Below are 57671 nucleotides of genomic sequence, written 5' to 3'. Positions count from 1 at the left end.
GTGATGTAGTAAAGCGGGGGCAGAGCAAGCTCAGAATATTTATCAGCCGACAATTTTATTTGTTGTTGTTGACGAGGTTCACCGCTTTAATAAAGCTCAACAGGATGCTTTTTTACCTTATGTCGAACAAGGGCACTATTACAAGGGGGCACTATTACTTTAATTAGTGCTACAACGAACAATCCCTATTTCTAATTAAACAACGCCTTATTGTTGCGAACACGAGTATATGTATTAAAAGAATTAGCTGAAGCGGATTTATTAAATATCTTAGAGAAATCTCTCAAAGAGAGCCCGAACGAGAATTAGGCAAAAAACCTTAGAAATTCTTCCTTCGTTGTGTGAACGTATCGCAAAATTTTCCGATGGCTATGCTTGTCAGTGTTTAAATATTTTAGAAATCCTGGCTAACTTTGCTATGAAGAAAAGGGAAAATGGGTGGTGGAAGAGGGTGCGGTTGATAAAGTCCTTACCGATTTTATGTCGCAAGGCGCATTTTACGAATGGCAAGTGAAGATATTGGAAACGCAGACTCTCGCGCATTATAAATAGTTCTTAATGCTTGGGAAACTTATGAGCGAGTGGGGAACAGTAAAGCGAGAACTTACCTTGGTGCAAGCTGTAGTTTATTGGGGCTTGTGCACCTAAGAGCAATGCAAGTTTATAAAGCCTTCAATGCCGCGTGCCATGATGCCAAGCAGTAGAGTATAGTTTGGAAGTTTCACTTTATTTACGCAATGCACCTAACAAATTAATGAAATCCTTAGTTATGGGAAAGAGTATCGATACGTGCACAATGAGCCCGACGGGTTTACTGCAGGAAGTAAATTAATTCCCTGAAGCGTTAAAAGATCGTCAATATTATTTTTGATTAAATAGAAGGTTAGAAAAATTAAAAAAACTTGAAAATTTAAAAATCCTGAATGAATAGGCGCAGCTTAAGAGAGATGATTGCTGTATTAATGTAGATCTATTGGTTCTTTATCCTGTTTTCTGATTTCTCGCTCTGTTAATGAAATTTTACCTAAAAATTTTCCCTGAGGAATTTTGGTTGTCAATCTAATTGGTTCCTTTCTTATTGGAATTTTGTCAGGCATGTTAGTCGGGTCAGTCGGGTCGCTTTGCTTTATCAGCTGCTTGGCGAGCAGGGATCTTTTATAGGCTTCTTTCGATGGTTTAGCACTTTCTCCAGCTTTAGCTTTGATATACTGTCTCTTTATTTAAATTGCATGCTTTCGGTGCTGCTCTTGCTAATATCGGCGCCTCTTTGATATTGTCATTCACGGAAACTGATAATAGGCCTTTGGTTAGGTCAAGTGATTATTTTTTGAGGAAACATTGTGTTAGATCCTAAATTATTACGCCAAAACTTAAATGAAGTGGCGCAAAAATTGCGTCGCCGCGGTTTTGAATTCGATAAAAATTTTTTTTAGAGCTTGAAGAGAAGCGAAAAGCTTACCAAACGGCCACTCAATCGCTGAAGACTCAACGTAATCAATTATCCAAAATGATTGGGATGGCGAAATCGAAAGGTGAGGATGTTTCACTTTTAATGGCTGATGTTTCAAAGCTTGGAGAGCAATTAAACCGACACGAGTCTTTGCTCAAGACTGTTCAAAGAGAATTATTAGACTTTCAATTATCACTTCCAAATTTACCTAACGACTCCATTCCCGATGGTAAGAGCGAAAATGATAACCGAGAAATTCGTAAATGGGGTGAGATACCTTATTTTGATTTTTCTCCTAAAGACCATATTTCTTTAGGAGAAGGTCAAGTGGATTTCGAAGCAGCGGCTAAATTATCAGGTGCGCGGTTTGTTGTTTTACGGGGTGGATTAGCTTGGATGCAGCGCGTTCTAGCACAATTTATGCTGGATTTGCATATCAAAGACCACGGCTATCAGGAAATGTATGTTCCTTATTTAGTTCATGAGGAATGCTTGTACGGTACTGGGCAATTACCTAAGTTTCGAGAAGATCAATTTAAGGTATCAGGAGAGTGGGACTTTTTTTGATTCCGACAGCAGAAGTGCCTTTGGTTAATTTAGCCCGAGATGAGGTTTTTGAAAGTAAGCAATTGCCTAAGAAGTGGGTAGCTCAAACACCGTGTTTTCGAAGTGAGGCAGGTTCTTATGGAAAGGATGTTCGCGGAATGATTCGCCAGCATCAATTTCAAAAAGTGGAACTTGTTCAATTAGTAAAGCCAGAAAGTTCTTATAAAGCTTTAGAAGAATTAACGGGCCAAGCGGAAAGGGTATTGCAGTTGTTAAACCTGCCTTATCGAGTGGTAGAACTATGTACTGGTGATTTAGGATTTTCTGCGGCTAAGACTTATGATTTGGAAGTTTGGTTGCCCGTTCAGAAACGCTATCGAGAAATTTCTTCTTGTAGCAATTGTGAAGCCTTTCAAGCTCGTCGAATACAGGCGCGCTGGCGCAATCCTGAGACAAGAAAACTCGAATTGCTCCATACTCTTAATGGTTCAGGCCTTGCGTGGGGCGTACTTTAATTGCCATCATGGAAAATTACCAGCAAGCGGATGGTCGCATTCGTGTTCCAGAGGTATTGAAACCTTATATGGGAGGAATGGATTATTTAGAATTTGCTTAACCCTCTCCAAGGAGAGGATTAAGTAGTTAGAGAAATTAATTCATTAAATGAGAGTTGTAGTTTTCTTGAGGGGCATACGCGAACACGAAACTACCACTTTTAATTTTTAATACGTAGTTAAGAAATTTAGGATCGATAGCAAAACATACCCACCTACCTCCTTACTAAGTGACCTTTTTTATTGAGCGAAGGTACTCTACTAGCATACCACCAAGCTGAGTGAAAACAACGTCCTACTTAAACATTGTTATATGGATTATACCGCCTATATTTGTACCTTTAGTTAATCTGTATCATTACGCTTCTAATCGATTAATAATCTTTCTTTTGATTTGCCCCCTATAGGCTCAATCAAACAGACTACATGATATAAATTGGTTATCCCTTTTATTTTTAACTAATTAAAAATATTAAATTTTATTATTAAATTTTATTGGGCTTTTTACTTGTGGGATCTTTTAAAGATCTAAATAGACTCTAGTAATGCTTATACAAGGATTGCCGTATATAATGAGGCAATCAGCTTGCCAGAAGGGGGGAAGGGTGTGTATAAAAGAATGTCCGAGCTTGAGGAAAAGGACGTCCGGAGGTCATCCATTAACTGGAGAGATGGCAGAGTGGTTTAATGCGGCGGTCTTGAAAACCGTTGAGGGGCAACTCCTCCCAGGGTTCGAATCCCTGTCTCTCCGCCAGCTATTGAACGATTATGATCATTTCTGATCCTAAAACTTATCTGCCCACCCTTCCAACAGAGCCAGGGTATACCAAATGAAAGACTCCCACGGGAAAACTCTTTATGTGGGTAAAGCACGGAATTTGCAAAAGCGAATAAGTAGTTACTTTCACCGCCGTCTCAATAGCAAAACTCAAGCAATGATGGCACAAGTTTATGCCATCCAAACCACTATTACTCGTAACGAAAATGAAGCACTTTTATTAGAAGCGAGTTTTATCAAACAGTTCCGACCACGTTATAATGTACTGTTACGGGATGACAAGTCTTATCCTTACCTTTATCTTGCTACCCAGCAGAAATTTCCTCGACTAGATTTTTACCGCGGATCTAAAAAAAGTTGCAGGTCGTTATTTTGGGCCTTATCCTACACCAGGGTCTGTTCGAGAAAGCTTAGCATTAATTCAAAAATTATTTAAGTTGCGCCAATGCAGTGATTCCTTTTTTAAAAACCGAACCCGTCCTTGTTTACAATACCAAATTAAACGGTGTATGGCGCCTTGTGTGGGTTATGTTGATGAACCCAGCTATCGGAGCCAAGTAGAAGATGCTATTTTATTTCTTGAAGGAAAAAATAATAAAATTATTAATAAATTAAATAATATAATGGAGGTAGCTTCTGAAGAATTAAATTTTGAAGAGGCGGTCTATTATCGAGACCAGATTCGGCAATTGCGCCATCTTCAAAAGCAACAGTTCATTATGAGTGGGAAGGAGGATGTGGACGTAATTGGCGTCTCACAAACTAGCGGAGCTATTGGGCTTGCGATTTTATTCATCCGGACAGGTCGCATTATTGGGCATAAACCTTTTTTCCCCGATATGCCTAAGGGGGTGACGGTGCAGACCGCCCTGGCAGAATTTATTCCCCAATATTATTTAAGTCCTCTACGCAATGGTGACATTCCTGAACGGATTGTAACTAGTGAGCCCTTGCCTGAGCGGCTATGGATTCAGCGAGCTCTATCTTCAAGTTTACAGCGAAAGCTAGTGATTACTGATCAAAGGCGCGCACCCTATAAGCAGTGGCAGCAGATGGCCATTCGCAATGCGCGGCAAACCCTTTCTCAACATTTAGCGGAAAGAAATACCTTCGCAATTAAATTAGAAGCCTTACAGGAAGTCTTGCAATTGCCTAACCCTATTTCCCGTATCGAGTGTTTTGATATAAGTCATTCTCTTGGAGAGGCCACTATTGGCTCTTGCGTTGTTTTTGGAGAAGGGGGGCGATAAAACGTGATTACCGACGATTTAATATTTCCGGTCTCCAAGCGGGAGATGATTACGGAGCCATGGGGCAAGTCCTTACGCGACGTTACATACGATTGAAAGAAGGAGAAGGCTTTTTACCTGACCTCTTAATGATCGATGGAGGTAAGGGGCAATTGCGATTAGCGGCAGAAGTATTAGAAGAATTACAAGTAAATGAGGTGATCTTGCTTGCTATAGCCAAGGGCCCTTCTCGAAAATCCGGCTTAGAAAAGATATATATTTGGGGGCGAGAAGAAGAAATCTGTCTTCCTTCTGATAATGAGGCTTTTCACTTGATTCAACAAATCCGTGATGAAGCTCATCGATTTGCTATCACAGCACATCGGGCCAAACGGGCCAAACGTAGGGTTGAATCTCCCTTGCAGCAGGTGGAAGGGATTGGGTCCAAACGTCGCCGTGAATTGTTACGATATTTTGGAGGGTTACAGGAAATTCAAAAGGCGAGCGTGGAAGAAATTGCCAAGGTTCCGGGTATTAGTGAGAAATTAGCTAAATCCATCTACTACTCTTTGCACGGTTCTTCTAATGAACTTGACCTCTTAAGTAATCGCCGTAGAATTTTACTATGAATATTGCGATTTTCCTTACCCTGACCCGACTTTCCTCTATTCCTATTTTTGGTCTTTTTTATTATTTACCTTTTAGATGGGCTCACCCGGTTGCTGCGATAATTTTCGTATTTGCTGCACTAACAGACTGGTTAGATGGTTATGTAGCTCGAAGTTTATCACAAGCGACTGATTTAGGGGCATTCTTAGATCCTGTAGCCGACAAATTACTAGTAGGAGCAGCATTAGTTCTGGTGGTTGGAGAATGTTATGTAGGATATTTAGCGATTCCTGGAGCGATTATCATTTGTCGAGAAATAATTATCTCCGCTCTTCGGGAATGGATGGCAGAATTAGGCAAATGTACCAGTATGGCTGTCACCTTTCTCTCGAAGATTAAAACGACTCTCCAGATGATTGCTTTGATTTTATTGATTTGGTATGTGCCTGGGGCGCCCTCGTGGATCTTACTGAGCGGGGTATTTTTTTTGTGGGTTGCGGCTCTTCTGACCGTATGGACAATGGTTCTTTATTTAAAGATAGCCTGGCAAGACTTGACAACCAGTCATGAAAGGTAATAATAACAGTCTAACTTATAAATAAAGCACTCTGGCAGAAAGCTACTTTAGGCCAATCTACGAGTTAGTTAAATACCAGGTATACCAGAAATTAGTTTAAATGGGCGGGAATAGCTCAGTTGGTAGAGCACAACCTTGCCAAGGTTGGGGTCGCGAGTTCGAATCTCGTTTCCCGCTTAAACTTTACAAAATAAAAAGTTTTTATTAATCTTTTTTAATCTTTTTTTGCAAAATGCATCTTGGCTAACATAATGGGAAATGCCTAATATAATTTCCTCACTCTGTTAGGATTCGTTCTTGAACATCGCCCGCACATACACTTGCTTTGTAATTTTAACAGAAGCGTGGGGGTCCCCCGCCACGCTGCGCGACTTGGCTGCGCGCGACTTGCTGCTTCCAACCCTTTCCTTGTCAGCCGTAAAAGCAACCGTCATAGCCCGTATATCATGAGTCATAGCCCGTATATCATGAAAGGTAAATCGTTCTTCAATTAGTTTCAATTTTATTTCTTAATCTATAAGTCGTCTCCATATCCTCTTAAGCCTTTCTCCAGTATAGACTTTCTCGAACGTATTACAAAATAAATTATCGGTGGGCGGTTTTTAACGATGCCATCTAAATATAAAAGTAGACTATCAACTAAATTTCTAAGCTTCTTAGACTAACTGACGAGATAGAACAATTTATTTTTGTTTCCAAAAAGCTAAATAACTTCTTTGGTGAGATTAGACCACCGCTTGACGGCCAAAATTTCTACTTGCCTTGCCTTTTGTGCTGATTGTTGAACGGCTGTAAATTCCCACGGCTTAATTAAGCGATCCCGAGGTTTTTCTTTTATATAGATATATAGAGATATCAATGCAGGGATTACTATCAGTTATTCCTCATCGGATCGCTGATTTATAAACCTGGTTAAAACATGATTTATCTTTATTTGTTGCTCCACTCATCCATATAGCGATAAACATTTTTTGGCCGAATGTCTTCTAGTCGCATGTGTCCAAATACCAATGTAAGATTTCGTAAAGAGCGTAATTTGTTTTCTCGAGTACTTTCATCAATGTCATTCAATTTTTACTTTTTAAATCGTTTTTAAATCGAATAAAAAGATCTTTTATTAGTTTGGGTGATTCGTTATTAGCTGTCAATTCATGATAAGATACGAAAGCTTTAGCACGATTTTGACTGAGATTAATCTCCATTTATTATTTTTGACATAAAAATACGAACCATGATTTTAAAGTACATGTTTTGAGGAAGCGTTTTATTGTACTTTCAAGATCGTCATCTCAGTTTTCAGACAATCGGTGACGAGGTATTTTTTTGAGGCTGATTATTTTTATCACGATAGGTTTCGAGCGTGAGGGTACACCGTCCGGCATTAGCTTGACAGTGGGACACGTTGGTAAGCTCACCTTGTTGATAGCAGTTCTCAAGTCTGCTTGCCTCACAGAAGTGTTTTAACTTCCAAATCATTTTGGGTGTATTGACGAGGTAGTTAAACGCCACACTTGTTACCCTGGGCATCGCGAATTGTGAGGAGGAGTTTAATCATTTGATTTTGGCTGTTGAGCGAAATTTCATCGGAGGATTTTTTGACAAAAAAGGCCACCTCACCGGGTTTAACTGAGGTATTGAAGGTATTGCTGTTCTCCCCATACCTCAATGTGAAGCTTTCTTGCTCGGATACGAGTTTAAAAAAACATAAAGATGCTCCTTTGTTCTCCAGTGTTGATTAAAAAGGGCCTTGGCTTTAGGATCGTGATCAAGACCCAAAAACGTATTATTTTTTGATCGGATGCGATTTTCTAAGTTTTGCGCGGCAAAATAGATTTCTTTCCACCAATCGTTACCATTTGAAATGAGGTAATCGAATCGTTCTTGACCGGTACAAAACAAGTAAATCCAATGCTGTGCTGCACTCTGTTAGCATACTTGCCGATATCGTACGAAGAGGTGTATTTGAGATCATAATTTGAGATCATAAATAGTGTTCCATTTGATGACATAGGCACGTCCATGCAGTAAATATACTCATCGAGTGGTTTTTCACGGATTGCTGCCAAAGGCCACCAGAGCAAACATGGGTAAGCTCTGTGACCCCTTGCTGAGTGAGGACTTTGTGTCTTGCAAACTGCCTTCGCAAGTTGGCTCGAACGGCGTTTTCAAATTCAATGCCTTTTCATCGCTTGGGTCAGTTGTTTTTTCACGATGCAGCAGAGCTAAGAACTGATTTCGTTCAACGGCTTCGTCATTATCCGATAATCTATACCACTCAAACCCCGTTAGAGTCTCGGTGTAATGAATCTCCTAGCCATTGGCCTTTATCGTGTTGTCAAAAAAAGTGTTTGGTTTTTAGGTCAAATTCGACTCCGATGGTTTTAATATGCTCCGCTAATTGATGCCGTATGATAAAATCACTGTCCCATAGCTTTTCTTTTTAGTTTAAGGTCTCGTAGAATTTATTAACGGCGTTCACATTTTTGAGTTCGTTGCTTTCAGAAATGAGTGATTCTATGAGTGATTGATAGCGTTTGGTTAATTTCAGATTTTTCTTAAGCTTTTCCTGAGTTAATTTGAGGATTTTCTCGTTAATAAAGGTGTTTCCTTTCAATTCGAGATCCGGCACTTTCATCCAGTGTGCTAAGATCAACGAATTTTTAGCATAATATTTTGGGAGAAGGGAAAAATTAATAGTTCGTTTGTCACCGATTATTTCCATATAAGCCATAAAATCGGGTTCTTTAACGATATCTTTACGCGTACTGCCGGCACAATCAGGAGGTTTATCGTTTGTTCACCATTTTTTCTTCGGACTCGTGAGCGAAAAAAATGAGCGATTTATTTTTTGATTCAAGTAGTTGAAATAAATTATGAAAGATTTTTTTTAAGCACGCCCTAACCTTTCATGGTGAGTTGATCGTCACCTTGACGCAATTTGAAGTTTTGTTGGGCCATCTAGTCAGCGATTTTTTTCAATCAGTTTGCTGAGGATATCTACTACAATAGTTTTAAAAGGATCAATTTCAGGCAACTAGACTAAGTCAAGTACCTGCTGATAGTTTTCAACCCACAAAGAAGGGCATCGAAAAAAAGGGGGGGGTACGCGATGCATACCATTATCAACATCGATGCAGACAGGGTTTGGAGTAAGGCTAGTGTTGTTTTTCCGATGCCTGGTTGTCCGCAAATTAACCCTTTAAAGGTTTTCTTTTGAGTGAGTTCGTGAGGTTGAGTTAAGAAAGCCGCGATAAAATTTCCTTTGTTAAAAGCCACTATATTAGTACATGTCTAAAGAACTTAATGATTTTAACTGATCATTGATTTGATCGCATTTGCTTCCTTAAGGACTTAAAAGTCAACATCCCAAAAATTAACAAAACCTGAAAAGGATTTAAAATGGGCTTAAGAGCTGTCAATAAATCACATTTTTTTTGAACTTGGACTTAAAGGAAAGTTAGCAAATCTCTCATGTGGGCAAAATTTAGGCTCTATTCGAAGAAGAGCTTTAATTACTCATGTTTTTCGTTCAAATTTTATATATAATTTACTTTGCTTACAGTTATAGCTACTTTGCTTACAGTTATAGCAAAAAAGACAGAAAATTTTTCTCTCTTTTTTAGGTTATAATCTTATTTTGTAGTCTCGACAGGTTGTCCCACAGTATGGAACTAAATTTTCTTTTTTTATATTTTCGCTCCATTTCGCTCCATTTTCGATTCGCAATGTCGATAATCTTGTGTCCAATCAGGGGCTTAAAATAACAAATGAGCGTTTTTAGTCCGTCAATAGTGGCATTAGATTTTTTAAGAGCTTCTTGAGTCTCTTCAAGCTCCTTAGTCATTTTTTACCAATGCAAAGCGGTTTAATAAACATAAATACACTTCTCCCAATAGATTTGTAAGTTTCATATTTGAGCATGGGGCTCTCCTTTTAGTTTTTTTAAGTGAATAGGTGAAAACACTATTAAAAAGCAGAGGAGGTAAAAAGAAGAGGAGGGCTCTTTTTTTAAAATAAAGAGAAATGACTCCAGGAATCAAAATTAAGATCTTTGGTATAGATGTAGACTACTTGTCTACGATAGGTTGGGATTAGTTAATGTCTAAACACTTAGGAATTGATGTAGGTCTTAGCGGAGCGATGGCATTGGTGGATGGAAAAGGGTCCTACTTGGACTTTATCGATCTACCTACACAAGAGAAAGCACTTCCAAAGGCGCTAAAAAAGAATTGGATGGCAAAAAGCTTTTGTCGATGCTCTACGATATCGTTATGGAACATGATTTCTTCAACAACCCCATTCCACAACTCAAAAGGAGTTTTTTTATGCGTGAGTTAATTATTCACTGTGTGGTGGCGATAAGCATCGGATTTAACATTGCCCTTTTAGGGCTTTTTTTGACTAAACACGGTTTTTTATTGAACCATCGATGGGTGCTCTTTGTCTTTTGTTTTTTGCTGACGTTGTGGCTGACAAATTTGCTAAGCCGCATTTCTAAATATTTTCTTGACCGTTAACTAAAACCTAATAGGAGAGAACAATGAATAGCAAAGAACTAGCGATCCTTATGAGCGGGAGCGGGATAGTGGCATCACTTTTTATAATGGTTGGCGCAATAACTCTTGAAGGATACAAACCAACAATCACAAAATTGAAATTAGCTGCACCCTTCAAGTCAATAAAAAAAGATGGTTTTGCACAAAGTCCAATCTACTTAATTAAAAACGCTTCGATGACGGAGGGCCAGTAATAACTATAACCAATTTCTAAATGGAGGCGAAATCGAAAAAACTTATTCAGCGAACGTAATTTAGAATCTGAAAAAGCTGATCTTCAATTGTCTGCCATGAAGTTTCAGAAAATGATCTATCTAGCTCATGGCGCTTGGTTAGCAACTCGAAATAAACTTAATTAACGAATCCATAGAAGCATGGCGTTATGGTCCACTTATTCGTAGCCTTAGTATGAAGCAACTAAAGGGAATGGCTTAAAAATACTAACCTTTCTCATTCTCAATGAGAAAGGACAACCTTACCTTTGACCTAAATTCAAATCTCTAATTGGAGTCATGAAACAGAAGGCCCATAGAATAAAGTTTACAATATGAGATTGATGAACCTCAAGGTAATACAGGATACGCAACGATCAGTAATGAATTATTGAAATGTTATTTTTTAAAGGAAGGCAAAATAACTAATGGATTACGAAAAAGAAGTTCATTGATGCACTTGTTCAACATAAAACTCAAAAAATAACCAATCCTACTATTACCTAAGAAGAAGAACTATTACCTAAGAAGAAGCCAATAGCTATAAAAAAATGGGTCAAGAAGAACTTTCTATGCGAGAGACGCCAGGAAATGTTGTTTATGATTTGGACATAAAAAGCTTTGCTTCATTTGGACTAATTTTTACAAGATTTATTATTTTAATATTTGTTGCTGTATATTGTATAGATCCTAAAATTCCTAAATTATTAAAAGCTCTTCGAAGGGGTATATTTCTTTTTTCCTGATTCAGCCAAAGATTCTGGATAAGCTCTTCTCTATCCAGGCGTTGCCAATTCGTGACAATCTGTCAGAGGAAGCAAATAAATGGAACAACTGATAATGGTCGTGTATTTGTAAACCGTTATTGCCCCTCTCATTTGAAGCACACATAAATGATGTTTTTTTGATGAGATATGGTAAAAGAAGAGTAGGAGAGCAGTTGTCCTGCCGACAGGGTATAAGGCCTCTTAAGGTGTGGGGGAGGGTTTTGTTTTTACTAAGTATTTCACAAAAGTCGATACTATAATAAAAAAAGTGAGGGATGTAACGTTGATGGTTGCTCCCTTTTGCGAAGGTAGCCCCCTGAGGCGTGACAAAAGTGCCTCATTGTACTACTCAAATTAAAATAGAAGTAGAACATAGGTGATAAACTCCTATATCGAAAAACACTATCAAATCCAAAATTTATTTAGTAAAGTTGATACTTCTACGAGCAAATCTAAGTACGAATTTTTTCGCAACCCAAAGATTATTTATTACTATTATTACTACATGAAAAAAGGGAGTTTGACCATTTAAGTACTATTATTGATAAGTTTATAACGCAAGAATTGCAGATCCATAAAGAGGTTGATAAGCATGCTACGGATGAAAAAACTTGCTTTTCCCGGAAGTTGTAGAAAAAATAAGTGAGCTTGAACTAAGACGCTTAACGACGAAGATGCGCGAATACAGAAACAAGCACGAGAACAGTTTTATAACAGTTTTATTGAAAAAGTTAAAGAGAAAATTACAAAGGTTAGGAATCAACGTTAGAAGTTGTAAGTTTGGTGAATATCCAATTCCATAATGTGATGTTTGTCGAGAAGTTTTTTTAAAACCTTTTCAATTGCTTTTTAAAAAGCTGCCTAATATCATCAGGAATTTAGAAAAAATTATTGAAAGTTATTGCGCCAACCATTATATAATTAGCCATATAATAACCTCTAAGTATAATTAATACATAGTTAGTGTGAAGACATAGTTAGTGCTGAAGAGGGTGCTAAAGTTAATCAGGATAATTTGAATGTAGCATCACATCACTTATGAGCCGCCCAGAAATTCCATTATCAGCTATCTTGATCTAATAATGGTGATTACTATTATAATCACTAAAAAGTCTTCCGGCTTGCTACAAAGTCTTTCGGAACGAAACAATGGCGGCTTTTCACACAAAAAAACCAAATAAAAAAGAGCGCAAGCAATAAATCAAATGGTAATAATGTTAATGCAATACGGTAATCCATTACTGAAAAATGAGGTGCTCCGTTTAACATCTTTCCTGGCCAAAAAATATCCAATATTTTGCCTACTAAAGGTTCATTTACGGCTCCAAAAATGGCGTCGCCCGTATTAATCAAGGCGATAACAGTTGCAGCCAAGGTAGCTTTATTAATTTCCTTCCCTACCGCAAATGCAAGCATGAAAGAGCCTATTCCAAAACCAAATAAGAATAAAAAAGTGCCTATCCAGTAAGTAGATGAATAGGAATTGTAAATTACTAAAATGAGCGCCACGAAGCTAAAGATAGTCCCCAAAATCATTGTGGGGATTCGTTTATTAAATCGGTCGGCTAAGTAGCCCAATGTCGGGCCTCCAATGGCTACCCCAATAAATGCAAGGGAAATGAGACCAGCCGCTTGCGTTTTACTAAGTTGGTAAGCTTCTTGTAAGAAAGGATTTCCCCAAAGTCCCCCAAAAACAGCGACAGGAGCGAATGAAAGACCACTGTAAAGAGCTAGCAGCCAATTCTTTTTATTTTTCAATAATTCTAAAATATCTTTTAAAGTAATAATGTTTTTGCAATGAGAGGATAAGATAAGTGGCTGTTGATTTTTATTAAGTGGCTGTTGATTTTTATCACGAACGAGTAGATAAAAAAGACTGGCAACAAAAATGCCTAAAAAACTACAAAACATTAGACTGTGCCGCCATCCAATGTTTTGAACCAAAAACGCCAAAGGAGCTTCCCCACATAGCGCTCCGACCATAGCTGCAGTTGCTAATAATCCTCCAACAAAGGCAAAGCGATGAGGTGGAAACCAAATAGCAGCCAGCTTCATATAACTAATCGTGGCAAATGCCGCACCTACTCCTATTAACATACGTGCCATTTCTGCAAGCCCTAAAGAATTGGCACGTGCAAAAATCACAGAAGCGATGGCGCAACAGAGAATCGCTAGAGTAGTTAAAAGACGAGGACTATATTTGTCTAATAACACACCAACGAATAATTGAGCCACTATATAGGTGTAGAAGTATGTGGCGGCTAAATTACCTAATCCTACCCCACTAACGTGGAAAACTCGCATTAAATCCTCCGTCATAACGCTTGGGGAAACTTGTAGTAGATATTTATAAAATAAAAAAAGAGCGCTGAGAACAATAACTAAAGTAGGGTATAAATAAGTCCATCGGCTTGCAGAAAAATTGCTTGCAACAGAATGATCGCTGTTTTCGTCAATAACCGGATATTGCATTATTGCTAACTTACCGAAACTTTGCCTTATTGTCAAAATTCATCCAAGCTATCTGAAGCATCCCTTCTTTTAACTTTACATGGTTAACTTAGGGAATGGAGGCGGGCTGAAAGATGACATCGCATTATTTAAATTTTGCAGCGACTTGTTTAAGCGACTTAATTTATTAGTGGTACTTATTTGTTTACATTTTATTTATCGGCTGAACTTTTTTCTTGCCTTTGGCTTTAGTATATAGCTTGGTGCTTTCATACATTGACCAAATTCTATAAGCGCCTTCCTTATGGAGATTAGCCCCCTGCCCTTAGCTATTATTACTTAATTACTGCTGCTCTTTTCGTTTATCTTTTTTTGCAGCTCCAGCTTATCAAGGAAAGTTACAACAAATAATGAATTAGATTAATTCGGTGATTGATAAGCGGCTTAATCTGGCTCAATTAATTAGACAAATAGATTTAAGAGAGGCACTTTAAAAACTGCCGGTATTTTTATCGCTGAGTTTTGGGGAATGTTTTTTTTCTATTAAACTATACTCCTTACTCCTTATCTCGGAGCGTTGGTAGCTCCCTTTTAGTAGCCGCTTCTGTTCAAATTATACAATTAATTCCTTTTATTCTTTTAGGGTTGTTGTTAACTGCTATTCAAGTGACCATTGGTAATTTTATGAACCCAAATGGGTGTTGGGTGTAGATTTAAATTTAAGCCATCTTATTATTTTATTGTCCCTCGCTTTTGGGACCGCAATCCTAGACACAATTGGCATATTTTTTAAGCGTACCTAATTGTTCTAGCCAAGTTTCCTCGATCAAGAGCAATTACCATTATCTTATCGAGCTAAGGATAAGTAGGATTTGGATTAAACTTATATTTTTTTAGCTAATGTTAAACCGTCGCCTATAGGAATAAGGCTAATTTCAACCCGTTTATCTTGGTAAATTTTCTGATTAAGTGCGCGTATGGCTTGAGTGCTTTCACTTTGATCTAACTTATTCGCTACCTTTCCCTGCCAAAGAACATTATCTAAAGCAATTACTCCCCCAGAACAAAGGAGTTTTAAAGATTCTTCATAATAAAGATTCATATTTGGTTTATCCGCATCAATATAAATAAATTCGTACTGATTGGTTTGTTTGGTGTGGATTAATTGTGCCAATGTTTCTGAAGCAGGTGCAAGACGCAATTCAATTCTGTTACTAAGTCCTGCTTTTTGCCAATACTGTCTCGCAAGGTTCGTCGTTTTTTCATTGACATCGCAAGTCATAATCTTGCCATTGGGAGGTAGTGCTTGAGCCATTGCCATAGTGGCATACCCAGCGAAAGTGCCCACTTCAATTATTTTTCGAGCACGAACGAGCTTAACTAATAGTGCTAGTAATTGGGCTTGCTCTGGAGCTGTTTGAATCTTATGCGTTGGGAAAAGGCGAGTGGTTTCTTTGCGCAATTCTCTTAAAATAAGTGATTCACGTAAAGATACCTCTAAAAAATAGTCATACAGACTGGGTGTAAAAAATGTGGTATTTGTGGACATGATACCTATTGTATTTACTGTATCCGCCTACCGCAAATCTTTTCTGACATACAATTAGAAGTTAGCGATGTTTTTGATATTCGTAGCGTTCCATTTTTATACGAAATGCATCAATACGCGTATTACGGTATTGTAAAAAAGTTAATCTATGCTCGGGGGTTGAGTGCGAAGATGAAGAACTTTTCAGCTGGGGGGTGTAATCGCGCTAAAAGCTTTGTCAAAATTGCCGGCTGTATTCCTTTTGCAATTGCTTCTTCCCGAAGCTGTTTCACCAATGTTATTGAACCAAGGAACTGACAGCCACCACATTTAACTCCTTAGGGAGCTAGTCGAATGATTCTCCATTTATGATCTTCTTTTAAATAACAAAAGCGATCATGAAGACGATGTTCTTGGCCGGTCCAAAATTCCATCTGAGTCGGAACTAACCGAAAACCGCCCCAAAACTCTGGACACCGTACTTCCTCAGAAAATTTTTCTCGATATTTTTTATATCGATTAAGTAAATACTCTCGGTTAGGAATTTCTTGGCTTTGTTCCGAGATCCATGCGCTAATTTGGCTTTCATAGGGACGTGTTTCAAAATAAGTCTCCGATTCTTCACACATCAGTTTTTCAACATGCCCTTCCCCACGTACTTGCTTATAAATTTCTGGCCAATAAAATACCCATGCCGCATAAGGTTTTCAGATAAATCAATAGCCTTTCGACTATGATAATTAGTAAAAATAAGAAAACCGCCTTTAGTAATCCCTTTGTATAACACCGTACGCGCAGTGGGTCTTGCCTTCGAGTTAGCAGTAGCCAAAGTCATCGCTGGTGGGTCATGGACTTTCTTTCGAACAGCCTCGTCATACCATAATTTAAATTGCTTTAAAGGGTCTTCTAGGAGATCCAGTCGGAACATTTAATACTCCTTGGCTGATTAAGGGCGATCTATTATGAAATAATCTTTTCCGACTTTCCACTTTCTTTTGCTAAGTGGATTGTTGGTACAGCAATGAGAATAATCATGATCCACAAATCGATACAGTAAATGTTCATCTCGTCCTTTAGGAATTCCTAATCGCCGAGTCTTTATAATTTTGGTAGGACGATAACCCTGATGGCTAATAATAAATCGTTGTGGGGAAAATTTTTTTGATTCCAATCTTTCACGCGTAAATTAAGGGATTTACATAATAAAGTTTGGCCGGAACAGAGTTGTTCAGGTTTTCGGTACTCGGGTTTGTTTTTAAAAGGGTTTAATTTCTGCATAATAGTTACCATCGCCTCAAAATTTTCAACACCCTCATAAGGCACAGCAGATTTAATCAAAACAGCATTCCCTTCGCCGCGGCAACTAATATTTAAAGAATCACCTCCTCGGGCATAATACATATAGATGGTTCCTGCAGGCATAAATAAAGCTTTACGCTTTTCGGTAAAACCTAGCGAGGCATGACTTGCTTTTTCATGAATATAATATGCTTCTGTTTCAATAATTTGGGCACATAGCCAAAAAGTTTGGTAGCGCACTCGAATGACTTTCCCCAGTAAATCTTGAGCTACTTCAAGCGCATTTCGATCAAAAAAGTCGCTAGTTAAATTTATCTTATTGCGTATCATAGCCGTTAAAAATTCTTCAAGCCGCTTTACTTCCTCCGATAAAGTAGGTCCCAGTTTCGTTCGACGCCAAAGTATCTCTTCACTAGTCCTGGCCTATTCGTGGTTTAAAAGATAACGAACTTCTTTTTCATATAATCCCCCACCAAAATAAAGGCCTAGATCTTTAAGACTAATCGCATTTTCTAAAAGTACATCAATCAACACTCCATAACTATTTGTATAAAGTAACAAAATTGTTTGGAGAAGCCAATAGTATTTTTTTGCTATTTTTAACAAAAATTCTTCAAAATTGGCAGATTTTTAATTTCACCTCCCGGCAGAACGGAATTTACAGTCCAAGGAGCGCTCATATTTAGGAAATAAGGCTTCTAACTGTAAGAGGACACACTCAGCTAAGAGATCGATAAGTGGTAAGTTTACCTCCAAAAATAGAAATAAGGGGAAGCGTTGCGTTCCATTCTGATCATTTAATTCTAAGTGATAATCCCGAGTAATCTTTTACGCTTTTTCAGCTTGATCATCGAATAAAGCGCGCCCCGATCCATTTGATAACTTCTTTTTTAAGAGATTTAACAAAATAATAATTAATGGAATTAATTATGTAGTTTATTTCTTTATCAGAAATTTGTACTCTATTGAGGTCCCCTCAAAAGGAACATCGATAAGGAATTTCAAAAATTACCCGTTTATCTAAATTCTCAAAAATGTAGGCATGATTCCGGTTATACAATTTAGGTACTACTAGATGACTTCCCTTTACCAGGCGGAGGAGCGAAGTAAAAGACGTTTTCGTTACAGTCTCCGTGACCTCCTTCTCGTATCACTGAACGACACAAATAGTTCGAGTAAAAATCGTAGCTCCTTTTTCTTTTGCTCCTAGTGCATTAGTAAAAACCAACCGAGCATCTTCTACGTGGTAATTCATATAAGAAAATTCCGTCTTGAAATTTTTCTTTAAGGGGGCACCTTTAGAAATTTTAGGTAAGTTTAATTTTTTTGAGCTTTGTAGTCGTTTGCGGCGCGATAAGTAATGATAAAAAACAATCCTAAACGAATCCATACAAGCAGGCCGGAGATGATTATCATGAGGCAGCACAAATTTGAAATGATAAAGCTATTATAGTTCTTTGGAGGAAATATCCAAGCTTTGGCGAGCAGATCGTCACTTCATTTCTAAAATGGATCTCCAGAAACGTGAAGAACTCTCAGGGCTAGCAAAAAGTCATAGAAAAGATTATTAATTCCGCAAACCCACCCATTTTTCATAAGTAAATAAGTGATGCCAAATAAAATAACAACAAAAGCCAACATCAAAAAATAAGAAAGAATAAGTCGCTCCCTGCAATACCAAAAAATCCGTATCGAAAATTATTAACAATGTAGCTGATAGGATTTAGATAGGAAACATGTTGCCATACCAGAGGTAATAAATTAATCGAATAAAAAACACCACCCAAATGAGTTAATGGAGTTAAAACAAAAGTAGGTATGATTGAAATATCATCAAAACTTTTTGCATAAATAGCATTGATTAAGCCAGCCAGTGAAAAAATACTGGATGCTAAAAGCGCCGTTAGTATAATTGTAATTAGGGAGTGGATATGTAAATGTGTAAAAAAAAGTGCAATAATGGACACAATAATTCCGACAATAATTCCCCGCAAAAGACCGCTACTCATGAAACCTAAAAGTATTGTTATGTTAGAAGCTGGAGAAACTAATATTTCTTCAATATGCCGTTGAAATTTGGCTCCAAAAAAGGCGGATACAGCACTAGCATACGAGCTAGTAATTATATTCATCATAATAAGACCAGGAGCAATAAATTGAACGTATTTATATCCTCCCATAAATCCTACTCGAGTTCCGATAATTCGCCCAAAAATAATAAAATAGAGAATGCTTGTTATTGCAGGAGGCAATAAAGTTTGGGACCAAATTCTTAGAATGCGTTTTAATTCCGTAACGACAATCGTTTGATAGGCTATTCGGTCTTGTTTAAAACCCATTATTTTTCTGCCGTCAATTTGAGAAATAATTCTTCCAACCGATTGGCTTTATTTCGCATACTATTTACTTCAATTTTGTGTCGTTTTAAGTCCTCAAACAAACTACTTAAGGTTTGTTCTTTAAGGACTTCAACTTCCAGAGTTCGAGAATCCTTTATCCAAAATTGATAACTTTCTATCATGGGTAATTTTTCTAGGGGTTGATCGAGGTAAAGAATAAATCGTTCAGCATCAAATTTAGTTAGAATATCTGCCATAGTGGTATTTTCGATAATTTCCCCATGATCAATTATGGCAATATTGCGGCATAAATATTCGGCTTCTTCAAGATAATGAGTTGTTAAAATAATTGTTATTCCTTGTTGATTTAATTCTTGCAAGATTTCCACATGGAGCGTCGAATTTCAGTATCTACCCCCGCTGTTGGCTCATCCAAAATTAACATACGCGGCCTGGGAATAAGGGCTCGTGCAATCATCAATCGACGCTTGAATCCTCCTGAGAGTTGCCGGGCCATACCATTACGCTTTTCCCATAGCCCCAATTGCTTTAAATATTTTTCCGCTTGGGGCATCGCATTTTTTCGGGAAATACCATAATAACCTGCTTGTTGAAGTACGATATCGAGTACCGATTGGAAAATATTAAAATTAAATTCTTGAGGAACAACTCCTATACAGGCCTTAGCCGCTGCAAAATCTTTATCAATATCGTACCCATAAACAACTACTTTCCCACTGGTTTTATTTGCTAGGGAGGTAATAATCCCGATTGTCGTCGATTTTCCAGCCCCATTAGGACCAAGTAGCGCAAAAAAATCACCTTCACTTACTGAAAAGTTAATACCTTTCAAAACTTGAAGGCGGTTTGCGTATGTCTTTTTTAAATTTTCTATGATAAGTGCTTTCACGTATAAGCGTGCTGTTCTCTTGACTTAGCAATTCGGACCACTAACAATCGTCCTTGTAAATCTTTGCCATGCGCACTTAATGCTTTAACAGCTTGTTTTGCACTAGTATAAGTCACAAACGCATAGCCCTTAGAGCAGCCCGTACGAAAGTTTCTTACTATTTTAATGGTTTCAATAGCCCCGAAACGGGAAAAATGATTATGTAAATCATTCTCGCCGACATGGTAAGGTAAATTACCTACATAAATTTGATCACTAGAAAAATCTTCGGAGGATTGATCTAACTCCATTCTATCTCTTCTTCGAAATACCGAAACAGCAATGATAAAAAGTAGCAATGCAAGACATGCTAATGCTGTAAAAATAATTGAATTTGTTGACATGGCATTCCCATTGTTATTTAAAAAATTAAAACGTTAAGTAATTGTAAAGAAGGTGAAAGGGCTTGTAAACTTGTAGATCAAAAAAAGTGACCCCCTTCATTCAAGAGCGTCATTGTTTTTTTATGCCAGAAAAAATTAAAATTTATAAGCCCCACTTACTATAACATGGAATACCCTAGTCCGATTCCGCCATAAGGCTGTGGGAATATAGGTAGTTGAAACACATGCAACGCGCCGCGACCTTTACAAAAACTTTGGAGCCATTGGGAAGCGGCACTATAACCTTTCCAAGCTGCATAAATTTCAGTATCACCTTCTTTGACGGTACATACAGCCATTATACTTTTATATTTAAAAGCGGGTATAACTCTCGCCCTCTAAAGCGAAAAAAATATTAAATTGATCACCACCACCGGTACTATAAACGATGCGATTCTCATCATATTAGAATTGAGATTATCAATCTCAGCGTATGGATTATTTCCGTCACCTAACGTTCCATCCACATAAAGCCACTAACTATTAAACCTGACCATTTAAGATTGCTAAGGGCGCCTTCCCCCAAACTGGCTATACTAAAAGCTGTACTATATATGAAAAACAAAAAAATACAATCTATTTCTATTTTTTAGGTAAGTTAGTAAGTGTTAAAATTACAATCTTGCCTTGTAAGAGCGCGTTGTGTTATATATCTCACTCGTAATTTGCACAATCTATGAAAGGAATATCTAACTATCTTACAGAACAGGGTGACTTGTAACAAGGCTGTTACTCCACCTTCCCTTGAATTGCAAGAGAGAAAACAGCCTATGTCATCTAAATTCCTAGTTTCAATAGTAAGTTTGTGTGTTGCTAGTGCTTTAACTTCTTCGTTGGCAGCAACAAATCAACAAATCAACAAGCGAATTGACTATCTTCAGGAACAAATCAATCAACTTCGAGCACAGAAAAAACGAACTCAAAACAAACCCACTCATACACACCATTATCAAGAGTACACCTGCCCAAATGGTAAATGTGTCTACCATACCTCTCGTTTAGGGATAGGCCCCTATCTAAATACCCAAGAGGTTTTTGATGGGTCAGAACTTATCATCAATACTCCCACCGTCCGAGAAGATGCTCGGATACTTCTTAACCAGTATAAATTGGAACAGGAATGTAGCGAGATGGGAATCCCAACTCCTCCCCTCCCACGTGTAATCTTTAGTGGAAAATTGGAAGGCCAGCTAGCTTATGGGAGCACTTACGCGGGATTAAGAACGGCAAATATCAACTTTAGTGGTGCAGAATTGGATACCTATATTCAAGGAAATCTGTGGGTATCTGGTTATATGGCCTTAGATTACGATCCCGATGAGTTGGTAGACGGATCACGTGTATTTATGAATCGCGCTTTTGTTACGATCGGAAATCTAAGTCAATTTCCTTTTTATACAAGTATTGGTCAAGTGTATGTAGCGTTTGGGCGGTATAACAGTTTAATGATCAGCTCCCCAGTGACTTTGGGACTCGGACGAACCCGTGCTCGCGCTTTGACAGTTGGCTACCAAACTGATAAGAACGCTTTGCATGCTGAAGTATATGGTTATCAAGAACTAACCAACAATCTGTCTCGTAGTAATCAAAACAATCAATGGGGGACGGATATTGGTTACGAATTTAATAATGGAGGTCGCGTAAGTGGCGAAGTGGGGGCAAGCTTGATTTCTAACCTCGCAGATTCACAAGGAATGCAAGCCACGGTGTTTTTGCATGATGAAACCTTGCATCATACCGCGCAAGCAATTAATTTTTATGGAAGCCTTGCCATTAACCCTGTAGTTTCATTGCGGAATATGTAGGGGCTTTAAGGAGTTTTGACTTTGCTGATGTCAGCTTTGGCAACCAAGGGCTCGCCCTACTGCTTTCCACGCCGAAGCAAACTACACCTTCCATACGGGTTCAAAGCCTAGCTCTCTTGGCATTGGGTACGGGCACACCACCCAAGCTTTAGCTCTAGGCCTACCTAAAAACCGCTATAGCATTTTCTATAACGTTAGTACTTGGAGAGATACGAATTTTGCTTTGGAATATCGACACGATATTAATTACTCGCGAAACGCAATCAGTACCAGAATCAATCCTATCGCCTCAGGTATTGCTGCTGATTTAGGCAAAAGCGATAACGTTGTAACGGCGCAATTTGACTTTTATTTCTAAAAAACAGTCCGTTGGCTTAAAAATCAACCCCCTCTTTTTTTCAGAAGAGGGTTTTTTAGAGGGGTTTTCTTTTTTTAGTTTGATAAAATTCAAATCCCAAATTTTATGACCTAATCGTCTTCTGCGTTTTTCAAATTTGATAATGCTACCATAATCTCTTGAGGTAAAAATCCCCCCCCGTTAGGTTTTCTAAGCACTAAATCGCTTACAACAGGCATCATTTGCATCGCATAAGTCCTCCCAATTCGTAGCCAACCATAATCGACCACCCTTCTTAAGCTTTTGAGCAGCTAAGGATCGGAAGAGAAAATATTTATTTGGGAAAGTGTTTTATCTGCAACTCCTTCTTACAACACTTCTACAGCATCTTGTTGGCAGATACGAACGATTCTAAATGCCCTCTCTGCTTTTAGAAGCTGACATCAGCCGTTGGCGATACCCGGGTCCCGGTGTACACCTCTATCCCAAGAAAATTAAGGTTGAGATTCATTTTGGCCATGGCTAATAAAGCTTGCCCATTACAAAACCAATTTCTACTATTATCTCACCACTTCTTGAATTTTTTTTGAATCAATCAGTTTTGAGAAAAATTGATCCCATACGTTGGCCATAGAGATTCCAAGACAAATTTTTGTCCTGGAGTAAGATATGCCCTTCGCAACAAACAAAAATGTGAATAGTTCGCTTGATAGCTTTATCATTCATTAAACTGGATTTTTAATTTCGAATTCGGTAGCATTTTACTCATAGCATTTTACTCAACAGGCAGCCTGCATTTTATGTGAGTCTCCTGTCTAAGACAAGAAGCCTAGCTGAGAACTCTAATTTTATGTAGTTTTGCGGGTGTAGTTTAATGAGTAGAACATAAGCTTCCCAAGCTTAGAACGTGGGTTCGATTCCCATCACTCGCTCATTATTTATTAAATGGGGGAAGATTATGCACAATTTTCTTTAAGATTCTAGCTGGCATTTTGACTGTCATCGTTACAGTATTTGTTATCTCAGTCATTATTTTAATAAAGGTAGTCAATCCAAACGATTACAAAAAATCGCATCGACCAATTCGTCTACAATGAAACAAGCCATCATTTGATCTTAAAAGGCAACATGGGATGGTCCTTTATCCCTCATTAGGAGGGGATCTTAAGCAAGTAGAATTAACTAACCCTCAAGAATTTCCTGGACTAAATTTAGCCCAAAAATGAATTTATTGCTCAAGCAAAAGCGCCTTACTCAACCGTCAAACACCACACCACCTCTTTTGAAGAATAATAAAGAAACTACTTTTCTACGCTGACAGGCACTTACACCATTGAAAAAGGTATTGTCCAAAATAAGGACCTTAAAATGGACAAAGGTCAAGTGAGAGCAACCGGGTTAGACTTTATCAATTTGCCTAATAATAATCCTAATAATAATATTGATTACAAGCTAACAGCAGACTACATGAAACGAGGGGACCAACAAACCCAATTTGAAGTGCCTATTCTTAATTAGAGGCACGCTTAGTTCCCCCAACATTCGGCCTGACTTATCAAGTTTAGCCACAAAAGTATTAGCTAATGAAATTAAAAAAAGTAGAAAAATATACAGATAAGATTGGCAAGAAATTGAATCTAGATAAATTTATTAAAAATTTATTAGGAATGGATTCCCAACAATTTTCACAGACTGTATTGCTTTGGTTTAAGCATTTTGGCCGCCACGATCTTCCTTGGCAAAAGGATACCACTCCTTATCGAGTCTGGGTTTCCGAGATTATGCTGCAACAAACACAAGTTGTGACAGTAATCCCCTACTTCAAACGTTTTATGGATCGATTCCCAACTCTTACAACTTTAGCTTTGGCAAATATTGATGAGGTTCTTGCTCATTGGTCGGGCCTAGGTTACTACGCCCGTGCCCGTAATCTTCATCACACCGCGCAAATTATTCACAAAAAATATCAGGGTCAATTTCCTACTACAGTAGAAAATTTGACCTTATTACCCGGTATCGGCCAATCGACGGCAGGGGCCATTTTATCATTGGGGATGCATCGATATGCGGTGATTTTGGATGGTAATGTAAAGCGTGTGTTAGCTCGTTACCATGCTTTGAATATCCCAATTAATCAATCGGATGGGATTAATTTATTATGGGATTTAGCAAAAAAATACACTCCTCGAAAGGACTGTTGGAATTACAATCAAGCCATGATGGATATTGGCGCTATGATATGCACCCGCACAAAACCTAAGTGCGCTCTTTGTCCTTTAAAAAAAAACTGTTCTGCTAATCAACAAGCTCGTCAAACCGAACTTCCTATCAAGAAACCCAAAATAAATCGACCACGCAAAAGCATCTATTTAGTCTTACTGCAAAATACCAAAGGGCATATTCTGTTGGAAAAACGGCCTTCCGTAGGAATATGGGGCGGATTATGGAGTTTTCCGGAATGTCCTATAGATGAAAATATCGAAAGTTGGTGTCGGAAAAAATTTAATATTGGCGATACTATCAAACTCGAACGATGGAACTCTTTTTTTCACAAATTTAGCCACTTTGAGCTAGAAATTAAACCAATTTTACTGCAGATTAGCGTGAGAGCTTCACAAATTATGGAAGGTGGATTCCAAATCTGGTATAAAAAAAACTCTCCTGCCGGGAGGTGTTGCTGCACCAGTAGCACGATTACTTGAACAATTAAAGCACGATAAATAATATGACCCGCCGTATCTTCTGTCAAAAACTAGGTAAAGAGGCTGATGCGCTAAATTATCAACCCTATCCGGGCGAATTGGGACAACGCATTTACAAACAAATTTCTAAACAAGCTTGGGAAGCCTGGCTTTCTCATCAGACCATGCTAATTAATGAATATCGCCTGAGTCTCATTGACCCCAAAGCTCGTTATTTCCTCCAACAAGAGATGGAAAAATTCCTCTTTGGAACGGAAAGTGAGAAGCCGCCAGGTTACCTTGCTGAAGAAACTTAACCGCTCTTATTCACATGACAACTAAGCTCTCCTGCATCTTTTCTGCACAGAGGAATATGATGTTGCTGGCAAAAATGTTCCGATACTAATTGGCATGGTGGATCAGGTTCGCTCTGGAAAGCAACAGTAAGACAAGTCTCCTGATCTTTAATATGGTATTGAAAGGAAGGCAACTGGGCGATAAAGAAAGCGGCACGCAGGAAAGCGTATCAAAATACAAACTAATAAGGCGATGAAGAGAAGTTTACATCTTGTGGTATGCACAGGCGCACCAAGGATATTCTTCTGAGGAAACCATCTTCATCAGGGCCTCAAAGAAAATAATTCTCTTAGGCATAGACAGAAATATTAACCACTAGCATTAAGCATAAACACTACATTAAAGAGCGTACTCTCATGTTAAATCCTATTTTTTATATAAATTTAGGATATTGGCGATACTAATCAATACTAATGATATTGACTTTAAAGGCAAGCTCAAGCACTATAAGGCCCTCGGCTCGGCCAGATAGCTCAGTCGGTAGAGCAGGGGACTGAAAATCCTCGTGTCGGCAGTTCAATTCTGCCTCTGGCCACCATGAAATCAATATAGTACACTGCATTTTTTACTTCCACAAAATTCGATGTGGAAGAATTGTGGAAGTCGCAATGTCATACGGAACAAGGTTAAGGTTGAGGGGTTCGTTTTTCTTCCACATACTTTCTCTGCAGCTTCCAATGGTTTTCCAAAAATAAAATTTTCTCAGTAAAAAAATTGTTTTATATTTCGATAAATGCTTGCGTTTAGACATATTTGTGTTTAGACATATTATTTTCTCCGAGTAGTTTTTTTATTGGTGCGGCTTACTAACGGGAGCCTCACTGAAACTGTGCCATAAGACACCGATAAGCGATAACGGATTTAATGATAAGGCAGCATCTCTACCTCATGGTTTTAAACGACTGAATTAGAAAACGCTTTTTAAAATCAGATCGACTTTATTACGCTTTTTATGGGACATTTGTAGTTCCTTTTACTTTTGCAATTAAAAATTTTGGTACTCCATATCAACGAAAGCGGAATTGTGTTGGTTCGGTAGATTCTCAATTTTTGAAACTCTGCCAATATACTTTTTAATTTATCGTGACAAGAACTCTTTATCGTGACAAGAACTCTATCAAACTGACTCGGTTGTGAAGATCTAATACGGAATCTTTAGTTTTTTCTTACTTGCTTTGATCTTTAGCTTGTATCTTCTAGTTAATATCTGAGCTAGTTACTTAAAAACCATGTTTTGTTAATCAAGAAACTTGAGATCCTGTTCCGCAAGTGAGATCAAGAACAATCTTTAACTTATATTTCTTCAATATTTTTCTATCGTTTTATTTGTAATTGCATAGCAAGATTCATTAAATACATTATAATTTTTTTACTCTCATTGTAATGCGTTAGTTTTGTGTTTTTTTAATGGAGATAGAAAAAATTATCAATCTCATTCTATAGACAAACGATAAGAAACATATTCATTATCTAAGTTAAAACCATAATTCTCATAAACTGTAAGAACGTCGAGATTGTTATGGTCAGTTTTTAGAATAATTTGAAATACACAATTTTTTATACAAAATTATTTGACGTGATTAAGCAAGGCCTTCCCATAGCCCTTGCCTCTGTGCATTTCGTCAATATACAAGTTTTGAAAGATCAAAATTTTACTGAGCGATAAGCTGCTAAATAATGGATAGAGCTAAGAAATCCTAACGACATGATGATGTTTAGGGTCTGAAGTGTCATATGCAAGAAATGCTATAACTTCTTATTGACGTAAACATGTCTTAACAAACGAAATATTTTTTATCTCTCATATAAGTTCTTATAAAAAATTTAATAAGCTTCTAAATAACCTTCTAATAGCGGAGTAATGCTCTATGTCATGTTCGTTAGCTTGATCAAGAATCTCTAAATCGTAAAAACAGTTATATATATGAAATAAAATTTCATGTAAAACTAATTATTTTTTTATTATGAACCCAACTAATTGCTTTCTTTTCAGATATCTTTAGATAATCCCAATTGTTTTTAAGGTATCCACGTCGGTCATTGACAAATTGTTCTGATAGACAAGTTTTTAAATCTGCATATTTTCTTCCTTCATGAATGAGGCTTCATCGATGAGATTTTAGATAATCACGGAAATGATATCTGGCTATCTCTGGGTTTGCTACTTGAAATATATAAATATGATGCCTTCGTTTATCTTCACACTTAACAAAAAATCAACGGCTAGAAATATTATATTCATCCTACTCTTTGTATTCTAACTTTTCTATCTGATCATTACATTTATCAACTTGCTCTATATTCTTAAATTTAAAAACAATGTCGATTGTTGGTTTAGCAGAAAGACCTGGTACTGATGTACTACCGATATGATGAATTGCAAAAAAAATTATCAGAAAAAATGATTTAATTCGTTCATCTTCTTCCTTAAACTAGTTTGGACAATCAGGATTATAATATAGTACCACTTCTCAATAATTTGTTTTATTTTATTAAAATTAAATCCTCTATGTCATTGGATGCTGATTTAAAAATTGACCTATCCCTTCGTTTCTCAACTTGGAAGAAGGGCAGTCATTACAGCCTAACGCAGGAATATTGCGATAATAGGTCACTGTTTTCTTGAGCAGATATTTCAATATACCCAACTGATATTCCAATTCCATGGTTTCCTTTTTTGTCATTTCGAAAACTGTTCGTATTTCAAAATTATCTCGGTTTAAATCAATTTGCATAATTTTTAAATAAATCTATGTAGTCACGATTGCAATCGCCATAACCTGAACTAGCAGATTCACTTCCTATATAATACCCATATAAATACATTGAGCGCCAAGATGCTGCGCGTGAATAGAAGCTAGCCTTTGCCCATTAATCCAATTACGACTAATCACTAACGTGTTCGCAGGCTTTTCCTGCTGCTCATCTTTAATTTCCGCTATACTATCAATCAAAGCATTATGAGTATTTTTTTTCAAATAATCGATCAATAGATAACTTAACATGATCCACATTTTACTCTTCACAAATTTCTCTCGCATGTTCCAATTCCGATGAATGAGGTTATCCATATTTAAAGGATATACTTAATATATTTCTCGAACTAAACTTCTTAAAGGCTACCGCTAAACACAAGGATGAATCCATACCATCCGAATGAACAATAATCATTTTTTTCTTCATTTACTTCCTGGATCTTAAAATTTATGAATTTAATTCTTAACATCTCCTAGATTTTATAATGTATACCCGATATCATGTATCAAGCTCCTAAATTTGGGATAGCCATGGGAGACCTTCGCACTGTGTTGTAATTTGGTGTTTTCGGAATGTTAGGATAACTCCAAACGTGAACCACTTTTTTCTTCTGCCTCATAATCATGAGAAAGCAAGGGAGCCAATTCTAAATTAGCAACTAATATGGACTGTTCTCCTAATATTTTTCAAATGAGAGTTATTAATTAAATATCTTCTAAGCCATTAAAATAATATCACAGTGCCTTTTTCAATATCAGTTTCTTCCATTCTAAGCTGATCCTCGTCCGACAAGCGGAGGTAGTATTTATTCCAAGAGATAATTGTGATCGCGCCAGTAATAACGGTCAAATCTTTATAATCAGCATCGGTTTTTTTGATAAGCTTCTTGCCCACGACTGAAGATGGTTTGATATATCATTAAAATTACATTATCCGTTAACAGTTGAAGGCTTTCATAACCAAACCGAAGGTACACTGCACAGATGGTTTCATCCGATACCCATGATTTATTTATAAAAAGAACACTTAAGATGCTATGATTAAAATTTTCAACATTCGATTTAGAAAATTATGAAAAACTGCACAAGTTCTCTCAAAAGTGTTGTACGTTCAACATAAATATTAACTTCTTTCTCTCCGCTCAGTATTTGGGGGAGAAACCCAAGTACTACTCCAGCTAACTATTGGGCAGTACGTACATACAGTCCTTTTTTTCAGCATTGGCTGTCTGGTGAGAAAAGTGGGCCATAGAAAGTTGCTTTTCTGTGATAAGGGCCTTTGTCGTAAAGCCAAAATCCCCTGTAAACGATTGTGTAAATTGCCCTTCTGATAACTCTGCGAGTGCCTCCTGGGGGAACCAATGATAGTAAATCTTACAGTTTACTAACCTTTGTACTTTTAACTCACCTTCTGCCCATTCATCAAACAGTCTCGACATATTTTAATCGCTATCTATAACATAATATTAAATTAATACACACCTATCTCACGACTATTGATTCCGACATCGGTAAGTCTTTATTTTTTTTATAATCATACTCAGAGTTTTCTTGCTAGCAAAACTTAAAGTAGTTAGCCCTGCAATTCCAGTGCAAGAAATTAGTATCTTTGTATTAAAAAATCCTGACCAATTGTTTCCTATTTAAGTTTCCCTAGAAAGAAAACTCTGAATTTTCAATCACGTCAAGGATATGTAATTTACTTCTGAAACCCTAGTTTTGATATCGTCAAAAAAATCGAAATCTTCTCCACGTTACAAAAAAAATTATAAAATTTTCAAATTAATATACCTTAATCAAAAATCAAAAAAGAGAAAAAACTTCCAGCTTGGATATTGAAAAGCTCCGTGAAATACTTAAATATCGTGTTTACACTTTCTTGCGCGGAGATCTCGAAACTATTTTTCTCAATAGTATTAAAAATAAAATTACGATTAAGTCTCGAATATAGATTAAAAATATTATCTAAAAAAAGATAACGTTACTGTCACTTTCAGCGACGGAAGACAAAACAGTTATAATTTAATTGTTTGTGCCAATGGCATTCATTCTAACGTCAAGCAATTAATTTTTAGTGAAGAAAATCAATTTTCTCATTACCTAGGTTATCCTATTAAAGCCTTCATCAAATAAAATACTGCTAATATTTATAATTCATTTTATGCTTATTTTTTCTAGAAAAAGAGATTGCTATTTATTCTGTAGATAATGATAAATTAGATATTTTTTTATTTATAAATTACAGCAATCGCTTTAAGGTAAAGCTAAGAAAAGATTTCACAAACATTTTAAAGAGCTGAATTAGAAAATACTTGATATATTTTAAGCTTAGAGCAAGCTAAAAAAGTTTTTTTGAATACTTTAACATAAATTAAAATGCTGAATTGCTACCAAAACTGCGTTGTATTGGTAGGCAATTCTTGTCAATGTATAACTTTAATGTCAGGACAAGGAACTTCAATGGCAATGGCTAGAAGCTATACTTTATCGATAATTTTAGATCAAAATAGGAGCAATTATCAACGTGCCTTCCATACTTATCAAAAATTACTGAAACTTCCTATCTAACGGAAACAAAAAGACGCTCGTCGTTTTATGTGATCGTTTGTATCTAACACGTGCTTCGAGCTTTTTTACTATTATTTTCTTTCAAAATTTATGACGTTTCCATTTTTTCAAAATTATTTTTTAAAAGTTTATTAAAATAAGATTTGATTTTGACCTAATTAAAAGAGTTAAGTCACTTATATGAGAGTGCCTAGTCATTAGGGTCGTTCTAGTCATTTCAGAGTTAGCACACTATTTTTAGAGCAATTTAATAACATTAAAAATCAAAATGATCTATAAACACTTAAATATAAAACATGAATTAACTGATTAAGCTTCGTATTAATACAAATTTTATCATGCATGATTATGCAAAATCAAATTATTGGGATCAAATTATTGGGATTATTAATAAGAAAATAAATATAATAAAAAAGTGGATTTAATATTTCGATATTATCATAAATCTATATTTATTTTGATTAATAATTTATATAAAGAGTTTGACAATCATTCATACACTCAACAGAATCACTAAGGATCCTGCCATAAAGAGCAATACCTTTGGAAGCAAACAACGAATAATAAATGCAGACAAATGGGCAGCAATCCCTTAACCTACAATTAACCTTATACAATTAACCTTAGTATAATAGGCTAATGGAAAATAGCAATTGCTGTAAAAAAGATGAGAGAAAAACTTACTGCAATAAGAAATTCAGCGAGATTGGTTTGTATACCTTGGCTCTTCATTATCTTGCGCCAGAAGAGATGATAAGACGATTGTCCCCCATCCCGCCACCACCAACCACATCAGAAAATCCATCTGAAATACTGATCGGAATAAGGAGGTATAATCGGTGAGCACGCTTTTCTTGTCTAATAGTCTAATATTTTATGGATTAGCTGAATTATATTTTTCATCCAATTAATTTTATGAAATACTCGATATAAGATGATTACTCCGATTCCAAATAAATAAATAGAAACAATGAGCTTGATAATATTTTCAGCTACTTTTATTAAAAAAATAGGCTCCAATGATACTCTACCGATAATTCTCAGAAGAATAAAGCGACGAAATAAACGGTAATCATAAATATTTTTAAACATAGCATGTGATAAGTCTGAAATACCCGTTGTTAGAATTTCAGCAGCATGAATTGCTCCACTCACAGCTCTTAGAGCAATTTCCATGGAAAGCAATATGCTTATACTAATGATGATGTAAGCCATCCGTAATGCACCATCGATAATCTGCATCAAAAATCCAATGCCTAAAAATATTGAAAATTCTAACAAGGTTACTCCTTTCGACCTGTAATTTTAATTTAAAATATTTTCTAAAAAACGTGACCAAATTCTCCTTGATAATAAATCGGATCGATCTCAAAAGTGGGCTGGGATACAGGATAAGTTTTGGCATATTTTCCTTATAGAGCTTTGAAAATCTCTTGCAATTCAAGATTGTCCTCTATAAAGAGCAAAAGCGCCCCTACGCCAATGATAATTAAAGGAGCATGAGAAGGAAACATGGGCACGAATCCGTTGGCTTAAAGTGATCAACTGGAACTCTCTTTCTACACAAAATAAGCCTAAATGGATACAAATAAGGCTATTTTGATTCTGCAAGGAACTACGTTTGAGGAAAGTCCGCATCGGAAATTTTCTTTAACCCTGATTTACGTTGCTTCCCTTGTAATTTTTGTAGAAAGACAATATCAGCATTCAGGAAATGCAGTACTTCACAAATATCGGGCAGCACAAAACGACGATTGCAAACACTAAACCTCTTATGGATATTATTAAGAAATAATAAATAGTTAAATTATTTTCATTGGTTTTCAGACTTTCCATAGCCTTCGCCAATTTGTGTAAATCTTAGCCACCTCTCTATCTATTGAATTCATATTATAATTAGGTTATAATAAAAATATGGTTGCGAATAATCCACCATTACCTTTGTTTGATTCACTAGAATATGTCAAAAAGCAAACACTTTCCTCATCTCTTTATCCTGAGTACAACCAAAACGATATCGAAAAAGCCTTGAATTTTTTGAAATGTTACACAGGTAGCCAAGGAACTTTTAATTCTTATAGACGCGAAATTGAGCGCTTGCTGCATTGGTGTACGCTAGCTGTTAAAAAAAGCTTAAATGAAATAAAACGGGAGGATATAGAAGCCTTTGTGGTCTTTTGTCAAAATCCTCCCCAAAATTGGATTGGGATTAGCAAACTTCCTCGCTTTATTATCAAAGAAAGTAAACGTATTCCTAATGCAAAATGGCGGCCTTTTGTAGTTACTCTTTCTAAAGTGCAGCATCGAAAAGGTCAGCAGCCCAAAATAAAAAATTTTGAACTCTCTCAAGGAGCTTTAAGAGAACTCTTTGCAATTTTAAGCAGTTTTTTTAATTATCTTTTACAAGAAGAATATATAAGAGCTAACCCCGTCGCGCTGATCCGCCAAAAAAGCAAGTTCATCCAAAAAATTCAAGGCCAACCTAAAATAAGACGACTTTCAGAACTACAGTGGTATTATGTCATAAACACTGCCACAACCTTAGCCGATAAGAATCCAGAAATCCATGAACGGACTCTTTTTATCTCGTCAATCCTTTATTCCATGTATTTACGGATATCCGAATTGATAGCAAGCCCGCGTTGGATGCCTAAAATGAATGATTTTTTTCGTGATAACAATGGTAATTGGTGGTTTGTGACCGTGGGTAAAGGTAATAAACAGCGGCAAATTGCTGTAAGTGAAGCCATGTTAGAAGCCCTCAAACGATGGCGAAAACATCTTAATTTATCGCCGCTGCCTTCTCCCGCTGATAATTCACATCTGCTGCCACGAATAAAGGGGAAAGGGCCTATTAAGAGTACTAACTCTATTCGAAAAATTGTCCAATACTGCTTTGATCAGGCTGTTTATCAGTTAAAAGAAAACGGCTTTGAAGAAGAAGCTGAAGCGCTCCTTGAGGCCACCGTTCATTGGCTTAGACACACAGGCATCTCCGAAGATGTAAAAATTCGTCCGCGTGAACATGTGCGTGATGACGCCGGTCACAGTTCGAGCGTTATTACGGATAAATATATCGACATTGAATTACATAAACGCCATCAATCCGCTAAAAAGAAGTCAATTTATTAACGAAGCGGCGATTTTTGTTAGGTAAGCGCAATGCTAACAAAAAAACTACTAAAAGCGATTATCGCGACCATATACACCATATATATGGCAACACTGAAGGCTAAAGTATAAAGCATGAATAGCTGGCTTCATGAATAGCTGGCTTGATAAATAATATTTAAGAGATGGGAAGATAAATGTGCTAATGTGCTATTGCTTGCTTTTCTGAGAGAGTCCCAGTCAAAATTCCGTTTATTTGTGATTCATGAAGTTGGGCTATTGGGCCTAGTGAGCAAGGAAGGAAGATAAATAAGTCGTCTCGTCTGTTCACATGAAAAGTAACTGAGCCTATCAAAGCAAGTCCTAGAGAACTTCCGAGTTGCCGAAAGCCCCCAATATTCCATCACCAATCCCTCTTTGATGAGGAAACACGGTGGAAAGACCTGTAACCATTGAGCATGAAATCAGGAGTGGAGTAGCAAAACCTAAGGCAAGAAAACTAGGAAATATCCAAATATATTCATATATTTCTGGGTCCATGGTGTTGCTCGAACTTATATTATACCACAAGAAGGGCTCTCCCACGCTAATGGATAAGCGTAGGCCTAAACTATCACTCCTGCAATGGGTCCTATAAAAATTAAAGGAATGGTTACCGGTAACATCAAAAAACCAGCTAAAGCCTAGCTAACATTGGACCAAACTGCAAAATATCTTGAATAAAAATCATGCTGCCTGTATCAAAATCAATACTAATAACGCCTTGGAAAAAGCTATTTTTAAAAATTCTAAGTTTCACAAGTGGATTTTTTAACCAACACTCCAGTACTAGAAAGAGAAACCTGGTTAATAAACTCGTTATCAAAAGGCCCTAAATTATCAGTGAACGCCACCCCAAAGAAGGAGCTTCCATAAAAGTTAAAATAAAACTAGATAAACAAATAGCTAACAAAGCAAACCCAAGCCAATCGATAGAAATTCTTTCTTGGCACTGAGTTTTAGGAAAGTTTTAGGAAAAGATTTCAAGAATGACAATGGCTCCCTATCGCGGGAATGATAAAAGCACCCCTAATTCCCTGAATAGCTCGACTAACGATAACCCATAGCCCTAACTGAGCCATCGCACACAAGAGCGATGCCAGAATAAAAATTAAAAATGATCGTTCCTCCCAAAAACGCGCGATGACGACCGATTAAATCTCCAATCTTTACTCCAAAAATTACGACAGCTGCTAAACTCAAAACATAGGCATTGATTATTCAATGTATAATACATGACTACTGGTATTCAGATTACGCTTCATCTGGGGAAGCACAACAGAAACTGCTACTGTTTAATGAATAAAAACTAATGAAAATGCTGTTGCCATTGCAACTAAAACTCAGCATTTTTGATTACTATTATTTTACTAGAGTAAAGCCAAAATACCAAAAGCATTTAGAAGCAAAACCTGGAATTGCTTACGTGGTACCAGTCGATAGCCCGAGTAATTAATTTCAGAGAATCCAATGAGAAATCTCAATTATTAGAAATCTTAATCCAAAATTTTGATAGGCTTTAATTAGCGGTAGTAATGAAGTTATTAACGCAATGTGGAACAACATTCCTCTCTTGAAGACACTTTTTTTGTGGACAAATAATTTCTTTGGCGACTTACGGGTTGGGAAGTTTAGCATGCGATTAATACTTCTGCTAGCCTAGCAGATCAAATCAATAATTTTCAACACGCCTTAGCGAGCAGCCAGGTTAACATTATAAAAGAGATATGGAAGAGCAATCTGATTATAAGCTAGTGGGCCATGGGTAAGCGTACTTAACTAATTCTGAAGAAAGAAATTGGGAAAATTCTACACTTTTAAGAGATGTCGCTATTAATTTTCTATATGCTTTAATAAGCGACTGTAAGGAGATAGTCAGTGTTTTTTGGTATAACTATCATGGGTTGCCAGCTTATGTTCGTGAAGAAAATAATACGAAAAATAATATCGTTCTTTCATTACTACTAGCGGCGTTTAGAAGCACATTAAAAAATGATGATAGTTACTTTGCAAAGGCTCTATGGATAGAAAAGATACAACAACTCTATATTAATTAAGTTTCTTTAGAGCAATGTATTGAAGATTATAAAGCCAGCTTATGCATTTAGATTTTGGAAAATAAGTAGCTTTCTTTAGGAGAATGAAGAATTAAAAAACTAGTTTTGGGGATTTGAAATCAATTTCGGCACACAAAGAAAAACAGCTTCCTATATTACATTGCTCAAAAATTTAAGTTCGTATTAGCCAGCCGTCAATTAGCACACATAAAATGCACTTTGGTTAAATAACAATCGATTGCACGACCTCATTGCTTCTTCTAATTATTTTCCGATAAAAAAGATCTCTTTTTTAATTTTTTAAAGAATTGGTCTCCAAATAGTTTCAGTACCTTCACCACAAAATTTATCGACATACTGGATTTAAATACCATTAAGGACACTTTAAGCCATGATCGGATGCGAAATTCGATAAATGAAACAATTCTGTCTCTTCTCCAAAAACGATTAGGCAATTAAATGATTCAGAAGCTCTTAGTGCTTCAAGACGAAGCAGATTAAACCCTAGCTTGTTTTTTGTCTTACCCCATGATGGAAGAAATTACACTGAGCAGTTCAAATTTAATGATAAAATTGAGCTAATAAGAAAATTATTCAGATTCTTCCATCCATTTAGTTAGCGCATCCACAATCTTTTGTGCCTGCTCATTGCTAGAAATAGTAAACTTGTAGCGCTGTTTAAATTCACCAGCACGTTTTTGATAGCGCCGAATGGTATAACTCACCGGATTATAAGCTTGTTTCGATCGGTTCCAGGTTTGGATCTTATAAAGAATAGTGCACCAGGCACCTTTTGTTAAGATGACTTTATCAAGCTGTCTAAGCGTAACAATACCATCTTCAACATATTCGACTGTTAAATCATCAATTCTTTCCGACACGATTCTTCCTCCTACTTTAAATAAGTGATATACGTTCGCTTTGGGAGGTTGTCAAGTATTGACTCTTAGTGATCATTATTGAAAAAAAGTATAGAGGCCGCGTATAATAACTCTCTTCGTTAGTAGGATGGCTTTCAAAAACGACTAATTCTTTGTCTGTAGTGAACAGATTATCACAGAGGATTGAATTAAAGTTTGTGATAACGCGGCGTAATTTTTCTAACGTAATATGGAGCAAGTAAAGGCGACCCTCGCTTTCAAGCTCCACCTTTTCAGCCAATCCATTTATCCCATGAAAAAAGCTCATTAAGGCTGCTGGAGTTTTCCAGCTAAGCTGCTACAATTTTAGTTTTTTTTAGGAGGGAAATAGTCTATCTTCATATGGGGCTATTAGCGTTGTGATATCGTTGCTGCTATTTCACTTATGTTGAGCATCCTTATTGGAGCTGTGCCTTTTTCAAAGGTTTATTCAGGCTTTAGTAAGCCTGCAATTATTACTGTAGCTTGTGTAATGATTATTTCTCAAGTAATTACGTGTTCGGAACTGGTAGATTTTATTGTTCACAAAATTACGTTTGCCACTAAAAGTCAGATCCTCCATCTAGCGATTTTATCAATAATTAGCAGCACATTATCGGCCTTTAATGAATAATGTTACAGTGTTCACCTTTGCTCCTATTAATGCCGATTGCCCTAGCGTCAGCCATGGGCGGATTAGTCACCTTAATAGGCGACCCATCCTAACTTACTGATTTTTTGCTTACCACAAAAGTTTTACGGGCAAAACTGTTTGACATTTTTGATTTTGCTTACATTGGATTTTTTGTTGCCATAGAGGAAATTTTATTTATTGCATTGATTCGGCTGGCGTTTGTTGCCTCATCGTAAAGCACCTAAACAAACAGAAGAAATCTTTCAAGTCCAGGACTATTTTACAAAAGTTAAAATTACAGAAAAATCAACGGTAGTGAAAAACACTGTAAATGATTTTGAAAAATTAATTGAAGCCGATTTTTAGATTATCAGATTAATTCGTAGATTATCAGATTAATTTGTAATAAGAAGAAATATTTTGTTTTATCACGCGATAAAAAAAACTCTAAATCGATGATATTTTAATTGTAGAAATTTCTTCAGAAGATTTACAAGATTTTTTACAAGCAGGGAAACTAGAATAGTCAGCGATAGAATGAATGGTTTCTTCAGAAATGTTAAATTCGGAAGAAATCGGCCTCTTGAAGGCGGTAATTCCACCAGGATCGCGAGTAGAAAATCGTTCGTCTAAATTCCTTACAATTGTAGCTCACAATTGTGAAATTGTGAGTAAGCACGCTATCGTATTAATTTATTAGCTATCGCTTGGGAAAGGACCCCTTTTCGCCAACCCCTTCATGAGGAATAGATGTTGGTATAAAAAATGGGCTTTTATTCCCGTAATTATTTTCGCAATAGCGATTTTCCTTTCCACTATGCAATGGGTTCCCCTGGAAGTGTCTTTTGGAGGAGCTGTTCTGGCTTTATTTATTATTGTTTCTCTTGATTTATTATTGCTTCTCTTTCTTCCCACTCGATTAATTTACGAAGGTTATTAACTGGTGGGTAATTGTTTTACTAGGGGTTATGATCCCCGTGGGAGAAGCTTTACAGTCTACCGGCGGGCAGTACGACGGACGCTTATCGCTCATTTTATTCTTTTAATTACCAAGCAATATCCCGCGTTTATCATTTTGGGATTAATTATGATTATTACCATAATCATCTGATTTTATGAACAATGCAGAAACAGCAGTAGTGATGGCTCCTATTGCCGTCGCAGTGGCCAAAACCATCCACGCCCACAGAGATTCCTTTTTTTAATGGCTGTCGCTATAGGAGGAGCTTCATATTCTTTTTTAACTCCTCTGTCGGTTGTTAATTTTATGGGCCTTGGGGGGGTGGGCCCCTTTAAGAAGCTAAAAAAGGAATTTCTAATTCTTTAAAATTCCAAAGGTCATGATCCATCAATTGGCTAGGCTTAAGGCTTAATATTGCTTAGTGCCCGCAAGATGTTACTTGATACTTTTGGATTTTCTTTTGTTAACTCATCAATGAACTGCTTTACTCGCCGATGCATGAGGTTTTCTTAAGAATCACAAAGATTACAAGGAATTAACGGGAAACATTGTTCTTGAGCATATTTAATAATATCTTTTTCCTGACAATAAGCTAAAGGTCGAATAAGGATGTGAGCTTTATTGTCAAGTTAATAATTTGGGTGGCATCGAACGAATTTGACCGTTGTAGAAAACAGAAAGGAGCAATGTTTGAATCAAATCGTCTCAATGATCTCCAGAGGCGATTTTGTTAAGGTCGTGTTCTTCAGAATAGTGATAATAATACCGCAACCTAATCGAGAACATAATGAGCAGTAGGTTTTACCTTCCGGAATTTTATCTTTAACAATGGAATAAGTATCACGAGTGAAGATTTTATAGGGAATTCAATGACTTTTCATCCGTTGACGCAAGGTAGAATCGTTCCACCCGGCTGAGATTGGTCAAGTATAAATGCAAAAATATCAAATTTGTAATTACCCTCGGTGCAAATCAGATTAAGGAGCTTCAAAAGAGTATAAGAATCTTTACCGTCCGATAAACAAACCATTACTCGATCACCTGTATCAATCATACGATAGTCATTCATGGCTTTCTTAGTATAATGAAGCAGAGCTTTTTTCAATAGGAATTTAGCCGATTATAGACAGGTTATATTTACTTCATTCATTACACGAATTCAATGGCTTATGTCTATGGTGAGTATTGCAGGGGTTTTAGAGATAAGCCCCTGGTGGAAAAATCCTAGCTATAGTGAACGTCGGCGAGCGCCATCGAGGCTAAAATGCCCTGCTCCAAGCTCATGATGAAGAAGAGTCCACCGATAATAGAAAAGTTTTTCGTAAGATGCTGCATTTGATTAGTGGCTTCCTGAACTTGATAGGTCCAAAAGGTATGAAAGACAAAAGTCACCGCTAAAACGAAGATTAACAATAAAAACTCAATTTGCCATAATATTTTCTTCTTCAAATAAATTAATTTATAGTATAGCCGGTTATCTCTCTGTTAGTACATACGTTTAGACTGATTGCCGTATGGAAAATATTTTTAAAACAGAACTTATCCGACGATTCAAAACGAATTTTGCCCGGGTAACTCAAATTACCACTCCACACGTAGTGGTAATAACGCTCGCATTTATGCCTGTTAGCACCCATGCATTCGTAAATCATCTGACACCTCACGATTTAACTCTCACAAACAGCCAAATTATTTTAGCTGGGGCAAATTACCCACCCTAGCATATGTTGGTCACTCCTGGTTTGGAAGTTATCGAAACAGCAGGTGGGATGCCATAAACTTATAGGTTGGAATAAACCCATGTTGATGGATAGCGAGGGGGGGGATTTCAAGTTTTTAGTTTATTCAAAGGGAATATTTGTAAAATAGATGCGGAATGAGCCCATTTAAAACACCCACTTTCAGAAAAAATTGTTCACATGACGCCTAAATTCTCTATTGAAACTCAAAAAATCGGTGCCGATATTATCATGGTATTTGATGAATGTACCCCAAAAAATGGCGACCAAGAAGCTACCTTAGCTGCTTTGGAACGAATACATCGCTCGCTTATCCAATCCAAAGAAGTTCATGACCGAGTACCCTACTCCTCCTACGGCGATCGGCAAACCTTTAAGGCGGCAGCTCCGCGACTTGAGAGAAAAAAGTACTCAAATTCGCTATACCATTGATGTTAGACTCCCCCCAAGATTTAATTGATGTCGTCGCCCAGGGTGCGGATATTTTCGATTGTGTAGCTCCCCCCGTAGCTCCCCCCCCCCCCCACCAGAAACGCTGCCCGGGGCACGTCACGGCGCTCTTTATCACGGTCACTGTGTGTCTGAAAACGACTGGAGGGGGGATTTGTGAGCAAATATGAAAGTGGACGAATACAAATTAAAAAAAGTCAGTATGTGAGAGAGGAAGTACCTATTCTTTAAGACTACGCTTGTTATACGTGTCAAAATTTTTCCTGAGCTTATCTGCAACCTTTTCAAACAAAAATAAAAACCTTATGCTCAATTAGCTTGTATTCACAATACTTATAATACTTATGTTATGTAAGAAACTTGACATTTCTTGCATCGGTTGATTTAAGGAGTGGACGCTTTTCCAAGTTTTCAGGTGAGAGAGTAAGAGGTAAAATTTTTTTATGAAATCGTTGTTAATCTTATTATTCATTACCTTGAGTCCTATCCTTACCGCCGAGACAAAAGTCTATCAAATTGAAATGATTGTTTTTTTTACAACTGACTTCCCGAAATAAAGGAATGGAAGAATAGTTGACTTCCGCCTCTCCTAATCTTAACTTTTTAACTTTCTTAGTACGAAACAAATTAGGCCGCTTCCTGCCTCGCAATTCCTTTCAAAAAACGAGCAAACCGAATTGAATGAAAATCTAGGGTATCCACCTTATTACATTTAGCATGGCAAAAATCGATAATTCATTTACCTACTCATCCTATGCGTATCGAAGGCGATGGGGTTTAAGGTTTATAATGTTCAACATTATTTTAATATTTCTTTAGCTTTGCTTTTTAACCAACCAAATGGATCAGACAATTTTTATATAAGTCAGAAACGACGTATGCAAAACAATTAATTGAATTACCTGGACTTTCTCTATTACGGAGTCCTACTATTACAGGATACTAATTAAAATTATTCTTCTTACTTGAAAGTTAGTTAGGGTCATTTTTAAACTTATTCATGTTCGGGAGCTACTCGATAAATACCGGGGGCATTGCGAAGATATCCTTTATAATCCATCCCGTATCCGAATACATAATGATTCCCCACTTTTAAGCTGCTAAAATCGGCAGATGCAGGACCACTAGGTAACCGAGCATCGCATTTATCTACTAAAACAGCAGAATAAATCGATTGTGCTCCTTGTTCTTTACAAAAATTAATAATAGCGCCCAAAGTGACTCCTCCATCTAAAATATCATCGACGACTACCACCGTGCGACCTTTCATTTTACAAGTAGGTTTGACTTTCCATTCCAAATTTTTACCTTTTGTATCAACGCGATAACGTGTAGCATGGATATAATCTACTTCTAAGGTAAAATCTAACCGGGGCAATAAATTTCCAAGCGGAACAATCCCCCCAACTACTACACATAAAAAAATAGGATTAGAAGAAGACAGAGCTGAGCTAATTTCTATAGCCATCGTATCCAAAGCAGCCTCCACTTCTGTCTTAGAATAAAGACAGGTAGCTTTTGCAAATACTTCACGAATATGTTCAGGTAAAATCATCGGAGCATCCCACTTTATCAGTGCTCCCTCGACCGTCGTGTCCATTATCAATTCCTCCTTTCGCTGTTTTTAAAAATACTCCTTCCGGGAGATAAACAGTTTGAGTAGGAAAAGCACACTCTGCTTCATATTGAGAAATAACATTTATAATTTCCAAAATTACTTTCTGCTGGATAACCTGAAACTTCACCCATTCCGTCGTTTTGGTGAAGCATAGACCAATATATTCAGCGAGGAAGAGCCAAACTCAAAGAGATTCACAAACAAAGTGTGGGTAGTATCAATAGCGGGATTCTTTCGTAATCTATCCTCAATAGCTTTCACTAAATCAGGGATTTTTGTCACGTCGGAATAACGCACGCCCACCGTAATTTTAAGGCGTCGGTTTGTCATTTGGGAAGGATTTTCAATAGCAATATTGGATAAAATGCCGTTAGGCACATAAAGCGGACGCTTATCAAACGTCCGGATGCGTGTTAAACGCCAACCGATATATTCTACCGTCCCTTCAATTTGACGATCCGGAGAGCGAATCCAATCACCCACGGAAAAAGGGCGGTCCCAATAAATCATCATCCCACCGAAAAAATTGCTTAAAGTGTCCTTGGCAGCAAAACCAACTACAGCCACTCCCAGCCCACCAAATGCTAATAAAGCAGACATTTTCACACCGATAGTTTGGAGAAGCATTAATAAAATGAATACGATAATGACAACGCGCATCAATTGTGCCAAAGCATGTATACTGGTTTCATCGCTCACCTTACCAACGCCCTGGCGTGCTCGAGCAGTTAGGCCATCTTCTAATTGGCGAAGAAAACGCATCACAAACCAAAAAACAACGACTAGAGTGAAAATAAGGCGTGCTGAGGATGAAGCGTTTGAAAAATCCCCATTGAAGGTAAATACTTGAGCGATAGCAGAAGCAATGAAACTTAAAGCAATCATCATCCAAACGTAAATTTGGAGAGGTTGATGGAGCGCCTGTAAAAAGGAATACCGCCAAATACGGTTTTTTGTTTAAAGTGAGGTAAAAGACGACGAAAAATCACCCATTCCAATAAGCTTGCTCCACTTCCTAAGGCAACCAGTAAAGCAATTTTAATGATTAAATTCTGCATATGGAATTGGATAGCTCACCCCATCATTCGTGAGCTAAGATAGTACAACAAAACAAAGTATTTTTCGAATGGTTCTAAAAATTTCTTTCCACATCTCATTTCTCTAACCGGAGGCGTAAAGGAAGAAAATTGGGTTTAGATGCTTAATTTTTACTTAAATACGCGTAACCGTTGCTCCAATTCCTAGTTCCGGTAATGGGAAAAGTCGTCTAAAATCGCGATAATCCCTCAGCGGTTATTACAATGGCCATTAAATCGCATCCTGCCTCTAGTGCTTCAGCGGCTCGGTCGGAATACCCACCCATAATAGCAGCCCCTTCCATAGTGAGATCATCGCTGATAATAATTCTGGTAAATTTAAACTGTTCACGCAAGACGGTTCGAAGCCAGTATGGGGAGAACCTGCGGGTTTATCATCAAAAGCATGATACAACAACATGTGCTGGCATAATCGCATCTAATTGGTAGCTGAGCCTCGAAAAAGGATGTATATCTACTTTCCATACCATTTCACGATCATGTGGAAATGGGTAGGCAATGGTGAGAGTCGCTCGCTATCCCCCCCCGGGGCCGCCGCCATGACTGGAGAAATGTATAGCTCGCACATCCTATGGCTGGCTGTGAAGCGTCTCAATAATGACGCTGCTGGCTAATGCCGTTACTACGGCAGGATCAGGAGACTGAAGCTTTACTCAGCAATCACTTCTCCTTTCTTCTGATCCACATCTAAACAGGGATCAGATTAACCCTAATTCCTGCATCTTTTAATTCTTTAATAGTATTAAGTAATGGTTAATTAGTATTAATTAATGGTTATGTCTTTGTAACGCTGTTTTTTCTTGCTCAGGATCACTACTGTAGATTTGGCCGAAATGGCGCATATTCGGCAAATCTGTAAAACCTTCACGGAAGCATTGAACACGCCCGCCTTCTTGGTCCACGGCAATAAACAATGAAGCATTTGTTTTTTTTAAATTTTAGAAGTAAAATTTTAGAAGTGAGACGGAGTCAGCTAAGGTTCTCATAATTGCGGGAAAATAAAATCACTCCAGTGATAGCAGGATGTTCGAGTAATTCATGCTCCTCCGCAGAAAGCTCTATATTTTCAAGATCAACAATGGCAAATGCTAAATCGTTTATTCCTTATCTTTCGCTGGCTTATTAAAAGCACCTGGGAAATTATGTACATTTCCCTTCATTGTGGGACTTTTAATCTTAGCAGAACCTTGTTTTTCCATTTCGTCAATTCGCAAGATCATGTGCATGGGTATATAAGTTCGTTTTACTCCTTGAAATTCGGTTTTTAGCTTTTCCTCTGAGGGATCAACAACCACTGAGGAATTATCATTAAAAACCAACTCCTCCATTTCAATAAAGCCCATTAAGCTTTCTTCAGAAATATATCTAGCGTAAATTTCGTAAACTTTTTCGTCTTGACTAAAGATAACTTTATAAATTCGTTGTTTTTCTTCCATCGTAACCTCAAAATCCTTTCATCTCATTTAAATATTGAATTTCTTCAGGGATAGACTCTGGTTCAAAAACAGTGCTATCTTTGGGAAATCTCCCAAAACGACGAATAATATTGTAATGATGGTTGGCGAATTTAAAAAAGCTTTCGTAAATGATTGGGATTTCTGGTAGTGCCAATTCGTATAACATTTGGTATCTGTGCACGGAAATCTCCTGGTATAATGTAAATTTTCCGCAATGTAATAACGGAAAATAATAAAATAATAAAATACTCACTCAATGAGACTCAGTTTATGGTCTTCTTGGTGTGCGATACCATTAACCCATATGCCCAAGGTATAATCATCCTGAGCGAATGCTTTAGGGGAGTCTCGGTATATATGTCGTGAAAATTAATCCAAAACAATAACTAAGGCCAATTAGCCACGAGGTATCTTTTACTATTCCACGTATTGACCCTTGATAGCCTGGGTAAGATCAAGATCGGCGGAGAACCGCTGGCTAATCTCCTGATCTACTTCAGAACTTTCCCCAAACCAAACACGCGCATGATTTCCCTTGCTCGTCATTCTTTCACCTATTTTTTTGCACGTATACCCAATCCTCTGGAGAAAGAGCCTCGAACAATTCTATGAACAATTCTATAATATCGTGATTATCATTCGAATGCAGCCCCACCCCCCGGTTTGCCCCTGAGAATCTCATCAGGAGAGCTATGAATGTTATATAAAGCACCTCATGGTATTATCCTTCCCCGGTCTCCTAATCGATTCTTGCCCACCTCCAGGCCCGGCAACCATAAGATCCGGATCAAAACCCAATCGCATTCAGGATAAGGCAATTTGAGTGCCGGAGTATAATCCCTACTGTAGGGCGACGTTCCATAAAAACAGTACTCGCCGGATATCCCGAACCAATCTTAGCCCGAATAATATTGCCCCTTTGGAGTTTTCTGGCTATCCTTAAGCTCCTACCACTCCTTTTAAGGCAGTAGGTATTTGATATTTTTTCATTTTTTTTGGTCACCCTCGAAAAAGATTAACGTTTAAGTAGGTATATGAACAATTACATGTATCATTAAAAACTATAAAATACCACGCGAAGGCGCGGGGTATTCAATCTACGAATGTTTATTGACTTTTATAACAGGACTAGTCTTTATCAACATCACCATTATCGGATTGATCACTACTTTGATCAGCATTACCATTATTGTTATCTTGGTCAGTTTGCCGATTAGTGCTATCGGCATTCTGATCTTGATCGTTATCGGCAAGCAATAACTGACTTGTCATACTAGCTAATAAATTTTGCACTACAGACGCTTTAGCACCTAACGCTGGCAAAGCGATTATACTGCTTAACCTCAAATTTTGTTATAAACCGCGCTATCTTTCAAATAATCTACAATGCCTTCGATCAAATTTTCCCTATTGCTATCAAACCATTTTGCATAAGGCCACCGTCGAAGCCAAGTTAACTGTCGTTTAGCTAACTGACGCGTAGCAACAATCGCCTTGTACCGCATGGTTTCATAATCAGAGTTACCTTCCAAATACTGCCAGGCTTGGCGATAACCTACAGTGCGAAGCGCGGGCAAGGTAGGATTTAAATTTCGTTGATACAATTGCTTAACTTCTTCTAAAAAATCTTCCTGCAACATTTGATCAAAACGTTTTTCAATGCGTTGGTGTAAATCTTCCCGATTGGTGGGGCTTACAATGATGTTGATAAACTGGTAAGGCAAAGCCCCTAATCGTTTTAAGTTTTGATAATCCGATAAAGGTTGTCCTGTTGTTTCATACACCTCTAACGCTCGTTGAATACGCTGAGCATCATTCTGATTAATTTGCAGGGCAGATTTTGGATCGATTTTTTTTAACTTCTCATACAAAGGCAGCCAACCTTTCTCTTCTGCTTCTTTCTTAATTTTTTTCTAATCATGGGCTGGGCGATGGCAAATCGGAAAAGCCATGTTCTAATGCGTGAAAATACAACATTGCCCCCCCACTAACAAAGGGATTCGATTTTTTGCATGAATAAGTTCGATTTCTTTTAAGGCATCTTTATAAAATTGACCAGCAGAATACGGAACTTCGGGCTCACAGATATTAATCAAATGATGAGGCGTGCTTTTTAATTCCTGAAGAGTCGGTTTTGCGGTACCGATATCAAGACCACGATACGCCATCGCTGAATCCACACTTATAATTTCAAAGGGTAAAAGTTGTGTTAAGGTAATGGCGAGTTGAGTTTTGCCGCTAGCCGTGGGACCCATTAAACAAACAACGTATTTTTCCACCTTATTGTCCGCGTAAAAATAATCTATCTAATTCTTTAATCTCAAATTGCTTCCAAGTGGCCGACCATGATTACATAACCCACCATGCATAGTTTTTTCCATATCACGCAATAAAGCTTCCATTTTTTCTAGAGTTAAACGATAAGGAGCGTGGATTGCTGCATGACAAGCTAACGAGCCAGTGTGGCGTTAATTTTTTCTTCCATGCGCAAAGTAGCCGCATGAACAATAAGGTCCGCAAGTACATCGCGAATTAATTTTTCAATATCAGCTGCTTTGATTAAAGAAGGATGACGACGCACGATAATTTTATCGGAATCTAATAATCCAATTTCAAACTCAAGTTCTAAAAATAAATACTGATTGGCTTGATATATCGCTATTTCTTGAGGGTTCAAAGTAACATGCAAAGGAACAAGCAATGATTGAGTTACTATTTCCCCCTTTTCTTTTTCCTGTTTCATTTTTTCATACAAGATGCGTTCATGCGCCGCGTGCATGTCTACGATGACTAATCCCTTTTTATTTTGAGCGAGAATATAAATTTCATGTAATTGTGCTAACGCATGACCTAAAGGATAGTCGAAAGGGGGTTCTACGTATAATTCACGATTAGGCGTTATTTTCTTTTTTTTATACAAAATGATGTCTTCTTTAAGTGAAAGGGGTAAATGTGGTATATGAGCTATTTGTAGATTATTCTGAATATTTACTTTTTTAACAGGAGATTGAATGCTAGTCTCACAAAGTCCGGGTCTTATTTGAACTAATGCTTCGGATACCGCATGAATAATAAAATCTCGTACCCAGTGCCGGTCTCGAAATCGAACTTCTTGCTTCGTGGGGTGAACATTCACATCCACTAAGGAAGGATCCACTGTGATATAAAGGATATAAGCAGGGTGTCGCCCATGAAATAAAACGTCGTGATAAGCTTGACGAACCGCGTGAGCAATTAATTTATCTCGAACAAAACGGCCATCGATGTAAATGAATTGGAGATCCGGTTGACTCCGCGTATAATGAGGTTCAGCAATATATCCTCGCAAGGATAGTCCTGACTGAATAAATTCGATGGAAAGAGCGGATTGTAGAAATGCATCACCGACAATACTTTTTATGCGACTCATTCGATCAGAAGTTGTAAGCGCTCTTCGAAAATTCATTATTTCTTTTCCATTATGATGAAGAGTGAATCCGATCGAAAAATGACAAAGGGCAATCCGCTCTATTACCCGTTCGATATGCTGAAATTCGGTGGTGGGCGTTCGCAAAAATTTCCGTCGTGCCGGTATGTTATAGAAAAGATCTTGAATTTCCACTGTGGTCCCTGGTGGATGGGCCGCAGGCATGGGTGAAGTAAGATTTTCCTCTAAATTACTAATAAAATAGGCAAAATTCGCTTCACATTGCCTTGAGGTCAATTGCAATCGAGCTACAGCTGTAATACTAGCTAATGCCTCACCTCGGAAGCCTAAAGTAATTACGCGCTGCAAATCTTCGGCATTTTTAATTTTACTTGTCGCGTACCGCTCAAGGGCTAAGGGTAAATCTTTATAATGAATTCCCCTGCCATTATCCTGGACGCGAATTTGTTTTAGGCCACCTTGGATAATATAAATTCGAATCTGGGTTGCCTCAGCATCAATACTGTTTTCAATCAACTCTTTAACCACAGAAGCAGGCCGTTCAATCACTTCTCCGGCAGAAATTTGATTGGCGGTTTGATCACTTAGTCGATGAATGCGCATAGCTAGATTAATTTAATGTGCTACTTCGGAGAAGAGCCTAACGGATTTTTGGAAAATCTGCTAGAAGGAATTTCTATTGTGACAGCTAACTTCACTTACTCAGCTCATCGTCTGAGAACCTTGATAAAAATCATCCTGCATGATAGGTTTTGCCATTACATCGTCCATTTCGACATCGAAGCATCGCTTGCGATTGTGAACAAAAACATGAGCGGTCATTGCCACAATGGGAACATGTTTCCTTTGAGCCTCTTCCCGACACAAATACACTGAACGGCTTCGAATCCATCCATGTCTGGCAAACCGATATCCATAAAAACCATATCCTAATTTTTTCATTTTTTTCGATAGCATCCTTAGCACAAGAAACAATATCGACGTGGCAGCCAATCTCCTCCAAGATAATTTTGGATTTTTTTTGATTAATTAAATTGTCTTCGACGACGAGAACATTCATTTTAAAATTATGATCTGGTTTAGGATATACAAAATTAAACGGCTTTTTTATCTAGCAAATATGAAGTTTTTTGAGTAATTACCTCAGTTTCTTTTTGTAAGTGCAAAGGGAATAATGCACATGAACTTGAAACCCATCTACATTTCATTATTTACGTTAATAGTATACTCCCTATTTTCTCAACAAATTCCTTTACAATAGACAAGCCCAATCCGACACCCTCGTATTTTCGATGATATACCGAATTTACTTGTTGGAAACGATTGGAAATGGAAGAAAGATTAGATTTTTCAATCTCCATTCCTGTATCTTCCACTGTAAAACATACCGTTATTTTTCTAGTGCTTCTACAGAGATAACCTACAGTCAATTACACATATAACTTATATGTAAATTTTATGGTATTAGATAATAAATTTATTAAAATTTGTTTGATTCCTTTTTTATCTCCCACAATTTCACTAGGAATATTTTATTTTATGGAAATTAAATTTCTATTATAGCCCTTTTCTATAAGTATGACTAGCTAAATCCTCTTTGATCCCCATTTATCAATTCATACGGCATTTAACGAAATTCGCAATTTATGACTCATCATGGATAAAAAATCAGATTTACTTTGATTAGCCTGTTCTGCCAGCTGTTTTGTCTCACGTAATTTTTTATTCAATTCACGCAGCCGTAATTTTTCTCCGCTGATATCTTTTGCCACTCCTAATATACACAATACATTAATCCATTAACTGGGATTTTGATAAAGAGCTTAACAGCTTTTTCGAAAAATATGTTCAAAGGTAGGGTTCACATACAGGTAAGTATAAAAATCAAAAGAACGAACCTAAAAAATATCCTGACTTACCTCTGCCAAATCAAAAAAGAGCGGCCCTAATTTATTAGAGATATACCTAGGAATCCTGAGCATTGAATTATTTCATGAAATTCCTTGCTCACTAGTGATACCATTTTTCTAGTTTATAATTCCAGATAATGGGAAAAAACATTCTCCTGGTCCAACGCGATTACCAGGCTAAATTTGCGAATAAGTCTTAGAATTTTAAAATCCAGATTCACCTATTTTTTTGTTATTTAATTTTGGGAATTAACAAAATCTGACCTATTCGGATTTGAGTAGAATAAAGATGATTGATTCGCTTTAAAGCGGCTAAACTTACATTAAAACGCTCAGCAATATTTAGTCAAACGGCTCTCCTCGCGAAAACCTGTAGCGCTCTTGATGAACCCATTGATTGAATTTGCCATTCTGCAAGCCAAGTTCCTCGTGGCGGGCTATGGACGAAATAGGCTCGAATTCCTTGCATTAAAGCAGAGGCAATACGTTGCTGATAAACTTGGTTTAAAAGTTTGTGCTCTTCATGAAAATTAGAAATAAAACCCGTTTCCACTAAAAGTGAAGGAATGTCTGGAGATTTCAATACGACGAAAGCGGCTTGTTCCACATGACCATGGTGCAACCCCCCTACTTGGTATAAAGCATAAATAATCTCCTGTCCAATAAGCAAGCTAGCATGAATCGTAGCCGTCTGAGACAAATTGATTAAAATGGATTTGAGCAAATTATTTTTATCGCTGAGATCTACCCCGCCCATCAATTCTGATTCATTTTCATACTTAGCTAACCACCGCGCAGCTTCACTAGTTGCTCCCCGTTGAGATAACGCAAACACAGTTGCCCCATGAGCATCAGAATTTTTATAAGCATCGGCATGGATAGCAATAAACATATCGGCTCGATATTGTCGAGCGATATCTAATCGTTGGCGAAGCGTTAAATAATAATCCCCTTTCCGGGTTAAATAAGCTTTAAATCCTAGCTGCCGGTTAATATCTTGCTGTAAATACCTTGAAATTTTTAATACAATATCTTTTTCATGAGCACCTCCCAAACCTATTCCACCTGGATCACGTCCTCCATGCCCTGGATCAATTACTACAATTACGTCGCGTGATCGATTAGGCAATGAGGAAAATTGGATCGGTGAAGGGGGTGTCTTTTGGGAGTGTGCATTTTTGAAAGAAGAAACCGCCTTAATAGAAAAATTGAAATCAATTATCCACTGAGCATCTTCTCCAAGATATTGAGGTTTCAACACAAACGTTTTTATTTTTACAGAACGTTTTAAATCAAAAACAATCCGAAACTCATTTTTTTTACGGACTGCATCGCGAATTCTTTTAATAGGTGTATCTTTTAATAGAGACTGATCAAAAAGCTTAACCGCATGAACGTTTGGAAAATCAAAAACCAGGCGGTCCGGATGAGATAATTGAAAATAGTGATAATAAAGCGTTGGGCTAATTCGAAATATTAAACGACAACCCAATTCTTGAGAATAAATATGTAAGGCTATGATTTCATTTTTTTTAGCAACCCCACTTAAAGGTATAAGCAAAACAATTAAAAATAGCCAATATTTTCGCATAAGCTACCTTAACAAGGCTTATACGTATTTGGCAAGGGATTTTCAGAGTAAAAAACATACATATAAGCTAATAGCCTCTCCTCTAATTAAGAAAAGAATCAAACACTAAATTTGACAATGCGCTTTTTACCTTGAATATCAATTTTAATCCATAAGGTAGGAGAAGGAAGAAATTTTCCAGATTTTTCAGCCCATTCTATCAATAGAATAGGATTATTTTTTAAATAATCACTTAAACCTAAATTCAAATAGTCTTCAGGTTCCTCCAGCCGATACAAATCTACGTGGACAACCTCTAAGGTCGATAATCTATAAATTTCTACTAAAGAATAGCTAGGGCTTTTAACGAAGCCTTTATACCCGAGTCCCCGTAAAAATCCGCGCACTAAAGTTGTTTTCCCAGCACCCAACTCTCCTGATAAATAAATAACAGTCCCTTTTAGGTAATAATTTGCTATTTCTTCACCCAGTAAAAGCATGGCTTTCTCACTCGAAATAATTTTAGGAGTAAAAGAAATAATCAAAAGTATTTACTTCCGCTAGGATTCACTAAAGTACGCAAATGAGGGAACAAATCCGTAGCCAATAATCCTCGCTCCCCACCTTCCTCGGCAGCACGATCTGCCGCCAGCGAGTGAATAAAGACTCCCGCCTGAGCAGCCATCATGAAGCTTAATCGTTGAGCCAACAAGCCCCCGATGACGCCACTCAAAATATCTCCCATACCACCGGTAGCCATGCCAGGATTCCCTGCAGAACAAACAGAGATCTCCTCTTCTCTTCCTTTAATTAAAGTGCCGGCTCCTTTTAAAACTACTACGCCCCGGTAACGCTGGGCCAGTTGTCGAATCGCCTCGAATCGATTGCTTTGAATTTTGTGACAAGAGACATTCAATAATCGCGAAGCCTCACCGGGATGAGGAGTTAATATCCAATCTTCTCGGTAAATAGGGTTTTCTGCCAATAAATTCAAGCTATCAGCATCAAGCACCTTGGGAGTTCTCGTAAGTAATACTTTGTTTAATAAAGCTTTTGCCCAGTCTGATTTTCCTAATCCCGGCCCAATTACTACCACAGTCGCTGCTTCAAGGAGGCTCTCTAAGTCATACGCCTCAGCTACTTGATAACACATTAATTCGGGTCGCGATCCACTTACAATCGGTACATGCTCAGGACGAGTCGCAACAGTTACTAATCCGGCTCCTACCCGAGCAGCAGCTTCAGCCGCCATACGGACTGCCCCCCCCATTCCATAATCACCGCCAATTACTAATACATGGCCATAATTACCTTTATGAGTATCACGTTCGCGTTGGAGAGGGAGCAAAGATTGTACGTAGGACCAATCCAATAATTGGGTATGGGTTTTTACCTGTGTGAATAAAGAATTAGGAAGACCCAATGAGGCTAATACGAGTTTACCACAATAAGCTGGTGCTCGAACGGTATATAATCCTTGTTTCAATCCTATAAAGTTAATGGTTAAATCAGCTTTTACAGCCGTTGCTTGTACTTCTCCCGTATCGGCGTTAACACCGGAAGGGACATCAACTGCTAGAACAGGTTCTTTGGCTTCATTAATCGCTGTTATAATTTCAGTGTAGGGTGACTGGATTTCTCCTTTTAGACCACTTCCTAAAAGGGCATCTATGATCACCCCCCTTCGAAAGAAAGTGGGGCAGGGAAGGGTTGAATCGAAATGCCTTGTTTTTCACAAGCCTGGGCTGCTTGAGCAGCAGGACCGCGATAGTCAGTAGGTTGTTGGGCTAGAGAATAAACCGTAACCTTAAAACCTTTCTGATGCGCCAAACAGGCGATAACCAATCCGTCGCCACCATTGTTTCCCTTTCCGCAACAAACTGTAATTTCTTTAAGGGTAGGCCAATGCTTGATCAGGCTTTTTAAAGCAGCTTCCCCTGCACGAACCATGAGCTCGTAGGCATCGATACCAGATTTGGCTGCCAATTGCTCTAGTTCACGGATTTGGTGATTCTGATAGAGTGCGTCCATTTATATCCCAGTAAGGTAATTGCCTATTCTATAACTAATTTTCCTCTTCAACCACAAAGTCGATTTTGCGCTCATCCAAGTCTACACGAACTACAATGACCCGAAGCGGGTCACCCAGACGGTAAGTTCGGGCGCTACGCTTTCCTCGCAAGAGATGATGGATAGGGTCATAATGATAGTAATCATTCTCCAACGCCGTTATATGAACTAAACCTTCAACATAGATTTTATCTAATTCCACAAATACACCGAATCCAGTAACATCCACGATGCGGCCATCAAACGATTGCCCCACTTTATTCAGCATATACTCACATTTCAGCCGATCTATCGCATCTCGGGTAGCTCGATCCGCTCGCCGTTCTAACATGGAGCAATGTTCACCCAAAACTATCAACTTTAGTTCATCGTAAGGGAACTTCTTCACTGATCTTTTTTGCAACCGGTGGCAAACTCCCCGGTGAACGATTAAGTCAGGATAACGTCGAATGGGGGAAGTAAAATGACAGTACCTTCATAGGATAAACCGAAATGACCTACGTTCTCGGGAGTGTAAATGGCTTGGCGCAAGGAGCGTAACATAACGGTTTGTAGTAAATGCGCATCAGGACGTTTTTCAATTCGAAGTAATAATTTTGCATAATCCATAGAGGTTGGCTTATCCCCTCCCGTTAATCGAAGTCCAAATGCCCGAAGAAATCGCTTAAGATCGTGCAATTTTTGCTCATCCGGTCCTTCATGAACTCGATATAAGGTGGGGATATTTCCTTCTTGTAAGAAATGCGAAGCCGACACGTTGGCAATTAACATACACTCTTCAATAATCCGATGCGCTTCATTACGAATGATTGGAACGATCCGTTTAATTTTACCTCTCTGATCAAATTCAATTCGAGTCTCAGTCGTATTGAATTCAATGCTCCCCCGTTTTACTCGTTGTTTTAATAATTTTTGATACAACCTATATAAATTTTTAATGTGGGGTATCATTTCTGAATTTTTAGTTTTTTCACCTCGCAATATGGCTGCCACTTGGTTGTAAGTTAATCGAGCGTGAGAATGAATAACTGCCCGATAAAATTTATAGGTTTTTATTTTCCCTTCCGAGGAAATATGCATTTCGCAAACGACGGCTAATCGATCTTGGTGGGGGCGAAACGAACAGAGATTATTTGACAGAGCTTCCGGCAACATGGGTATAACTTTTTCCGGAAAATATACTGAATTACCCCGTGCTTCGGCTTCTTGATCTAAGGCACTGCCTAATTTTACGTAATGTGAAACATCAGCAATAGCTACATAAAGCACGAACTCGTTTTTTGTCCGTTCACAATAAACGGCGTCATCAAAATCCTTAGCGTCTTCCCCGTCGATAGTTACTAATGCCAGATGGCGTAAATCATTTCGTCCTACTTTATCATGCTCCAGTACCTCAACAGATAACTGTTTTGCTTCTCGGAGTACTTCCGCAGACCATTGATAAGGAAGTTCATAGGCACGAATAGCAAGTTCTACCTCCATGCCTGGAGTTAGGTGATCACCAAGAATTTCTATTATTCGTCCTAATGCTTGTCGTCGTTTGCTCGGTTGTGCTGTTATTTCAGCAACGACGAATTGGCCAGGTTGAGCTTTGCCCTGCTGTCCGAAAGGAATTAAAATGTCCTGAGTGATTAGCTTATTATCCGGATCAACAAAAGCAATACCACCTTCTTCAAAATAGCGCCCTACAACTTGGTGAGTATTTCGCTCCAATACCTCAACAATGGCCCCCTCACGTCTTCGCTCCCCTCGATTGGTAAGGCGAACTAAAACCACATCATCCGTAAATACTATACGGATTTCTCTGGCTGGCAAAAAAATATCTCCCAAGCCATTGTCGGGAATTAAAAATCCAAAACCATCTGGATGAGCTTGAACACGCCCTCGAATTAATTCCATTTCTTGAACTAAAGCATAACTACCACATCGATTTCTGATAAGCTGGCCATCCCGAGTCATTGCCACTAAGCGTCGATGTAATCCCTCTTTTTCTTCTGATTTTTTCAACTCAAAAGCTGTTAGTAAATGTTTGAAACTAACCGGGCGATTGATTTCTTTCAAATATTGGATAATAAGTTCTCTGCTGGAAACGGGATGCTTATATAAAGACGCTTCCCGCTTATGGTATGGATCTTTTTTTCGATAGGGTTTAACCACTACCTCCCCTTTTGATTGACTTTTTGTGAGTTAGATAATAACTCATCTATACTATTATTGTAATTGCGAATGAGAGGTAATTGCGAATGAGAGGAGAAAAGAAATGGATAAAATCCTTATGGTTAGTTGCTTCTTTGCTACCCTGTCGGGATGTGCGGAATACATTCACCCTCCCACCCGAAATCTACAACCCGCTCATTGCCAAGTCATTGAAAATCAATTAGTGAGGGTTTATCCCTCTACCATTCGCGATCGGCGTTCTCGATAAGTTCAGGAGCGAATAAATTTTCATAGGCTCAATGATTATTCGATGATATCGGCTTTACGCAATAGCTGATGTTTTTAGCAATGATGGTGAGGGTGTACACATAGTCGGTACAATGAACAAAGTAAACATTGTGCCAACAACATACCGGTGGCGATTACTAGTCCAATATTAAACCGGCTTACAGCACCAGCACCTGTAGCAATCAAAAGAGGAACCACTCCCAGAACCATGTCTGTGCTATTGTCATGAAGATTGGACGCAATCGGATAGCAGCTGCCTTTTCAATGGTTTCTCGAATAGACAATCCTTCTTTCCTTTGCAGCTTATTAGCGAATTCCAGCATTTTTGAGCAGCATCCACAATTTTCATTTCCGCCAAATAAATATCTTTAAAGGACGAAATAGACGTAACAATAAAATGTATCGGCAGGCAGGCGCCCATTCCCCCGCTAGGGAAAGACGCTAACGGAAAAATGGATGTTTGCAATCCGGCTATATTATTGAGTGCGGGTTGCGAAAACTGTTGTGCTTCTTTCTGAGTTTGTTCTCGTTCGTCCCATGGCTTCATAATCATTCCAGCTAATATTGTATTTATAGTTCTAAAGCCCGTTAATCACGAAATAATTCTCAAGTAAAGAAAGTTGTTTAAAATATTTGGCGTATTCGTCCGAATAAGTCTCAATATAATCGATATTAGCGTATTGGGGAGGGGACCTTGTGGGCTTGAATAAATAAAACCCCTTGATCTTCTTCAGGGACTAGTTCTGAAGTGGTATAGTGGTATTAATATAAAAAAGAAAACAACTCGCTAAAGCCGCAATAGCTAAAACAATAATTAATGGGCAATGATCTAAAACAGCTGCTAGTCACTGAGAATAAAATTTCTTCATCCGATCCAATGCCCAATCAAACCCACTGAACATAACGTTGCTTTTCAATATTTGGAATTAATAATCGAGAACACGTCATTGGTGACAAGGTTAGTGCAATAATTCCGGATACAATCACATATCCTGTTAAAGTAAATGCAAATTCAGTAAAGAGAACTCCCGTTAACCCTGTCATAAATTCATTTGAGTTGTAATTAAAACCTTTTACAAAACCTTTTACTAATGAAGCTGACGCTCCCAGATAAGAGGTGCTGATTGTAATGAATGTGTTATCCATTTTTGGATACTGGCGTACCTCCATTTCCATAATGGCACGCAATCCCAAAATGAAAATAATCAAACTCACGACAACGGCAAGAACAGGTCGCGTAATAAATTTGTAAGTAAATCTCGTCATTAGCTTCCTGTCAAAGCTGCAGCTTTCGGTGCTTGTAATACCACACTATTATGAATCTTAACGGTGGTACCGTCCTTCAGTTTATTTTGACATGAATCACTACTTCTTCGACAGCCTTTATACCTTTTTTATAATTACTTTATTATTTTGCATATCACCAATCGCTATCACTTGTTACTGAGCAATCAAA

At 37.6% G+C, this 57671-nt stretch carries 53 protein-coding genes, 4 tRNA genes and 12 pseudogenes (1 of these 69 running past the window's edge); 24 read left to right on the top strand and 45 right to left on the bottom strand.

Annotated elements, in window-relative coordinates; all coding sequences use genetic code 11:
* The 6 genes and pseudogenes from B1F79_RS05765 to B1F79_RS05730 all read left to right on the top strand — a co-directional run.
* Nucleotides 1-167, top strand: partial view of an AAA family ATPase gene (locus tag B1F79_RS05765; protein WP_308159747.1) — the 3' portion only. It extends 130 nt beyond the left edge of the window; 167 of the gene's 297 nt are visible here — the last part of the coding sequence; its start codon lies off the left edge, out of view; it ends in the stop codon at nucleotides 165-167.
* A 1173-nt stretch (nucleotides 168-1340) separates the two neighbouring features.
* Nucleotides 1341-2612, top strand: a pseudogene (serS, locus tag B1F79_RS05755) (serine--tRNA ligase).
* Between the two features lie 603 nt (nucleotides 2613-3215).
* A tRNA-Ser gene (locus tag B1F79_RS05745) sits at nucleotides 3216-3304 on the top strand.
* 14 nt (nucleotides 3305-3318) lie between these two features.
* Nucleotides 3319-5186, top strand: a pseudogene (uvrC, locus tag B1F79_RS05740) (excinuclease ABC subunit UvrC).
* Nucleotides 5183-5743 carry a CDP-diacylglycerol--glycerol-3-phosphate 3-phosphatidyltransferase gene (gene pgsA / locus B1F79_RS05735; RefSeq protein WP_251366340.1) on the top strand — a complete coding sequence of 187 codons (561 nt, stop codon included), beginning with the start codon at nucleotides 5183-5185 and terminating at the stop codon, nucleotides 5741-5743. The pseudogene uvrC and the gene pgsA overlap by 4 nt, the downstream one beginning before the upstream one ends.
* Before the next feature lie 104 nt (nucleotides 5744-5847).
* Nucleotides 5848-5920, top strand: a tRNA-Gly gene (locus B1F79_RS05730).
* A gap of 526 nt (nucleotides 5921-6446) precedes the next feature.
* Here B1F79_RS05730 and B1F79_RS05725 read toward each other — a convergent pair.
* From B1F79_RS05725 to B1F79_RS05715, 3 genes are all read right to left on the bottom strand, one after another.
* Nucleotides 6447-6602, bottom strand: a complete 156-nt coding sequence (locus B1F79_RS05725; RefSeq protein ID WP_251366339.1) for a hypothetical protein — start codon at nucleotides 6600-6602, stop codon at nucleotides 6447-6449.
* A 71-nt stretch (nucleotides 6603-6673) separates the two neighbouring features.
* A complete protein-coding gene (locus B1F79_RS05720; protein WP_251366338.1) occupies nucleotides 6674-6814 on the bottom strand; it encodes a tyrosine-type recombinase/integrase in 141 nt (46 codons plus the stop codon).
* Between the two features lie 1369 nt (nucleotides 6815-8183).
* Nucleotides 8184-8474, bottom strand: a complete 291-nt coding sequence (locus B1F79_RS05715) for a hypothetical protein (RefSeq protein ID WP_251366337.1) — start codon at nucleotides 8472-8474, stop codon at nucleotides 8184-8186.
* A gap of 1367 nt (nucleotides 8475-9841) precedes the next feature.
* On the opposite strand from B1F79_RS05715, the gene B1F79_RS05710 reads away from it, so the two are divergent.
* Nucleotides 9842-10081, top strand: coding sequence for a hypothetical protein (locus tag B1F79_RS05710; protein WP_251366336.1), 240 nt, complete (start codon nucleotides 9842-9844; stop codon nucleotides 10079-10081).
* 981 nt (nucleotides 10082-11062) lie between these two features.
* Nucleotides 11063-11257 (top strand): hypothetical protein, encoded by a 195-nt coding sequence (locus B1F79_RS05705; protein ID WP_251366335.1) that lies wholly within the window; start codon nucleotides 11063-11065, stop codon nucleotides 11255-11257.
* A gap of 1125 nt (nucleotides 11258-12382) precedes the next feature.
* Here the strand turns inward: B1F79_RS05705 and B1F79_RS05700 are convergent.
* The 10 genes and pseudogenes from B1F79_RS05700 to B1F79_RS05655 all read right to left on the bottom strand — a co-directional run bounded on the left by B1F79_RS05700 (nucleotide 12383) and on the right by B1F79_RS05655 (nucleotide 20526).
* Nucleotides 12383-13750 (bottom strand): MFS transporter, encoded by a 1368-nt coding sequence (locus B1F79_RS05700; RefSeq protein ID WP_372443166.1) that lies wholly within the window; start codon nucleotides 13748-13750, stop codon nucleotides 12383-12385.
* 862 nt (nucleotides 13751-14612) lie between these two features.
* Nucleotides 14613-15278, bottom strand: a complete 666-nt coding sequence (locus tag B1F79_RS05695) for an O-methyltransferase (RefSeq protein WP_251366333.1) — start codon at nucleotides 15276-15278, stop codon at nucleotides 14613-14615.
* A gap of 317 nt (nucleotides 15279-15595) precedes the next feature.
* Nucleotides 15596-16185, bottom strand: a pseudogene (gene pdxH / locus B1F79_RS05690) (pyridoxamine 5'-phosphate oxidase).
* 18 nt (nucleotides 16186-16203) lie between these two features.
* Nucleotides 16204-16886 (bottom strand): annotated as a pseudogene (locus tag B1F79_RS05685) (DNA-3-methyladenine glycosylase).
* A 93-nt stretch (nucleotides 16887-16979) separates the two neighbouring features.
* A complete protein-coding gene (locus B1F79_RS05680) occupies nucleotides 16980-17117 on the bottom strand; it encodes a hypothetical protein (RefSeq protein WP_251366332.1) in 138 nt (45 codons plus the stop codon).
* A gap of 589 nt (nucleotides 17118-17706) precedes the next feature.
* On the bottom strand, nucleotides 17707-17946 hold the full coding sequence (locus tag B1F79_RS05675; protein ID WP_251366331.1) for a hypothetical protein: 240 nt from the start codon (nucleotides 17944-17946) through the stop codon (nucleotides 17707-17709).
* A 194-nt stretch (nucleotides 17947-18140) separates the two neighbouring features.
* Nucleotides 18141-18895 (bottom strand): annotated as a pseudogene (locus B1F79_RS05670) (ABC transporter permease); the annotation flags it as partial.
* Nucleotides 18895-19805, bottom strand: a pseudogene (locus B1F79_RS05665) (ABC transporter ATP-binding protein). The pseudogenes B1F79_RS05670 and B1F79_RS05665, both read right to left, overlap by 1 nt.
* Entirely contained in the window at nucleotides 19802-20188 is a 387-nt protein-coding gene (locus B1F79_RS05660; protein WP_251366330.1) for an RNA-binding protein, read from the bottom strand. Before B1F79_RS05660 ends, B1F79_RS05665 begins: the two are co-directional and overlap by 4 nt.
* A gap of 158 nt (nucleotides 20189-20346) precedes the next feature.
* Nucleotides 20347-20526, bottom strand: a complete 180-nt coding sequence (locus B1F79_RS05655) for a hypothetical protein (RefSeq protein WP_251366329.1) — start codon at nucleotides 20524-20526, stop codon at nucleotides 20347-20349.
* 471 nt (nucleotides 20527-20997) lie between these two features.
* On the opposite strand from B1F79_RS05655, the pseudogene B1F79_RS05650 reads away from it, so the two are divergent.
* The 5 genes and pseudogenes from B1F79_RS05650 (at nucleotide 20998) to B1F79_RS05630 (ending at nucleotide 25367) form a co-directional block, all read left to right on the top strand.
* Nucleotides 20998-22390 (top strand): annotated as a pseudogene (locus B1F79_RS05650) (LbtU family siderophore porin).
* 839 nt (nucleotides 22391-23229) lie between these two features.
* Nucleotides 23230-23301, top strand: a tRNA-Gly gene (locus B1F79_RS05645).
* Nucleotides 23302-23737: 436 nt separating this feature from the next.
* Nucleotides 23738-23887 (top strand): hypothetical protein, encoded by a 150-nt coding sequence (locus B1F79_RS05640; RefSeq protein WP_251366328.1) that lies wholly within the window; start codon nucleotides 23738-23740, stop codon nucleotides 23885-23887.
* Between the two features lie 65 nt (nucleotides 23888-23952).
* Nucleotides 23953-25071 (top strand): A/G-specific adenine glycosylase, encoded by a 1119-nt coding sequence (gene mutY / locus B1F79_RS05635; protein ID WP_251366327.1) that lies wholly within the window; start codon nucleotides 23953-23955, stop codon nucleotides 25069-25071.
* Between the two features lie 23 nt (nucleotides 25072-25094).
* Complete coding sequence (locus B1F79_RS05630) at nucleotides 25095-25367, top strand: oxidative damage protection protein (protein ID WP_251366326.1); 273 nt, start codon at nucleotides 25095-25097, stop codon at nucleotides 25365-25367.
* Here B1F79_RS05630 and B1F79_RS07250 read toward each other — a convergent pair.
* On the bottom strand, nucleotides 25364-25540 hold the full coding sequence (locus B1F79_RS07250) for a hypothetical protein (protein WP_504739183.1): 177 nt from the start codon (nucleotides 25538-25540) through the stop codon (nucleotides 25364-25366). The two genes, B1F79_RS05630 and B1F79_RS07250, sit on opposite strands and share 4 nt — an antisense overlap.
* A gap of 329 nt (nucleotides 25541-25869) precedes the next feature.
* Between B1F79_RS07250 and B1F79_RS05625 the strand changes: the two genes are divergently transcribed.
* Nucleotides 25870-25945: transfer RNA gene (locus B1F79_RS05625), tRNA-Phe, on the top strand.
* Nucleotides 25946-26974: 1029 nt separating this feature from the next.
* Here the strand turns inward: B1F79_RS05625 and B1F79_RS07130 are convergent.
* From B1F79_RS07130 to B1F79_RS05610, 4 genes and pseudogenes are all read right to left on the bottom strand, one after another.
* Nucleotides 26975-27040 (bottom strand): GNAT family N-acetyltransferase, encoded by a 66-nt coding sequence (locus B1F79_RS07130; protein WP_372443165.1) that lies wholly within the window; start codon nucleotides 27038-27040, stop codon nucleotides 26975-26977.
* 610 nt (nucleotides 27041-27650) lie between these two features.
* Nucleotides 27651-27827 (bottom strand): annotated as a pseudogene (locus tag B1F79_RS05620) (GrpB family protein); the annotation flags it as partial.
* 87 nt (nucleotides 27828-27914) lie between these two features.
* Nucleotides 27915-28421: pseudogene (locus B1F79_RS05615) on the bottom strand (7-cyano-7-deazaguanine synthase).
* Between the two features lie 466 nt (nucleotides 28422-28887).
* A complete protein-coding gene (locus B1F79_RS05610; protein ID WP_251366325.1) occupies nucleotides 28888-29058 on the bottom strand; it encodes a hypothetical protein in 171 nt (56 codons plus the stop codon).
* 1544 nt (nucleotides 29059-30602) lie between these two features.
* Between B1F79_RS05610 and B1F79_RS06490 the strand changes: the two genes are divergently transcribed.
* Nucleotides 30603-30731, top strand: a complete 129-nt coding sequence (locus tag B1F79_RS06490) for a hypothetical protein (RefSeq protein WP_285896427.1) — start codon at nucleotides 30603-30605, stop codon at nucleotides 30729-30731.
* 858 nt (nucleotides 30732-31589) lie between these two features.
* Here the strand turns inward: B1F79_RS06490 and B1F79_RS05605 are convergent.
* Complete coding sequence (locus B1F79_RS05605; protein ID WP_251366324.1) at nucleotides 31590-32012, bottom strand: hypothetical protein; 423 nt, start codon at nucleotides 32010-32012, stop codon at nucleotides 31590-31592.
* Nucleotides 32013-32309: 297 nt separating this feature from the next.
* Here B1F79_RS05605 and B1F79_RS05600 point away from each other — a divergent pair, with 297 nt between their 5' ends.
* Nucleotides 32310-32498, top strand: a complete 189-nt coding sequence (locus tag B1F79_RS05600) for a hypothetical protein (RefSeq protein ID WP_251366323.1) — start codon at nucleotides 32310-32312, stop codon at nucleotides 32496-32498.
* Between the two features lie 147 nt (nucleotides 32499-32645).
* Nucleotides 32646-33863 carry a tyrosine-type recombinase/integrase gene (locus B1F79_RS05595; RefSeq protein ID WP_251366322.1) on the top strand — a complete coding sequence of 406 codons (1218 nt, stop codon included), beginning with the start codon at nucleotides 32646-32648 and terminating at the stop codon, nucleotides 33861-33863.
* Nucleotides 33864-36528: 2665 nt separating this feature from the next.
* Here B1F79_RS05595 and B1F79_RS05590 read toward each other — a convergent pair.
* Nucleotides 36529-36819, bottom strand: coding sequence for a hypothetical protein (locus B1F79_RS05590; protein ID WP_251366321.1), 291 nt, complete (start codon nucleotides 36817-36819; stop codon nucleotides 36529-36531).
* Nucleotides 36820-37267: 448 nt separating this feature from the next.
* On the opposite strand from B1F79_RS05590, the gene B1F79_RS05585 reads away from it, so the two are divergent.
* Nucleotides 37268-37471: a hypothetical protein gene (locus B1F79_RS05585; protein WP_251366320.1), complete on the top strand. Its 204-nt coding sequence runs from the start codon at nucleotides 37268-37270 to the stop codon at nucleotides 37469-37471.
* A 222-nt stretch (nucleotides 37472-37693) separates the two neighbouring features.
* On the top strand, nucleotides 37694-37837 hold the full coding sequence (locus B1F79_RS05580; protein WP_251366319.1) for a hypothetical protein: 144 nt from the start codon (nucleotides 37694-37696) through the stop codon (nucleotides 37835-37837).
* A 926-nt stretch (nucleotides 37838-38763) separates the two neighbouring features.
* Here the strand turns inward: B1F79_RS05580 and ttcA are convergent.
* Nucleotides 38764-39501 (bottom strand): annotated as a pseudogene (gene ttcA / locus B1F79_RS05575) (tRNA 2-thiocytidine(32) synthetase TtcA).
* Between the two features lie 155 nt (nucleotides 39502-39656).
* Nucleotides 39657-39881 (bottom strand): hypothetical protein, encoded by a 225-nt coding sequence (locus B1F79_RS05570; protein ID WP_251366318.1) that lies wholly within the window; start codon nucleotides 39879-39881, stop codon nucleotides 39657-39659.
* Nucleotides 39882-39946: 65 nt separating this feature from the next.
* Here B1F79_RS05570 and B1F79_RS05565 point away from each other — a divergent pair, with 65 nt between their 5' ends.
* The 3 genes from B1F79_RS05565 to B1F79_RS05555 all read left to right on the top strand — a co-directional run bounded on the left by B1F79_RS05565 (nucleotide 39947) and on the right by B1F79_RS05555 (nucleotide 40791).
* On the top strand, nucleotides 39947-40153 hold the full coding sequence (locus B1F79_RS05565; RefSeq protein ID WP_251366317.1) for a queuine tRNA-ribosyltransferase family protein: 207 nt from the start codon (nucleotides 39947-39949) through the stop codon (nucleotides 40151-40153).
* A gap of 198 nt (nucleotides 40154-40351) precedes the next feature.
* Nucleotides 40352-40603 (top strand): hypothetical protein, encoded by a 252-nt coding sequence (locus B1F79_RS05560; RefSeq protein ID WP_251366316.1) that lies wholly within the window; start codon nucleotides 40352-40354, stop codon nucleotides 40601-40603.
* Nucleotides 40603-40791, top strand: a complete 189-nt coding sequence (locus tag B1F79_RS05555) for a queuine tRNA-ribosyltransferase family protein (protein ID WP_251366315.1) — start codon at nucleotides 40603-40605, stop codon at nucleotides 40789-40791. The genes B1F79_RS05560 and B1F79_RS05555 overlap by 1 nt, the downstream gene beginning before the upstream one ends.
* Nucleotides 40792-41615: 824 nt before the next feature.
* On the opposite strand, the gene B1F79_RS05550 is transcribed toward B1F79_RS05555, so the two are convergent.
* The 5 genes from B1F79_RS05550 to B1F79_RS05530 all read right to left on the bottom strand — a co-directional run bounded on the left by B1F79_RS05550 (nucleotide 41616) and on the right by B1F79_RS05530 (nucleotide 43671).
* The gene (locus tag B1F79_RS05550; protein ID WP_251366352.1) at nucleotides 41616-42176 is read right to left on the bottom strand and encodes a hypoxanthine-guanine phosphoribosyltransferase; all 561 of its coding nucleotides are present in this window, start codon (nucleotides 42174-42176) and stop codon (nucleotides 41616-41618) included.
* A complete protein-coding gene (locus B1F79_RS05545; RefSeq protein ID WP_251366314.1) occupies nucleotides 42163-42366 on the bottom strand; it encodes a hypothetical protein in 204 nt (67 codons plus the stop codon). The genes B1F79_RS05550 and B1F79_RS05545 overlap by 14 nt, the downstream gene beginning before the upstream one ends.
* Nucleotides 42363-43127, bottom strand: a complete 765-nt coding sequence (locus B1F79_RS05540) for a mechanosensitive ion channel family protein (protein ID WP_251366313.1) — start codon at nucleotides 43125-43127, stop codon at nucleotides 42363-42365. Before B1F79_RS05540 ends, B1F79_RS05545 begins: the two co-directional genes overlap by 4 nt.
* The gene (locus tag B1F79_RS05535; protein ID WP_251366312.1) at nucleotides 43124-43297 is read right to left on the bottom strand and encodes a hypothetical protein; all 174 of its coding nucleotides are present in this window, start codon (nucleotides 43295-43297) and stop codon (nucleotides 43124-43126) included. The genes B1F79_RS05540 and B1F79_RS05535 overlap by 4 nt, the downstream gene beginning before the upstream one ends.
* Nucleotides 43298-43506: 209 nt before the next feature.
* A complete protein-coding gene (locus B1F79_RS05530) occupies nucleotides 43507-43671 on the bottom strand; it encodes a glycoside hydrolase family 3 N-terminal domain-containing protein (RefSeq protein ID WP_251366311.1) in 165 nt (54 codons plus the stop codon).
* Between the two features lie 111 nt (nucleotides 43672-43782).
* On the opposite strand from B1F79_RS05530, the gene B1F79_RS05525 reads away from it, so the two are divergent.
* The gene (locus B1F79_RS05525) at nucleotides 43783-43950 is read left to right on the top strand and encodes a hypothetical protein (protein ID WP_251366310.1); all 168 of its coding nucleotides are present in this window, start codon (nucleotides 43783-43785) and stop codon (nucleotides 43948-43950) included.
* 153 nt (nucleotides 43951-44103) lie between these two features.
* Here B1F79_RS05525 and B1F79_RS05520 read toward each other — a convergent pair whose 3' ends face one another.
* The 15 genes and pseudogenes from B1F79_RS05520 to rnr all read right to left on the bottom strand — a co-directional run bounded on the left by B1F79_RS05520 (nucleotide 44104) and on the right by rnr (nucleotide 55927).
* Nucleotides 44104-44238: a hypothetical protein gene (locus B1F79_RS05520; protein ID WP_251366309.1), complete on the bottom strand. Its 135-nt coding sequence runs from the start codon at nucleotides 44236-44238 to the stop codon at nucleotides 44104-44106.
* 195 nt (nucleotides 44239-44433) lie between these two features.
* Nucleotides 44434-44772 carry a DUF1820 family protein gene (locus B1F79_RS05515; RefSeq protein WP_251366308.1) on the bottom strand — a complete coding sequence of 113 codons (339 nt, stop codon included), beginning with the start codon at nucleotides 44770-44772 and terminating at the stop codon, nucleotides 44434-44436.
* Between the two features lie 7 nt (nucleotides 44773-44779).
* Entirely contained in the window at nucleotides 44780-44974 is a 195-nt protein-coding gene (locus B1F79_RS06485; RefSeq protein ID WP_308159746.1) for a DUF924 family protein, read from the bottom strand.
* Between the two features lie 236 nt (nucleotides 44975-45210).
* Complete coding sequence (locus B1F79_RS06480) at nucleotides 45211-45339, bottom strand: hypothetical protein (RefSeq protein ID WP_285896425.1); 129 nt, start codon at nucleotides 45337-45339, stop codon at nucleotides 45211-45213.
* A 582-nt stretch (nucleotides 45340-45921) separates the two neighbouring features.
* Entirely contained in the window at nucleotides 45922-46140 is a 219-nt protein-coding gene (locus B1F79_RS05505) for a hypothetical protein (protein ID WP_251366307.1), read from the bottom strand.
* Nucleotides 46137-47048: pseudogene (miaA, locus tag B1F79_RS05500) on the bottom strand (tRNA (adenosine(37)-N6)-dimethylallyltransferase MiaA). The gene B1F79_RS05505 and the pseudogene miaA overlap by 4 nt, the downstream one beginning before the upstream one ends.
* Before the next feature lie 194 nt (nucleotides 47049-47242).
* Nucleotides 47243-48823, bottom strand: a complete 1581-nt coding sequence (mutL, locus tag B1F79_RS05495) for a DNA mismatch repair endonuclease MutL (protein WP_251366306.1) — start codon at nucleotides 48821-48823, stop codon at nucleotides 47243-47245.
* A 99-nt stretch (nucleotides 48824-48922) separates the two neighbouring features.
* On the bottom strand, nucleotides 48923-49162 hold the full coding sequence (locus B1F79_RS05490) for a response regulator (RefSeq protein ID WP_251366305.1): 240 nt from the start codon (nucleotides 49160-49162) through the stop codon (nucleotides 48923-48925).
* A 269-nt stretch (nucleotides 49163-49431) separates the two neighbouring features.
* Nucleotides 49432-49650 (bottom strand): ATP-binding protein, encoded by a 219-nt coding sequence (locus B1F79_RS05485; RefSeq protein WP_285896424.1) that lies wholly within the window; start codon nucleotides 49648-49650, stop codon nucleotides 49432-49434.
* Between the two features lie 186 nt (nucleotides 49651-49836).
* Nucleotides 49837-49992: a hypothetical protein gene (locus B1F79_RS05480; RefSeq protein WP_251366304.1), complete on the bottom strand. Its 156-nt coding sequence runs from the start codon at nucleotides 49990-49992 to the stop codon at nucleotides 49837-49839.
* A gap of 484 nt (nucleotides 49993-50476) precedes the next feature.
* Complete coding sequence (locus B1F79_RS05475; protein ID WP_251366303.1) at nucleotides 50477-51721, bottom strand: N-acetylmuramoyl-L-alanine amidase; 1245 nt, start codon at nucleotides 51719-51721, stop codon at nucleotides 50477-50479.
* A 98-nt stretch (nucleotides 51722-51819) separates the two neighbouring features.
* Nucleotides 51820-52245, bottom strand: a complete 426-nt coding sequence (gene tsaE, locus B1F79_RS05470; protein ID WP_251366302.1) for a tRNA (adenosine(37)-N6)-threonylcarbamoyltransferase complex ATPase subunit type 1 TsaE — start codon at nucleotides 52243-52245, stop codon at nucleotides 51820-51822.
* Nucleotides 52242-53378, bottom strand: a complete 1137-nt coding sequence (locus tag B1F79_RS05465; protein ID WP_251366301.1) for an NAD(P)H-hydrate dehydratase — start codon at nucleotides 53376-53378, stop codon at nucleotides 52242-52244. The genes tsaE and B1F79_RS05465 overlap by 4 nt, the downstream gene beginning before the upstream one ends.
* On the bottom strand, nucleotides 53375-53731 hold the full coding sequence (locus tag B1F79_RS05460; protein ID WP_251366300.1) for an NAD(P)H-hydrate epimerase: 357 nt from the start codon (nucleotides 53729-53731) through the stop codon (nucleotides 53375-53377). Before B1F79_RS05460 ends, B1F79_RS05465 begins: the two co-directional genes overlap by 4 nt.
* 34 nt (nucleotides 53732-53765) lie before the next feature.
* Nucleotides 53766-55927: pseudogene (gene rnr, locus B1F79_RS05455) on the bottom strand (ribonuclease R).
* Nucleotides 55928-56030: 103 nt separating this feature from the next.
* On the opposite strand from rnr, the gene B1F79_RS05450 reads away from it, so the two are divergent.
* A complete protein-coding gene (locus B1F79_RS05450) occupies nucleotides 56031-56195 on the top strand; it encodes a hypothetical protein (RefSeq protein WP_251366299.1) in 165 nt (54 codons plus the stop codon).
* A gap of 74 nt (nucleotides 56196-56269) precedes the next feature.
* Here B1F79_RS05450 and B1F79_RS07210 read toward each other — a convergent pair whose 3' ends face one another.
* The 3 genes from B1F79_RS07210 to B1F79_RS07200 all read right to left on the bottom strand — a co-directional run bounded on the left by B1F79_RS07210 (nucleotide 56270) and on the right by B1F79_RS07200 (nucleotide 57481).
* A complete protein-coding gene (locus B1F79_RS07210; protein WP_285896423.1) occupies nucleotides 56270-56413 on the bottom strand; it encodes a hypothetical protein in 144 nt (47 codons plus the stop codon).
* Nucleotides 56398-56538 carry an efflux RND transporter permease subunit gene (locus B1F79_RS07205; protein WP_285896422.1) on the bottom strand — a complete coding sequence of 47 codons (141 nt, stop codon included), beginning with the start codon at nucleotides 56536-56538 and terminating at the stop codon, nucleotides 56398-56400. The genes B1F79_RS07210 and B1F79_RS07205 overlap by 16 nt, the downstream gene beginning before the upstream one ends.
* A 562-nt stretch (nucleotides 56539-57100) precedes the next feature.
* On the bottom strand, nucleotides 57101-57481 hold the full coding sequence (locus tag B1F79_RS07200) for an efflux RND transporter permease subunit (RefSeq protein ID WP_285896421.1): 381 nt from the start codon (nucleotides 57479-57481) through the stop codon (nucleotides 57101-57103).
* Nucleotides 57482-57671: the final 190 nt, after the last annotated feature.

This window comes from Coxiella-like endosymbiont of Rhipicephalus sanguineus, from assembly GCF_018687865.1.
The sequence above is the reverse complement of the archived record's forward strand: the minus strand, read 5'-3'. Positions and strand labels throughout refer to the sequence as shown.

Excerpts from the sequence above, each read along its gene's own strand:
- pgsA (WP_251366340.1), top strand. The coding sequence starts at position 5,183 with ATGAATATTGCGATTTTCCTTACCCTGACCCGACTTTCCTCTATTCCT.
- B1F79_RS05715 (WP_251366337.1), bottom strand. The coding sequence starts at position 8,474 with ATGGCTTATATGGAAATAATCGGTGACAAACGAACTATTAATTTTTCC.
- B1F79_RS05710 (WP_251366336.1), top strand. The coding sequence starts at position 9,842 with ATGTCTAAACACTTAGGAATTGATGTAGGTCTTAGCGGAGCGATGGCA.
- B1F79_RS05705 (WP_251366335.1), top strand. The coding sequence starts at position 11,063 with ATGGGTCAAGAAGAACTTTCTATGCGAGAGACGCCAGGAAATGTTGTT.
- B1F79_RS05700 (WP_372443166.1), bottom strand. The coding sequence starts at position 13,750 with ATGCAATATCCGGTTATTGACGAAAACAGCGATCATTCTGTTGCAAGC.
- B1F79_RS05695 (WP_251366333.1), bottom strand. The coding sequence starts at position 15,278 with ATGTCCACAAATACCACATTTTTTACACCCAGTCTGTATGACTATTTT.
- B1F79_RS05675 (WP_251366331.1), bottom strand. The coding sequence starts at position 17,946 with ATGGATTCGTTTAGGATTGTTTTTTATCATTACTTATCGCGCCGCAAA.
- B1F79_RS05660 (WP_251366330.1), bottom strand. The coding sequence starts at position 20,188 with ATGTCAACAAATTCAATTATTTTTACAGCATTAGCATGTCTTGCATTG.
- B1F79_RS05655 (WP_251366329.1), bottom strand. The coding sequence starts at position 20,526 with ATGGCTGTATGTACCGTCAAAGAAGGTGATACTGAAATTTATGCAGCT.
- B1F79_RS05640 (WP_251366328.1), top strand. The coding sequence starts at position 23,738 with ATGGACAAAGGTCAAGTGAGAGCAACCGGGTTAGACTTTATCAATTTG.
- mutY (WP_251366327.1), top strand. The coding sequence starts at position 23,953 with ATGAAATTAAAAAAAGTAGAAAAATATACAGATAAGATTGGCAAGAAA.
- B1F79_RS05630 (WP_251366326.1), top strand. The coding sequence starts at position 25,095 with ATGACCCGCCGTATCTTCTGTCAAAAACTAGGTAAAGAGGCTGATGCG.
- B1F79_RS06490 (WP_285896427.1), top strand. The coding sequence starts at position 30,603 with ATGTCAGGACAAGGAACTTCAATGGCAATGGCTAGAAGCTATACTTTA.
- B1F79_RS05600 (WP_251366323.1), top strand. The coding sequence starts at position 32,310 with ATGGATACAAATAAGGCTATTTTGATTCTGCAAGGAACTACGTTTGAG.
- B1F79_RS05595 (WP_251366322.1), top strand. The coding sequence starts at position 32,646 with ATGGTTGCGAATAATCCACCATTACCTTTGTTTGATTCACTAGAATAT.
- B1F79_RS05565 (WP_251366317.1), top strand. The coding sequence starts at position 39,947 with ATGGAAAATATTTTTAAAACAGAACTTATCCGACGATTCAAAACGAAT.
- B1F79_RS05560 (WP_251366316.1), top strand. The coding sequence starts at position 40,352 with ATGACGCCTAAATTCTCTATTGAAACTCAAAAAATCGGTGCCGATATT.
- B1F79_RS05555 (WP_251366315.1), top strand. The coding sequence starts at position 40,603 with ATGTTAGACTCCCCCCAAGATTTAATTGATGTCGTCGCCCAGGGTGCG.
- B1F79_RS05550 (WP_251366352.1), bottom strand. The coding sequence starts at position 42,176 with ATGATTTTACCTGAACATATTCGTGAAGTATTTGCAAAAGCTACCTGT.
- B1F79_RS05540 (WP_251366313.1), bottom strand. The coding sequence starts at position 43,127 with ATGATGATTGCTTTAAGTTTCATTGCTTCTGCTATCGCTCAAGTATTT.
- B1F79_RS05535 (WP_251366312.1), bottom strand. The coding sequence starts at position 43,297 with ATGCAGAATTTAATCATTAAAATTGCTTTACTGGTTGCCTTAGGAAGT.
- B1F79_RS05525 (WP_251366310.1), top strand. The coding sequence starts at position 43,783 with ATGTATATCTACTTTCCATACCATTTCACGATCATGTGGAAATGGGTA.
- B1F79_RS05515 (WP_251366308.1), bottom strand. The coding sequence starts at position 44,772 with ATGGAAGAAAAACAACGAATTTATAAAGTTATCTTTAGTCAAGACGAA.
- B1F79_RS06480 (WP_285896425.1), bottom strand. The coding sequence starts at position 45,339 with ATGACGAGCAAGGGAAATCATGCGCGTGTTTGGTTTGGGGAAAGTTCT.
- mutL (WP_251366306.1), bottom strand. The coding sequence starts at position 48,823 with ATGCGCATTCATCGACTAAGTGATCAAACCGCCAATCAAATTTCTGCC.
- B1F79_RS05490 (WP_251366305.1), bottom strand. The coding sequence starts at position 49,162 with ATGAAAAAATTAGGATATGGTTTTTATGGATATCGGTTTGCCAGACAT.
- B1F79_RS05475 (WP_251366303.1), bottom strand. The coding sequence starts at position 51,721 with ATGCGAAAATATTGGCTATTTTTAATTGTTTTGCTTATACCTTTAAGT.
- B1F79_RS05460 (WP_251366300.1), bottom strand. The coding sequence starts at position 53,731 with ATGGACGCACTCTATCAGAATCACCAAATCCGTGAACTAGAGCAATTG.
- B1F79_RS05450 (WP_251366299.1), top strand. The coding sequence starts at position 56,031 with ATGGATAAAATCCTTATGGTTAGTTGCTTCTTTGCTACCCTGTCGGGA.
- B1F79_RS07205 (WP_285896422.1), bottom strand. The coding sequence starts at position 56,538 with ATGCTGGAATTCGCTAATAAGCTGCAAAGGAAAGAAGGATTGTCTATT.
- B1F79_RS07200 (WP_285896421.1), bottom strand. The coding sequence starts at position 57,481 with ATGACGAGATTTACTTACAAATTTATTACGCGACCTGTTCTTGCCGTT.